Origin of the sequence: Streptomyces sp. NPDC050508 (assembly GCF_040655155.1) — a bacterium.
Classification (GTDB): Bacteria; Actinomycetota; Actinomycetes; order Streptomycetales; family Streptomycetaceae; genus Streptomyces.
The window spans coordinates 735472-789627 of the sequence record NZ_JBFAJJ010000002.1; the positions used below are offsets into that span (position 1 = coordinate 735472).

Below are 54156 nucleotides of genomic sequence, written 5' to 3' on the forward strand. Positions count from 1 at the left end.
GCAGGTCGGGCGCAGGAGCAGATGACCAGCTTCTACCGCGACGACCTGACCGGCCTTCCGGAGATGGGGGTGGTCGCGCGGCAGTTGTGGCGGACGGCGGGGCTGGGGCCGGAGGAGATCGACGTGGCGATCCTGTACGACCACTTCACGCCGTTCGTACTGATGCAGCTGGAGGAGTTCGGCTTCTGCGGGAAGGGGGAGGCAGCGGACTTCGTGGCCGAGGGGCGGTTGCCGGTCAACACGCACGGGGGACAGCTCGGGGAGGCGTATCTGCACGGGATGAACGGGATCGCGGAGGGTGTTCGACAGGTTCGCGGCACGGCCGTGAACCAGATACCGGGGGCTGGGAGGGTGCTGGTGACGGCGGGGACGGGGGTGCCGACGTCCGGGCTGGTGCTCACCGTTCCGGGCGAACAGGGGTGAGCCCCCAGGGGTAAACCCGCAGTACATGTCAGCCGCTCGTCCACCTTCAGGAGGTGGAGCCAGCCCCACCCCTACAACCTGAGGCGGAGTCTGCTTCGGGACCTGCGGCCGATCCGCGGGAGTGGGGGTCGCTCATAGCGTGGAGCCATGACCACAGCAGTCTGCACCAGCGCTTCGAACGCCGTCGCTCGGGCCGCCGCGGGAGCTACCACCCGGCCTGCCGCCCGGCCCGCCTCCAGGCAGGCTGCACGGCCTGCCGCGCGACCCGCCGCACGGGCCACGCAGACCCAGACCCAGGTCCAGACCCAGGTCCAGGCTCAGGCTCAGGCTCAGACCCTCACGTACCCGTCGTTCTCGTCGTACATGAGGGCCAGGCAACCCGTGCTGCTGCGTACCGCCCGGTCGCTGACCGCGAACGCGTGCGACGCGGAGGATCTGCTGCAGACCGCGCTGACCAAGACGTATGTCGCCTGGGAGCGGATCGAGGACCACCGGGCGCTGGACGGTTATGTCCGCCGGGCGCTGCTGAACACGCGGACCTCGCAGTGGCGCAAGCGCAAGGTCGACGAGTTCGCGTGCGAGGAGCTGCCCGAGCCGGAGACGGGCGGCGGCGCGGAGGACCCGGCCGAGCAGCAGGCGCTGCACGACGCGATGTGGCGGGCTATCGCGAAGCTGCCGGAGCGGCAGCGGGCGATGGTCGTCCTCAGGTATTACGAGGACCTCAGCGAGGTTCAGACGGCGGAGGTGCTCGGGGTGTCCGTGGGCACGGTGAAGTCGGCGGTCTCGCGGGCGCTGGGCAAGCTGCGGGAGGACCCGGAGCTGGTCCTGGTCCGATAGCCCGCGGCCGTAAAACAGGTACACCGTCGGCGACGTGACGTGATCGATCACCCGCCCCTAGTGACATACCGTGCGGTATGTGCGCAGAATCAGCGCAACCTTTACTACCGCGTAGGCAATGTCGCCCCGGGAGGACGCCGTGCTGAGCACCATGCAGGACGTACCGCTGTTGATCTCCAGGATCCTGACCCACGGGTCGACGATCCACGGAACATCGCAGGTGATCAGCTGGACCGGTGAGGGAGAGCCGGAGCGCCGTTCCTTCGCGGAGATCGGTGCCCGCGCGGCCCAACTGGCGCACGCCCTGCGCGAGGACCTGGGCGTGGTGGACGGCGAGCGCACGGCGACCTTCATGTGGAACAACGCCGTCCACGTAGAGGCCTACTTCGCGATCCCCGCCATGGGCGCGGTGCTGCACACGCTCAACCTCCGTCTTCCGGCGGAGCAGTTGGCGTGGATCGTCAACCACGCGGCGGACCGGGTGGTGATCGTCAACGGTTCGCTGATCCCACTGCTCGCCCCGCTGCTGGCCAAGCTGCCCACGGTCGAGCACATCGTCGTCTCCGGCCCCGGCGACCGCACCCCCCTCGACGGCGCCCACGCGCGCGTGCACGAGTACGAGGACCTCATCGCCGGCAAGCCGACGACGTACGACTGGCCCGAGTTGGAGGAACGCCAGGCCGCCGCGATGTGTTACACCTCCGGCACGACGGGCGACCCCAAGGGCGTGGTGTTCAGCCACCGTTCGATCTACCTGCACTCCATGCAGGTCAACATGACCCAGTCGATGGGGCTCACGGACCAGGACACATCACTGGTGGTAGTGCCCCAATTTCACGTAAATGCATGGGGTTTGCCCCATGCCACCTTCATGACCGGCGTGAACATGCTGATGCCGGACCGCTTCCTCCAGCCCGCCCCGCTCGCCGAGATGATCGAGAGCCAGCGCCCGACGCACGCGGCGGCCGTCCCCACCATCTGGCAGGGCCTGCTCGCCGAGCTGACCGCCAAGCCGCGCGACGTCTCGTCGCTCACCCAGGTCACCATCGGCGGTGCGGCCTGCCCGCCCGCCCTCATGGCGGCCTTCGACAAGCTCGGCATGCGGGTCTTCCACGCCTGGGGCATGACGGAGACGTCCCCGCTGGGCACGGTCTCGCGGGCGCCGGCCGAGGCGGTCGGCACGGAGCGGGAGTGGGAGTACCGGCTGACGCAGGGCCGTTTCCCGGCGAGTGTCGAGGCCCGTCTCACCGGCCCCGGCGGCGAGCGGCTGCCCTGGGACGGCGAATCGGCGGGCGAGCTGGAGGTGCGCGGCCCATGGATCGCCGGCGCCTACTACAACGGCCAGGACGCCGAACTCCTGCGCCCCGCCGACAAGTTCAGCGAGGACGGCTGGCTCAAGACGGGTGACGTCGGCACCATCTCCCCCGACGGTTTCCTCACCCTCACCGACCGCGCCAAGGACGTCATCAAGTCCGGCGGCGAGTGGATCTCCTCCGTCGACCTGGAGAACGCCCTGATGTCCCACCCGGACGTCACCGAGGCCGCCGTGGTCGCCGTACCGGACGAGCGGTGGGGTGAGCGTCCGCTGGCGACCGTCGTCCTCCGGGAGGGTTCCACCGCCGACTTCGAGTCCCTGCGCGCCTTCCTCGCCGACGCGGGCAAGATCGCCAAGTGGCAGCTCCCCGAGCGCTGGACGATCGTCGAGTCGGTCCCGAAGACGAGCGTCGGCAAGTTCGACAAGAAGGTGCTGCGCAGGCGCTACGCCGCCGGCGACCTGGACGTCACCCAGCTCTGACCGCGCGTGCCGGTTCACGCCGATCCGCCGGGCGGGGAGCCCACAGCCCCTGCCCGGCGTACGGCCACGTCATCGCCGTAGGAGAAGAACCCACCGGCGGGCAGGCGAAGAACTCACCGCCGCCGCACGCCCGTAGCCGTCGACACCCACCCGATCACCAGCCACACCCCCGCCACCACGCACACCCCGCCCCAGCCCCAGTGGCTGAACGCCGGTCCCGCGAGGGCCGAGGCGAGGGCGCCGCCCGTGAAGCCGGCGACGACGTAGGCGGTGTTGGCGGTCGCCGGGGTGGAGGTGGTGGTCAGGGCGAGGGTCTGGTTGGCGACGTGGGAGGCGACCAGGGCCGCGTGCACGGCGATCGCGGCCACGAACAGCGCCCACAGCACATGCCCGCCCAGCCAGAACAGCGGCACGGACACGGCCGCGAGCACATACGCGGACCGTACGACCTTGCCCGCGCCGAACCGGTCGACGAAGCCGCCCGCGAGCGGAGCCACCGCGCTGGCCGCCAGCCCGAAGAGCCCGAACAGCCCGGCGGTCGCGGTCGAGAAGCCGTAGGAACCGCCGGTCGTGCCGGTAAGGAGCAAGGCCAGCGTCGTCCACAGGGCGCTCCACGCGCCGAACATCCCCGCCTGGCGCAGGCACGCGCGCCACAGGTCGGGTGAGCTGCGCACCAGGCCGGGCAGCGCGGCGATGCCCGAGAAGAGGGGCCCTGTCCGCTCCCGCTTCTCGGACGGGAGGACGTACGCCGTCGCGAGGCCGAGGACGAGGGTGAGGGTGGCCGAGCCGATGAACACGACCCGCCAGCCGTAGGCCTGGCCGACCAGGCTGCCCACGACGCGTGCGGCGACGATGCCGGTGAACAGGCCCGCTATGACGGCCGCGACATGGCGGGCGCGGTGGTGGGCGGGGGCGCGTTCGGCGACCAGCGGGACGAGGAGCTGCGGGACGACGGTCGCGGCGGCGGCGACGAAGACGGCGACCGCGAGGGTGGCGGTCCCGGTGGCCGCGGCACCGGCGAGCAGAGCCGCCGTGGTGGCCACGGAGAGCGCGGCGACCAGGGGGCGCCGGTTCACGCGGTCGCCGAGCGGGGCGAAGAAGAGGAGGCCGGTGGCGTAGCCGAACTGCGCGACCGAGGCGATCCAGGCCACGGCGGACGGGGTCGAGCCGAAGTCGTGGGCGATGAGGGGGAGCAGCGGGCCCGCGAGGTAGATGTTGGCGGCCGTCACGGCGGTGCAGACGGCGATGAGGACGAGGAAGAGGCGGCCGGAGGCGGCAGCCTGCGGCTTCTCGACCGACGTCCGGGGGATGGTGGTTGCGGAGGACATGAGCGGCGGCACTCCTTCAGACCTGCGGGACTTCGAGCCGACGCCAACCGCTGCCTAGCGAGCAACTAACTAGTTGGTTGGCTGGAGGCTGGAACAGCATGCATCGCCCCGGAATTCCCTGTCAACCAAACAGTTGGTTACTGTCGCTCGCCGAGTACGCTGGCCCCATGGGAGTCAGAGACCCCGAGGCCACCAAGGCCCGGATCTTCGAGGCGGCGGTCGCCGAGTTCGCCCGGCACGGCATCGCGGGTGCGCGCATCGACCGCATCGCCGCCGAGGCCAAGGCCAACAAGCAGCTGATCTACGCCTACTTCGGCAACAAGGCGGAGCTATTCACGCGGGTCCTCGGCAAGTCCATGCTCGACCTGGCCGTCCAGCTCCCCGTCGACCCCGACGACATCGAAGGCTGGATCGACCGCCTCATGGACTACCACGAGGCCCACCCCGAAGTGCTCCGCCTCCTCTTCTGGGAGGGCCTGGAGTACGGCACCGCGGAACTGCCCGACGAGACCGAGCGCCAGCAGCACTACGCGTTCAAGGTCGCCGCCCTCCAGGACGGCCAGGACCGGGGCGTCGTGAGCGACGCGATCCCGGCCCGCGACCTCCTCTTCCTGCTGGTCGCGATGGCCAACTGGGGCGTGGTCGTCCCCCAGATGCGCCGCGTCCTGGTCGGCGCGGACGACACGGACCGCGACCGCCTCCGCGAGTCGATCAAGGAGGCGGCACGGCGACTGGTCGCCAAGTAGCCGCCCCCGAAGGACAGTTGGCAATGGTCGCCAAGTGACCCGTGCCGCGGCTAGTTGGTGCCGATCCGGGCCAGCAGGTCGACGATCCGCGACTGGACCTCGGTGCTCGTCGACCGCTCGGCGAGGAAGAGGACGGTCTCACCGGAGGCGAGCCGCGGCAGGTCGGCCTGGTCCACCGCGGCCGTGTACACGACGAGCGGGGTGCGGTTGAGCTGCCCGTTCGCCCGCAGCCAGTCGACGATCCCGGCCCGCCGGTGATGCACCTGGAGCAGATCCATCACGACGAGGTTGGGCCGCAACTGCCCCGCCAGCGTCACCGCGTCCGCGTCACTCGCGGCCCGCGCCACCTGCATCCCGCGCCGCTCCAGCGTCGCGGTCAGCGCCAGCGCGATCTCCGCGTGCTCCTCGATCAGCAGCACCCGCGGCGGATGCTGCTCACTGTCCCGCGGCGCGAGCGCCTTCAGCAGTACGGCGGGATCGGCGCCGTAGGCCGCCTCGCGCGTGGCCTGTCCGAGCCCGGCGGTGACAAGCACGGGCACCTCGGCCGCGACGGCCGCCTGCCGCAACGACTGAAGTGCCGTCCGCGTGATCGGCCCGGTCAACGGGTCCACGAACAGCGCCGCAGGGAACGCGGCGATCTGCGCGTCGACCTCCTCGCGCGAGTGCACGATGACGGGCCGGTACCCGCGGTCGCTCAGCGCCTGCGTCGTCGTCACGTCCGGCGCGGGCCACACCAGCAGCCGGCGCGGGTTGTCGAGCGGCTCCGGGGGCAGCTCGTCGTCGAGCGGCTGCGGCCTGGGAGTGTCCGCGATCTCGACAGCTCCACCCGGCCCGTCCAACGGCTCGGGCCCCTCGGCCGCGTTCTCGTCCGGTGCCCCTATGGCGTACGACCGCCCGGCGCCCTCGGTCATCTGCGCGAGCCGTGACTGCCCGGCCATGGAGGGCTGCGCCTGCTCACCCTGCGGATGCGGACGGGCCGCCCCGGCGGCAGCGGTGTCGGGCCGCGTCCCCAGCTTCCGCCGCCGCCCGCCACCGGTCGGCTGATGCGGCGGAGGCGTGGCGGTCGGCTGCTGCACCTGAGCCGCCTGCCGCGTGAACGGCACCCCCTGCCCCAACGTCCGCACACTGATCGCCCGCCCCTGCGTGGAGTTGGGATCGACGGGAGCGGCGGCTTCGGCGGGAAGAGGCTGCGCGGCACGGGCCTGCGCGGCGACGGGAGCACCGGGTGCCGGGGTGTTCGGATTCGGCTGCGGATTCGGCGCCGCGTTCGGTCCTACGGCGCTGTCGGCGCCGTTCGCCGGTACGGGGATGCCGGGCGCCGGAGTCGTGGCGGGGGCGCCTGCGGCCGGGGTCGGCTGCGCTGCGGGGAGAGCCTGCGGCGGGACCGGCTCGCCGGGTTGCCCCTGAGCCGGGGCGCCCTGCCCGGGGATGCCGTGCGGGGAGACCGGCTGCCCCTGCGTGCCCTGGGCCGGGATGCCCTGGGGCGGAATCGGCCGGCCGGGGGCCGCAGCTGGCGGGAGCGGCAACGGCTGGGCCGCGGGGATCTGTGCCGGGGCGAGTTGCATGGCGGTGCCGGGTTGACCGGCGACCGGCTGTACTACGCCCTGCTGCTGTCCAGGTACAGGTACCGCCTGCGCCGGTACACCCACGGAAACACTCTGACCCTGCTGAACCGGCTGCCCCTGAACCGCCGTGCCCTGCGCCGGAACCACCGCGCCGGGCTGCGCCTGAACCGGCACCGACTCCGCGGACTGCGGCTGCGGCTGGCCAACGGCCCGGCGACGGCGGCCGGTCGGCGCGCTCGCGGGGTGCGCCTGAGGCGGAGTGTGGTCGTCGGACTGATCGTGCGGAACGGCGTCGTGCCGCCCCTCGTCACCGGCGACCTGCGGCTGCGCCTGCGCGGCAGCAGCCGGAACCGCGGACGCGTCCGGCGTCCGGTCCGCCTCGGCCGGCGGCAGGGCGAACACCGTGCGTGCGCCGGCCTCCTGCGCGGCGGCCCGCTCGGCCGCCGCCGCAAGGGCACGCCTGCGACGCCCGGTCGGCTGTCCGTCCTCGCCATCGGAGTCACCGGACTCGGAGGCGCCGCCCGCGGGCAGCGCGGCCGGCAACGCCTGTCGCTCGCCGGGCGCGGGCACACCCTGCGGCGGCACCGTCCCGCCCAGACCCGTACCGGAGGCCGCGGTCCCGGCGGCATGCTCCGCCGCCGTCATCACAGCGCCCTCGGACACGCTCTCCGAACCGTCGTCGGACACGTCACCGCCGGCCACCTCGGCCGACCGCCCACGCCGCCGCCCGGTACCGCTGGAAGCACCCTCGCCGCCCGCTTCGACAGCCGCCGCGGACTCCTCGCCCGCACGCCTTCTACGCCGCCCGGTGGGCACCGCGGCCTCGCCGCCGGAGTCGTCGGAGCCCGGCACCTCGCTCTCCAGGAACGCGTCCACGGAGGACCGCCGCGCCCGCCGCCGCCCGTTGCTGCCCGACGCGGGCTCGGCCAGGGCGAGTTCGGCGCCGCCGGTCGCGGCCGGAGCCGCGACGGCCCCCGCCCCGCCCCCGATCGGAACCTCCAGCACATACGAGCTGCCGCTCATCCCCGGCACGTCGTGCGTCTGCAGCACCCCGCCGTGCGCCCGCACGATCCCGCGCACGATCGGCTCGTGCACCGGGTCTCCCCCGGCATACGGCCCGCGCACCTCGATCCGTACGACCTCACCGCGCTGCGCAGCCGCCACGACGACCGTGTTGTCCATGTAACCGCCCGCCGACGCGGGCGAGTTGCCGGTCGCGTCGACACCGGCGACGTCCGCCACGAGGTGGGCGAGCGCGGTGGCGAGCAGTACGGGGTCGACCTCGGCCTCGATGGGCGGCGCGTGCACGGCGAACTGCACACGTCCCGGCCCGATCAGCTCTACGGCCCCGTCGACACCGGCGGCGACGACCGCGTCCAGCATCACCTTCGTACGAGAGATGTTCTCGGCGCCGGTCTCCAGCCGCTGGTAGCCGAGCACGTTGTCGATCAGCTGGGTGATGCGCGAGTAACCGGCCGACAGATGATGAAGGACCTGATTGGCCTCGGGCCACAGCTGTCCGGCGTCGTCCGCGGCCAACGCGGCCAGTTCGCGGCGCAGTTCGTCGAGGGGGCCGCGCAGGGAGCGCCCGAGCAGCGTGAGCAGTTGCTCGTGCCGTCCGGAGAGCGCCTCGTACCGGTCCTTCTCCCGCTCACCGAGCGAGGCGTACCGCTCCTCGTTCGCCGCGAGCTCCTCGTCGTGCTGCTCCTGGATCTCCTCCAGCTCGGTGATGTGCTTCTGGCGCAGGGAGGTCAGTTCGGAGGCGTGCTCCTCGTCGATCCGCTCCAGCTCGTCCCGGTGCAGCTTGTCGGCGGCGTCCTTCTCCTCGGCGAGCGAGTCGTACGGCCGCCGGTCGGTGAACGTCATCACGGCGCCGACGAGCTGGTCGCCGTCGCGCACGGGCGCGGTGGTGAGGTCGACGGAGACCCGGTCCCCGTTCTTGGCGAACAGCACCTGCCCGCGCACCCGGTGCTTCCGCCCGGACCGCAGGGTGTCGGCGAGCGGCGACTCCGCGTACGGGAAGGGGGAGCCGTCGGGGCGCGAGTGCAGGACGAGGGAGTGCAGTTCCTTGCCGCCGAGGTCGCTGGCGCGGTAGCCGAGGATCTGGGCGGCGGCAGGATTGACGAGCACGACCCGCCCGTCCGTGTCCGTCCCTACGACACCCTCGGCCGCGGCGCGCAGGATCATCTCGGTCTGCCGCTGCGAACGGGCGAGTTCGGCCTCGGTGTCCACGGTGCCGGAGAGGTCGCGGACGACGAGCATCAGCAGTTCGTCGGCGGTGTAGCCGTAGCCGTCGTAGGCCTGCTGGCCGTCTTCGAGGTTGGCGCTGGTGACCTCGACGGGGAACTCGGAGCCGTCGGTGCGGCGGGCGATCATCCGGGTCGGCTTGGTCCGGCCGCGCGGGTCCATCGAGTCGGGGCGCCGCATGGAACCCGGGATGAGCCGGGAGTCGAACTCCGGCAGCAGGTCCAGCAGTCCGCGCCCGACGAGCGCGGTGCCCGGCGCCTCGAAGGCTTCGAGCGCGATGGTGTTCGCGTTGACGACCGTCCCGTTGGCGTTGACCAGCACCAACGCGTCCGGGAGCGCGTCGAGTATGGCTGCGAGGCGAGCAGCGCCTCGGGATGGCCTGCTGCTCACGAGACGCTTCCTCCCTGTTACCGCACCTTGCCGACCGCGGAGGCCATCTTGCCAACCTGCCCGCGACGTGTCACGCGACGGAGTCTAAGGGCAGTCCTTGTGCTCGCGGAGTGAGATGAGAGGGAGGTCGCACGGTGAAGTGACGCAGAACGTGTGACCGACCCCTGACCGATCGCTGTTGGACACCTACCGACCGAGGTCGGGCAGCAGCGGGACCATCCGGTTCCAGCGGGAGATCTCGCATCCGTTGCTGAGGTCGTACGTGGTGTCGACGGGGCGTCCGGCCCAGGTGCCGGTGACGTGGGCGGTGGCGGGGCCGCCGTAGATCATCGTGCAGATGCTGTCCGGGGGCACCGGTGCGAAGGGGTCCTTTCCCCACCGGGTGTTGCGGCCCACGGCCTCGCAGGCGCCGCTCACGTCGGGGTGGGTGCCGCCTTCGGGGTGGCAGTACAGCTCGTGCGTGCCGTCGGCCGGGCCGCCCGCGTGCCGGACGGTGACGGTGAGGTGGTCGCCGCCGGACAGGTCCTCGTCGCGGACGGGTGGCGGCGCGAGGGTGTGGAGAGTTCCGGGGGACGCGGTGGCGGGTACCGCGGCCAGCGAGCCCAGGGTGGCGGCGGACGCGGCGGCGATCACGAGGAGACGGTTGACCTGCAACATGACCTGACTAACGCCCGTCGCCCCCGGACGTTGCGGACACGGCGGCCGGCATCAACGGCTTTGCCCTGCGGGCCGCCTGCCTAGTACCGTGGGAGGCGATTGGTGACACCCCGCTCGTCTGTGTCATCATCTGCACGCACCTTCCGCGCTCGCGCGGGTGGTTGTGCTGGAGGCGTCGCCTAGTCCGGTCTATGGCGCCGCACTGCTAATGCGGTTTGGGACGCAAATCCCATCGAGGGTTCAAATCCCTCCGCCTCCGCACTTGATCCCGAAGCCCCGGTCACACGTGACCGGGGCTTCGGCCATCTGAGGCCGTTTTCCCAGGTCACAAGGGGTATGGCTAACGGATTTCACATGGCGGCGGCAGTCATGTAATGTTCTTCCTGTCGCCGCGAGCGGGCCAGAAGGACCGGGAACAGCGAAGAAAAACAAGAGCACACAAGCACTCGTAGCTTAACGGATAGAGCATCTGACTACGGATCAGAAGGTTGCAGGTTCGAATCCTGCCGAGTGCACAGCAGATCAAAGAACCCTTGGGATCACCCCAAGGGTTTTTTGGCGTACGCGTTGCGGCAGTGTTTGACGGCAACGCCCTCACACAGCAGTGAGGGCTCCGGCCGGGCCGTCGGGGCCTCGCCTCGATCCGGTTGACGGGGTGCTGTACCCGTAGCGGGGAGTGGCACACTCCTGCTTCGTGGCAGAGCTGGCAACGCAGATAGTCCCAGTGGCCTCGGCGCTTGCGGGAGTCGCTGTGAGCCTTATTGGCAACATCTACCTGGAGCGCGGCAAGTGGCAACGGACCCGGAGTGCTGAGCAAGAGGCCCTTGCACTCCAGTCGTATGCCGATCTGCTGCAAGCCGTCACTGACATCGCACGCACCCTGCGGCAGACGGCTGAGCATCTGGACGAGGGCAATAGTGTCGACATGCTGGAAGTTGCCGCCGTGCTGGAAGACCTCATAGGCCAGCTGCGGCGGCAGAGCACGATGACTCGTCTGGTGGGGCCGCGTAACGCGTTCCACATGGTCCGCTCGTTGGAGGAACAGGTCGAACCCATTTACCGGCTGCTGAGTGAGGTGGCACGTTCAGGTGAGAGTTTTGCCCTTGTGGCGCCCGCACGGCGGCTGTTGCGGACTCGGGACGAGATCATTGATCACCTGCGAGAAGCCGGAGGTCTCTCGTGAAACCAGGAAGGAAGACGGGTGGAGCCGATCAGTCGGCTACGGGGGTGCCGGCCCGGCTGTCGTCATCGTCCGGATCGTTGCCTTCACCCCTCAGCACAGCGCCGACGCGATCGAAGGCCGACCGCTGGGAGTCCAACCGCACGAAGGTGTAGACGTCCATAGTGACGCGGATCGTGCTGTGGCCGAGTACTTCCATGATCGTGCGGGCGTCGGCGCCCTGCTCGTGCAGCAGTGAGGCGCAGGTGTGCCGAAGATCGTGGAACCGGACTTTGCGGATGCCGGCCCGGCGGCTCAGTGCCTCAAAGGACCGGTTCAGGTTGCGCGGCTCGGTGGGCGTTCCGTAGCGCGTCGTGAAGACCAGATCCGACGTGTGCCACTTCTTCGGGTCGGCTGCCAGCAGATCGGCCCGTTGCTGGGCGCGGCGGGCCCGTAACGCCGTCACGGACTCGCCCGGGAGCGCGACCCGGCGTGTGGAGCGTCGCGTCTTGGTGGCCGACACCGTGAGTTCGCCGCTGACGCGCTGGAGGCTCTGGCGCATGTGGATCACACCGTCGTGAAGGTCAACGTCCTTCCAGCGCAGCCCCAGGACCTCACCGTGACGGAGTCCGAGCCGTATGGCCAACTTGTACACGGCCCAGATTCCCTCTCCCCGTGCGGCAGCCAGGAGCTGGCGCCCTTCCTCCGCCGACAGCGGTTCGATCTCCCGTTGCGTCCCCATGCTCATCTCCACGTTCCGGGCCACGTTGCGCGGCAGGTCGTCTTCTCGTACGGCGTGCTGGAGTGCCGACCGCAGCAGCACCAGCAGGAACCGGACCGTGCGGTCGGAGGGGTACTTCTCGCAGCACTTGCCGATGGCGCAGCAGCGCCGCTTGCGCTCCGGCCGCTTCTTTTCCTTCTCCAAGGCGCAGCACTGGCAGGTGGCCTTGACCCGGAGGAGGAACGTGCGGATCTCGCGTGCGGTGAGCCGGGCTACCTGCTTCTTTCCGATGCCGGGGATGATGTAGTTCCGGATCAGGGATTCGTAGTTGACCCAGGTGACCCGGCGAACCTTCGGTTTGGAGACGTTCTCCAACCAGTACGCCAGGTATTCGGCGACGTTCTGTTTCATGACCGATATCGGAACGCCGTTCTGTGAATCGGACTTCAGTTTGGTCAGCTTTTCGTGCGCTTCCTCCCAGGTGGCCCTGTAGACACGGCGTCGCTTTTTCTTACCGTCTGGGACCAATATGTATGCAGACCCCTCCCACTGGCCGTCCTTCCTCAGGTAGATGGTTCCCTCTCCGTTGACGTTCTTCTTCGCCATTACGAACCTTCCCGTTCAGCCAGGCGTGCGATGTAGTCGTGCACTGCGCTCTCGCTGATCCGCCGACTCCGACCGATCGTCACGGAGGCCAGCTCCCGTGAGCGGATCAGGTTGTAGACCGTCCACCGGCTGAGCTGGAGGAGAGCGGCCACCTGGTCCACCGTCAGCAGGAGCGGGTATTCCTTGCGTTCGTTCAAGCCCACCAGCGCGCTTCCTCCTCCGCTCGAAGATCGGCGAGTGCCTCGCGGGTGAGGATTCGGTTTTCTGCGATTTCATCGCGGATTCCTCCGGCTATCTGTTCTTCGATCTCGTCCGCGTATCCGGTGTGCGAGAAACTCATTTCCGACTCGACGATCAGTTCCCCGGTGACGCCGAGGCTCGTTCGGGTCTTTTCGGCCCGGAAATCAGCACGCGCCTTTCTGAGTGCTGACATGGTGGTGCTGTAACTGCGGCTCTTGGTGGTGAAGTGGCCGCCGAATCCGAATTGGTGAGCCCAGCGCCTGAGATTCAGCCGCCGGTATTCCGGTAACGCTCCGAGGCGCCACGCCGTACTGATGAGTGCGCGCGCGTGCCGGGGCACCCTCAAGGAGTCGAGCGGCATGCGAAGCCCGGAGCCGTCGCAGCGGGAGCAGGCACCGGCGAGCCCCGTCCCCCGACATGTGGAGCAGTACAGGGGACGGTCGACGGTCCCTGTGATCTCCGCGTCCTTGGTGACGTACTTCGCGATGTACGCCGCGACCTTGTCCGCTGACACGCCGCCGTTGGGCGAAGCGTCAGGCAGCGAGCCCGGTATGGGCTGTACGTCGACCTGGGCACCCCAGGTCAGCCCCCACTCCCCGGCAGGGCTGTATGGGGTGAGCAGGTGAACCCGGCGTACCGACCAGTGCACGGCCGACGCGATCACGTCCGTGTCTGCCCAGAACGGGAGTTCCTCGACGTCCTTCGCCGGATCAAGCCGGACCACCGCATGGAAGTGGACCAGGCCGCGACGCTGGTACTCGGTCACCTTGACGAACGACACCCGTACGGTGCGGCCGAACTCGGCCCGCGTGACCCCCGCCGCACGCGGCAGCTCCTGACGCCGCATCACGTCGGCGAAGCGGTGCCACAGCTTGCCCGCGTGCGCGTCGTAGCAGCCGCCGCAGAGCGGCTGACCGATCAGTTCGTCCCCCGGGGCGTTGACGCTCCGGATGGAGTAGTCACCGCGATCGGACGCGACGACGCGGCAGCGCTGGGTGTCCGAGCCGGGACATGGGGGTTCTACCGCTACCGCAACTGGCGCCACCGCACCCTGCACCAGAACGTGGCCGTCGTGTCGGTCATCCCCGCGCACTTGCTCGGCCTGGGGCGCGAGCCCTCTCCCGAGGAGCCGCCGGACCTGCACGCGTGGGACCCGAACGACCCGGCGAACCCGTACCGGCCGTCGTCACGGCAATCTGACGGACTGGACGATCCGGAGGGCGTGGACCTTGAGTCCATCGAGGAGCCGGACGACGACACGGACGACGACAGCTCCGGCCGTTCCCGCGGCCATGGTCACCGCCTCGCTTTCGCGTCGGGTAGTACCGGACCAAAGCGCGATCTCGTTGCCCTGAGCCACACTTGATGTGCTGAACGCATACGCGCATGCGCCGTACGCATATGGATGTGGACCGGCTGATACCTGCGCCTACCGTCCGGATATCAGACAACAGTGCGGAGCCCGTTGCCGATGAACTGGTCCAGGCAGGCGATCCGAGACGCGTCACAAGACGGCGACTACGGCCGGGTCATCAGGCTTGCCCGGCGGGAACTCGGCCTGACGCAGCGCCAGTTGGGGGAGGCGTGCGGCGTCACGCAGTCAGCCGTCTCACGGCTCGAAAGCCGGGCAGCGGGACCGTACGACATGAACATCCTGGCGAGAGCCGCCACGTGCCTGGGGATGCCCCCGCACCTTGTCGGCCTGGCCGACACGACAGCGGCGCCCGTCGCCGCAGGTGCAGACGGAAGAGATCCAGTGCAACGCCGTGAATTCCTCGCGGGAGCCGCCGCTGTAGCCGCCGCGCCCGCTCTCGCCGCCCTACCGTCCCCCGCAGAACATGCCGATCACGGCCAGGCCGCCACCTTGCGCCTGGCTACGACGGCCTACCGCCGCCTCGATGGGTCGACGTCCTCACGCTCCCTGTCCGAGACCGTCTTGGCGCATCTCCGGCTGGTGCGGACCGTCGCAGCCGAAGCGGAGGACGGGGACCACCGCATGCGGTTGGCCGCCGTTGGCAGCGAGGCCGCCAGCCTTGCGGGATGGCTGAGTTGGGACATGGGCGACCATGGCTCAGCCCGGACCTGGTACGGATCGGCCATCAAGGCCGCTCGCCGCTCCGGAGACCGACTCCTTGCCGCCTACCAGGTCGGCAGCCTCGCCCAGATGGAAGCCCACACCGGCAACGCCGCACAGGGGCTGACCCTGATCCGCTCCGCTCGACGGCAACTCGGCACCACCGCCCCGCCGATAGCCGATGCCTGGCTCAGCTCAGTGGAAGCCCTGGCCTACGCGGCAGCAGGGGATGAACGGGCGACGGATCGCGCCCTCATCCGCTGCCGTACGGCCGCCGGACACATTGCATCGGAAGAACTGCCGCCCTGGCCCTGGGTGTTCACCTTCAACGTGGCGAAGATCGCAGCCTGCCGTCTGACATGTGGTGCCCGACTGGGCTTGCCGACCTGGGTGTTCGGGTCGTACGACGAGGCATCCGCGGCCATGTCCACCGCGCACGCCAAGCAACGTGCCCTTCTCCAGCTCGACACCGCCACCGGCCACCAGGCCGCCGGGCGGCTCGAAGCCGGATACACCCTGGCAACCCAGGCTGTGGAAGCCGGACTTCGTTACCGGTCGGGGCGCGTGATCGAACGGGCCCGGGTCTTTCGGCGGGCATACACCTCCGCGACTCCACCGAAGATCGTGCGGGACTTCGACGACCGATTGCACGGGGTCTACCTGTGACGACGAGAGAAGGACGAGGACACGGCATGCGCATCGGGATCACCGGCCACCGAGGACTGCCCATCGACACGGAACGATGGGTCATCGCAGCCATCCGGGAGGCCGTGAACGCCTACCCCGCGACCGACCTGGTGGGTGTTTCCTGCATCGCGGACGGCCCCGACGCATGGTTCGCCCAGGCGATCCTTGAGCACGGCGGCTCGCTCGAAATCGTCGTACCTGCCGAGAAGTACCGCGCGTCTCTGCCGGATTGGCATCACGCGGTCTATGACGACCTCGTGCGCCGGGCGTCCGAGGTGCACGAGACCGGGTTGACCGACTCCGACTCGAACGCCCACATGGTCGGTAGCGAGGTCCTGGTAGGTCTGGTCGACGAGTTGCTTGCCGTCTGGGACGGGCAGCCCGCGCGCGGTTACGGCGGCACTGCCGACGTGGTGACCTATGCGGAGCGCACGGGCGCACCGGTACGGGTCCTGTGGCCAGCCGGAGCCACCCGCGGCTGACGGCAACGCCCCCAACCGTCAGGCACCTGCCGCACACCCATACACCCAAGTGATGTTGATCACATGGCCCCGTGTGTGGGCGTGCCCGAACCTGCGGATCAGAAGGTTGCAGGTTCGAATCCTGCCGAGTGCACATGAGCGAGAGGCCCCGGAGCGATCCGGGGCCTCTCGCGTTTCCGCAGGGCAGGCCTGGTCGACGAGGTTGTGATGAACAAGCGATGCGGACGGCCTCAGCGAGAGGCGTGACTAGGCCCATACTGGAGGCAATGACAAAGCCAGCTGCACCGAAGCGCTATTTGCCCACCAGCCCCTTCAAAGCCCCGGCCGCGCCGTCCCCGAAGCACTTCGCGGTGGGCGACCAGGTCACACACGACATGTACGGCCTCGGCCGGGTCATCGGCATCGAGGACGGAATCGCGGTGCTCGTCGACTTCGGGTCGGTTCAGGAGCGCATCCTGAGTCCGTACGCCAAGATGAGCAAGCTGTAGGACCGCTGTGCCCGGTCACGGCACACCAGGTCACTAGCGGCCTGTAACGAACGGGAGACCTCTCATCGAACTGACCTCGTTGTTCTCCGCCCCGGAAGGGGCGTCCCGCCATGCCAACGCGGGATCGCCCCCTCCGGCGACGAACCCCTTCCAGGCCCCGGATTTCGGGGAGGACGAGACCCTGCTGCTCGATGATGCGCAAGCATCCTTCTCGGAGATGGATGAGGCTTACCGCAAGGCGGGCTAGGACCTGTCCGGCCGGTCGACCTCCGGCGGACCTTCAGCGATCCCTCGCCGGCCATCCGATGGCGCGGAAGACGGCGACGGGGTCCAGATAGTCGCGCCAGTACGTCACTTCGCGGTCCTTGACGGTGATCACGGAGACGAAGTGGTTGTCGTAGGGCTGCCCGGTGTGGACAGCCTGTCCGTGCACCGCGTATTCGAGGACGACCACGGACGTCTCGGGATCCCGGTGGACGCTCAGTTCGTCCGCGCTGTGCAGCAGCATGACGTCGCCGTAGCCGCGGTACAGGTCGGCCACCGCGCGGCGGCCCTGCACCCGGCGCGGATAGCCGGGCACGGAGATCACGTACTCGAAGACCACGTCCTCGGCCAGGAGGTCGAAGAAGTGCGCCCCGTCGACGAGGCCCGCCAGCCCCTGTCGGACGATGTCGAAGAACGGGCCCAGCGCCGCGAAGTCGTCGATGTCCTCGATGCCTGCGACGGACCTGGTCACCTCGCCACCGGAGCGGCTCAGGCGTGGGCGTTGCGGCGGGCGAAGTCGTGGAAGTCGGCCGGTGGCCGGCCGGTGACCTTCTCGATGTCGCCATTGGGTGTGGAGCCGTTGCCCGAGATGATGGCGCCGGTCAGCCAGCGGAGCATGACCGCGTAGTCGGCGGGGACGAGGCCGGCCGCGACCGCGCCGCCGATCCACGCCTCGGGGTCGATGTCCTGGTGCCGGACGGGCCGGCCGGTCACGGCGGCGATGGTGTCGGCGACCTCGCCGAACGTGAGGGACCGCGGGCCGGTGGGCGCGTACTCGGCACCCGCGTGGGCCTCGGGGGCGAGCAGTGTCTCGACCGCGACCGCGGCGATGTCGGCCGCGTCGACGAAGGCTTCCGTGCCGCCGCCGGTCGGCACCGTGATCACTCCGCCCATGACCGGCAGGTGCGCGTCGCTGAAGTTCTGCATCACCCATGCCGGGCGCAGGACGCTGTGGGTGAGGGCCTTCCGGGCGGCGAGGTCCGCCTCGACCGCCCTGATGTCGACCTCCGGCGGCGCGAGTCGACCGCCGTAGGTGCTGAGGTACGTGACGTGACGTACCCCCGCGGCTTCGGCACGGTCGAGGAAGGCGGCGACCTGGTCGGCGTAGCTGACGCGCAGGACGGGCGTGACGAGGTAGAGGCGGTCGACGCCGTCGAGGGCGTCGGGGTGGGTGGCCGGGTCGTCCCAGTCGAACAGCACGTCGGCGCCGTGGCGCGCCGCGGTGCGGGTGGCCAGTCCCCGCTCGGTGAGCTTCCGTGCGACGAGCGAGCCGGTCCGGCCGGTGCCGCCGAGGACGAGTGCGGTCTGCGGTGATCCATTCATGGATTCATCGTGTGGGTGTGGGGTGAGCTGATCAATGTGTGAATCGCTCATTCTGTTGCGTCAAACGCTCTGATCTGTGCTCGGTGCGGCTGTTTCGCTGATACTGATCGGGTGGACATACTGCACGATCGCCTTGCCCGGGCCCGCGCCTCCGGTGCCGTCTTCGCGCGGACGGTGGCCGAGCCGCCCTGGGGGCTGCGGCTGGCCGGTTCGATCCAGCTGGCCGTGCACACGGTGGTGCGGGGCAGGGGCTGGCTGTGGCTCGACGACCCCGCCGGCGCGGTGGAACTCGTGCCGGGCGAGGTGACACTGGTCCGCGGCGGACCCGATCACCACATCGGGCACGAGCCGGGCGCCGACTGCCTCGAACCGGAGGACTTCCGGGCCAGGCACGCGCGGGACGGCTCCGCCGACGATCCGGGGGCGACGGTCTTCCTCTGCGGCGCCTACCGGTTCTCGGGTGACATCGGCGGCGGGCTGCTGGAGGCGCTGCCGCAGGTGCTGACCCTGTCGGCGGCGGTCGGCGACCCGCTGCGCGACGTGATCGGGCTGCTCTCCCACGAGCTGGCCACCCCCGAACCCGGCGAGCCGGGCGGGCCCACCGTGCTGGACCGGCTCCTCGACGTCCTCCTGGTGCTCGCCATCCGCACCGACTTCCGCCGCAGCCCGACCGCACCCCGCTGGTACCGGGCCTGTGCGGACCCCCGGCTGAACGCCGTGCTGCAGGCCATGCACGAGAACGCCGGCCGTCCCTGGTCGATCCCCGAACTCGCCGCGATCAGCGGCCTGTCCCGCGCGGCCTTCGCCCGGACCTTCCGTGACGCCCTCGGCCAGACCCCCATGCAGTACCTCACCGACTGGCGGATGGCCCTCGCCCGCGACCACCTGCGCACCGGCCAACTCACCCTGACGGCCATCTCCCGCACGGTCGGCTACAGCTCGCCCTACGCCTTCGCCGCCGCCTTCCGCCGCCACCACGGCGAGCCGCCCGGGGCGTGGCGCGAACGGGAGTCGCACCCCGCGAACGCCCTTCACCCGCACGCCCATTGACACCCTCAGGGAGTCCCTCCCAGCCATGGCCACCCATCGCCGGCAGCACATCGCCGACTGGATCCGGTACTTCGCCGACCGCGGTCACGAGGACGTCCGGCCGCTCGCCGCGGGTGTCGAGGGTGCCGTGTACCTACTGGGTGACGGGAGGATCGCCAAGGTGTGGAGCGGGCGCCGGCCGGTCGGGCTGGGGCTCATGCGGCGGGTCTACGACGACATCGCGCGCGAGTCGGCGTCGTTGCCCTTCGCCACGCCGGAGATCCTCGCCGTCGAGGAGCACGAGGGCGTTCTGGTCACCTATGAACGGGAGTTGAGAGGTACGCCGTTGCGGGCGGACTCGGCCGTCGTGTCGCCGGGACGGGAGGTGCCCGCGCGGGACACCGACGCCCTGCTGACGGTTCTGCGCGCCCTGTCCGCCGTACCCGGCACCGAAGCCATGCGGTGTCTCACCGTGCAGGGCGACGATCGCCCCCTCTGGGAGGGCCACGCACGCTTCCCCGACGCGCTCGCCGCCCTCATCCAGCGTGCCGTCCGCCGTCACGGGGACCAACTCGCCACCCTGGTACCGGACTTCGCGGCCACCGTGCGACGCACGACGGAGTCCCTGCGGGCGCTCCCGGACGACGGCCCGGTCGTCACCGTCGTGCACGGCGACCTCGTGCCGCCCAACATCCACGTCGACGACACCGGCGCACCCACCGCCGTACTCGACTTCGGGTTCTTCACCACCGCCGGCGACCCTGCCTTCGAGGCCGCCGTGACCGCCGCCGTGTGGGACATGTACGGGCCGTACGCGGAGCGGCACACCGCCACCCTCACCCGCCTGTTCGCCGAGGAGCTCCACCACTCCCCGGACACGCTCGCCCTCTACCAGCGCGTCTACGCCCTGACGACCTACGACCTGTTCTCCCCGGACGGCAGCGACGGCCACTTCCGTTGGTGCGCCGCGCTGTTGAGGCGCGGGGCGGTCACGCCGCCGCGCTGAACGCGGGCGATGACACCGTCGGCCGTACCGCGATCGTGACCGGAGCCGTGGCGCCGCGGTCGGCGAAGACGAACAGGCGCAGGACCAGGAAGCGGCCGATGCCGGCGAGGCCGGAGGCGCTGAGGTAGACGATCTGTTCGGTGAGCATGCCCGGTGAGGGCTGGACGGCGTGGAGGACGAGGACCGCCGCCGACGTGGCCGCGTAGGCCGCCGTCGCCGAACCCGCCGACTGCCAGTGCTCGCGCAGGCCGGGGCGGCGCCCGGTGCCGAAGGTGAACAGGGCGTGCAGCTCCGTGCAGAGGATGGTCGAGGCGATCGTGATCAGCGCGTTCGCCGCCACCCAGGGCATCAGCGCGGCGAGCAGCGGTACCGCGAGACTGGACAGGACCCCGACACCGCCACCGCACACCACGAACCTGACGAAGGACGCGAACGGGCCGGGGCCGGGCTTCATGGGATTTCCCTCCGTACGGCGGCTGTTGGGCCTGCGCCGACCCTCTTGACCGGCTGAGGTCAACGATGCCGTCGTACGGTTCCGGGCACGATGAAGCGGTCTCCCGAACCGTTGGTGCAGCGGGCTCTACCAACGGGGTCGGGTTACCCCCCGTCCCGCAGGTCACCGCAGGCTGAGGCGGTTGTCAGTGGCGCCGTCTAGTCTCGTGAGCGATGGCACAGACATCACGGGCATCGCAGGCGTGGAAGTGCTCGGGACTGCGGTGGGCGGTGGACGGTCCCGAGCTGAAGTGGGACGGCGGGCGCGGCAGCCCGTTGCCCCGGGGGAAGCGGGTGGCCTTCGAGGTCGTGGAAGGGGGCGTGCGGACATGTGTGGGAGCGCGGGGGCATCCCTGTCCGGTGCGGACGGCGGTGCCGGAGCGGAGCACGGGGGCGCGGTGCGAGGAGTGCGCGCGGCTGGACCGGGCGCACTCGGTGGCCGCCGACACGATCGCGGACGACCCGCGGCCGTATCACGTATATCTGGCCTGGTTCGGGCCCGGCATGCTCAAGGTCGGCATCACCGCCGAAGAGCGCGGCTCCGCGCGGCTGCTTGAGCAGGGCGCCGTCTGCTTCAGCTGGCTGGGCCTCGGCCCCCTGATGGCCGCGCGCCGCACGGAAGAACTCCTGCGGGCCGCCCTCCGGGTCCCGGACCGGATTCCCTACGGCGACAAGCGCGCCGTCCGGTCCGTGTTGCCGGGCTCGGCGGCGGAGCGGGCGGCCGAGATCGCCGACCTGCACACACGGGCCCTGGCGCTGCGCGAATGGCCGGAATCGCTGCGCCGTGAGCCGTACGAACCCGTGGACCACGTCGAGGTGTTCGGCCTCGCGGGCCTGCCGGCCGCGGTCGGCGAGGTGAGCGGGCTGGTCGCGGGCGGGGTGGTGAGCGGGGAGCTGGTCGCGGCTGCGGGACCGGATCTCCACCTCGCGACCGGGCGGGGTGTCGTCGTGCTCGACACCCGGCTGATGACGGGGTGGGAGCTGGTTCCCGCGGGGGGTGGGGAGGGTGGATTCACCGTGCCGGTACGGGAGTTCAAGCGGGAGGCGCCGGGGGTGCAGGAGGGGTTGTTCTGACGCCTGTTCCGGCAGTGAGGGAGGGTCAAGACCTGGATCCCGTACGGATCCCTTTCGGCAAGCCGATGGACTCCGCTCGCCCTCGGGACCGATGGTGGGTGACATGAGCGATCATCATGTTGCCCCTGTCTCCGGTCCTGTTCCCGTCGCCGTCCGTCAACCTCCTTACTACGCCGTCGTCTTCACCTCTCTCCGGACCGAGGGCGACGAGGGGTACGGGGAGACGGCCGAGCGGATGGGGGAGCTGGTGAAGGGGATTCCCGGGTTTCTCGGGGAGGACTCGGCCCGGGAGCCGGGTGGGCTGGGGATCACCGTCGCCTACTTCCGGGACCTCGCCGGGATCGAGGCGTGGCGTGCGCACGCCGAGCACCGGGCCGCGAAGGCGTACGGGCGGGAGCACTGGTACGAGCGGTACTCGCTGCACATCGCCAGGGTCGAGCACAGCCACGGATTCGAGCGGGCGCATGGCTGAGGCGGCCGAGGTCCGGGCGTTCTGGCGGCGGCTCGGGCTGCCGGGGCTTGTCGACGTGCACACCCACTTCATGCCCGAGCGCGTGCTGCGCAAGGTCTGGGACTACTTCGACGCGCTCGGTCCTGCGACCGGCGGTGCCCTGGAGTGGCCGATCACGTACCGGAAGGAGGAAGAGGAACGGGTCGCGCTGATAAGGGAGTTCGGAGTACGCGCTTTCACCGCCATGCTCTACCCGCACAAGCCCGGCATGGCCGAGTGGCTCAACGGCTGGGCCGTCGACTTCGCCGCGCGCACCCCCGACTGTCTGCACACCTCGACTCTCTTCCCGGAGCCGGGAGTCGCGGACTACGTCCGGGAGGCGCTGGACTCCGGGGCGCGGGTGTTCAAGGCGCATGTGCAGGTCGGGGCGTACGACCCGGCCGACGAACTCCTCGACCCCGCCTGGGGGTTGCTCGCCGAGTCCGGGACACCGGTCGTGATCCACTGCGGTTCGGGACCCGCCCCCGGCAAGCACACCGGGCCCGAGCCGATCGCGCGGGTGCTGGCCAGGCACCCACGGCTGCGGCTGGTCGTCGCGCACATGGGGATGCCGGAGTACGAGGACTTCCTCGGCCTCGCCGAGCGGTACGGGGAGGTGCGGCTGGACACGACGATGGCGTTCACGGACTTCAGCGAACGCCTTGCGCCCTTCCCGCCGGGTGCGCTCCCCCGGCTCGCCGCGCTCGGAGACCGCGTGCTCCTCGGCAGCGACTTCCCGAACATCCCGTACCCCTACCTGCACCAACTGCACGCCCTGGAGCGGCTGGACCTCGGCGACGACTGGCTGCGCGCCGTCTGCCACGACAACGGGGCGCGGCTGTTCGCACGGTGAGGGGGAGCTGAGAGTACGGCCGGTACGGGTGATGCGGAGGAACGTGCGGATACAGGGGGAGGCCGGGGCGGGCACCAGGGGGGATGCACGGTTCCATGACCGGCGGATGAGTGCGGGGCAAGCGGTTCCAAGGCGTTCCCTGAGAGGCCCCTGTGAGTTTCTCAGGAAAATCACAGACTCCGGAAAGCGTGTTCTTAGGGGACCCCGACAAGGTGTCCACTATGACCACGACCTCGCCCCAGGGGCGCACCGAACTGCTGAGGCCGGACGGGAGCCCCGTCCGAGTGCTTGTGGTGGACGACGAGCTGTCGATCACCGAGCTGCTGTCCATGGCCCTTCGCTATGAGGGATGGCAGATCCGTAGTGCGGGTGACGGGACCGGCGCGATCCAGACCGCGCGCGAGTTCCGGCCCGACGCCGTCGTTCTCGACATGATGCTGCCCGACATGGACGGCCTGACCGTCCTGGGCCGGCTGCGCCGGGAGCTGCCGGACGTTCCGGTTCTGTTCCTGACCGCGAAGGACGCCGTCGAGGACCGTATCGCCGGGCTCACCGCCGGCGGCGACGACTACGTCACCAAGCCCTTCAGCCTCGAAGAGGTCGTGGCCCGGCTGCGCGGACTGATCCGCCGGTCAGGTGCGGCCGACCGCCGCTCGGACTCCGTGCTGGTCGTGGGTGACCTCACCCTCGACGAGGACAGCCACGAGGTGTCGCGGGCCGGGGACGGCATCCACCTCACCGCCACCGAGTTTGAGCTGTTGCGGTTCCTGATGCGTAATCCCCGTCGTGTACTCAGCAAGGCACAGATCCTCGACCGTGTGTGGTCGTACGACTTCGGTGGGCAGGCCAATGTGGTCGAGCTCTACATCTCGTACCTCCGCCGCAAGATCGACGCGGGACGTGAGCCGATGATCCACACCCGGCGCGGTGCCGGTTACCTGATCAAGCCCGCGGCCTCATGAGCGGGCGACGACGGCCGCGTGCGCAGAAGAAACGAGCGGGTAAGCCGCGCACCCTGCGGACCCGGCTCGTCGTCGCGTCCGTGACGCTGATCGCGGTGGTGTGTGCGGTGATCGGTACGGTGACGACTGTCGCGTTGCAGTCGCACCTGTACCAGCAGCTTGAGGGCAAGGTGACGGACGCGGCCATCCGTGCCGTGGGCCGCCCGCAGGGCAACCCGAACGAGGCACCTCCGGAGAACCAGAACGGCTCGTCCTCCACCACCTCCACTGCTTCCGGGAAGGATCCCCTTCCCGTCCAGACGCCGGCAGCGAAGGTCAACAGGGTCCTCACCAGCAGCGGTCCGACGCAGGAGAAGGCCGTCGCCGCCTATGTGAAGAAGGGCGCGATCGTCACCGCGTCCTACAGTCTGCCGAAGACCGACAGCTCCGGCGTGGGCAACGGGATGGCCACCCCGGCTCTCAACACGGCGCAGAAGCAGGCCCTCGCGTCCGTGGCGAAGGACGGCAAGGCACACACCGTGACCATCCCCGGTCTCGGTGACTATCTCGTCAAGTACGCCTCGATCCCGGACAACAGCAGCGAGGGTCTGTACGTCGCCCTGCCGACCACGGATGTCGCCAACACCGTCAACACCCTCATCCTGGTCGAGCTCAGCGTCACCGGTGCCGGCCTGGTGGCCGCCGCCATCGCCGGCTACGTCCTCGTCGGCGTAGCCACCCGCCCCCTCCGCCGCGTCGCCGCCACCGCCACCCGGGTCTCCGAACTCCCCCTGCACACCGGCGAAGTCACCCTCAACGAGCGTGTCCCCGAGTCCGAGACCGACCCGCACACCGAGGTCGGCCAGGTGGGCGCCGCGCTCAACCGGATGCTCGACCACGTGCACGGCGCCCTGCACGCACGCCAGCAGAGCGAGATGCGGGTACGGCAGTTCGTCGCGGACGCCAGTCACGAGCTGCGGACACCGCTCGCCTCGATCCGCGGTTACGCCGAGCTGACCCGTCGCGGGCGCGAACAGACCGGCCCCGACACCAAGCACGCCCTCGGCCGGATCGAGTCCGAGGCCGGCCGCATGACCCTCCTCGTGGAGGATCTGCTGCTCCTCGCCCGGCTCGACGCGGGCAGACCGCTCCAGTTCGACCAGACCGACCTCATCCCGCTCGTCGTGGACACCATCAGCGACTCGCGCGCGGCCGGCATGGGCCACAACTGGCGGCTCGACCTGCCCGACGAACCGGCCCTCGTGTCGGCGGACGCGGCCCGTATCCAGCAGGTGCTGGTCAATCTGCTCGGCAACGCCCGCAAGCACACACCACCCGGCACGACGATCACCGCCCGCGTGCAGAGACGCGGACCGTGGATGTGCGTGGACGTCGAGGACAACGGCCAGGGCATTCCGCCCGATTTGCTGCCGCATGTCTTCGAGCGGTTCGCGCGCGGCGACACGGCGCGTTCCCGGTCGACGGGTTCGACGGGTCTGGGCCTCGCCATCGTGCAGGCGGTCGCGACCGCACACGGCGGCGCGGTCACCGTGGACAGTGTTCCCGGACGCACGGTGTTCACCGTGCATCTGCCCGCGCTTGCACCGGCTGTGCCCACGCCCGCCCCCGAAACGAATTGGCAATCGCACTCACAGGCACAGCACAGTGCCACCACATGGGTGCAACAGGGCGCTTGAGGAGAGTCGGTGCATGCGAACCGACTCTTCTCCCGGCACCCTGCCGGCGCGGGAGCACCTCCCGGCCGGAGACGCCGGTACGCCTGTCCTGGACGTAGTGATCCCCGTCTACAACGAGGAGAAGGACCTCCAGCCATGTGTGCTCAGACTGCACGAGCACCTCAAGCGCACGTTCCCGTACGCGTTCCGCATCACCATCGCGGACAACGCGTCGATCGACACCACCCCTCAGGTGGCCGCGCGGCTGGAGTCGGACATCCCGGAGGTCAAGTCCTTCCGGCTGGAGCAGAAGGGGCGCGGTCGAGCACTGCGCACCGTCTGGTCCGCCTCGGACGCCCCGATCCTCGCCTACATGGACGTCGACCTCTCCACCGACCTCAACGCGCTGCTTCCCCTGGTGGCGCCGCTGATCTCGGGTCACTCCGACCTGGCGATCGGTTCCCGGCTGGCCCGCTCGTCGCGTGTCGTGCGTGGCGCCAAGCGCGAGTTCATCAGCCGGACCTACAACCTGATCCTGCGCGGCTCGCTCCAGGCCCGCTTCTCGGACGCCCAGTGCGGATTCAAGGCGATCCGGCGTGATGTGGCCCAGGCGCTGCTGCCGCTCGTCGAGGACACCGGCTGGTTCTTCGACACCGAGATGCTGGTGCTGGCCGAGCGTGCCGGACTCCGTATCCACGAGGTGCCGGTCGACTGGGTCGACGACCCGAACTCGACCGTCCACATCGTCAGGACGGCGACCGAGGACCTGAAGGGAGTGTGGCGCGTGGGCAAGGCCCTGGCCTCCGGTTCGCTGCCGCTCGACCGCGTCACGCGGCCCTTCGGCGACGACCCGCGCGACCGCGACATCCAGGACGTGCCCAAGGGGCTGGCCCGCCAGCTCGTCGGGTTCTGCGTGGTCGGCGGTCTCTCCACCCTCTTCTACCTCGTCCTCTACAGCCTCTTCCGGCAGTTCGGCGGCTCACAGGTCGCCAACGCGCTGGCCCTGCTGGTCTCGGCGGTCGCCAACACCGCCGCGAACCGCAGACTGACCTTCGGGGTCCGCGGCCGGGGCGGCGCCGTCCGCCACCAGGCCCAGGGCCTCGTCGTCTTCGCCATCGGCCTCGCGCTGACCAGTGGCTCCCTCGCCGCCCTGAACGCGGCCAGCAGTAACCCGGCGCACTCCACCGAACTCGCGGTCCTGGTGGCCGCCAACCTCGCGGCGACGGTCCTGCGCTTCCTGCTCTTCCGCGCCTGGGTGTTCCCGGACCGCGGCGACAGCGCCGACGACTCGACGGTCGCAGCCCTCAACTCCCCTTCGTCGCCGACCTATTCGACGGCGCCGCAGCACCCGCAGAACCCGCAGTACCCCGGTGCGTACGCCCCGCTGCCCCAGCGTCACCCGCAGCCGCAGCAGGGCGCGTACGACACCACCCCGAACACCACCCAGTTCCGCGCCGGTGAAGCCGCGGACGGCACCTGGAGGGACGCGACGATGCAGTTGCAGCCGGTGCGTCCCCACGACACCGATCCGAGGGATCCCCGATGACCACCGACACCGATCAGACGACCTACCCGGGAGGAGGCAGTCCCTCGTCCTGGGGGCCGCCTACCGGTGACAGCGACACCGGCAGAGACACGGCCGTACACGAGCCGGTGGCGCCTGCGGACACCCTGGCCCCCCAGGCTGGTGAGCCCAAGCAGCCGCTCGGGCGCCGTCTGTGGCGCGGCCGGCCCGAGGACCCGCGCTGGGTGCGCCCCGCGTTCTGGGGCATGCTGCTCGCGACGGGCCTGCTCTACCTCTACAACCTGAGCGCGTCCGGCTACTCCAACTCCTTCTACTCGGCGGCCGTTCAGGCCGGCAGCAAGAGCTGGAAGGCGTTCCTGTTCGGCTCGCTCGACGCGGGCAACGCGATCACCGTCGACAAGCCCTCGGCGTTCCTGTGGCCGATGGAGATCTCGGTCCGCATCTTCGGCCTCAACTCGTGGGCGATCCTGGTCCCCGAGGTCCTCATGGGCGTCGGCACGGTCGCGGTCGTCTACGCGGCGGTACGGCGTCGGCACAGCCCCCAGGCCGGTCTGATCGCGGGCGCCGTGCTGGCGCTCACCCCGGTCGCCGCGCTGATGTTCCGCTTCAACAACCCTGACGCGGCACTGGCGTTGCTGATGGCCGCCGCCTGCTACCTCGTCGTCCGGTCCCTGGAGGACGGCCGTACGAAGTGGCTGGTGTGGGCCGGAGTCGCGATCGGCTTCGCGTTCCTGTCGAAGACTTTGCAGGCCTTCCTGATCCTGCCGCCGCTGGCCATCGTGTACGCGGTGTGCGCGCCGGTGAGCGTGAAGAAGAGGTTCGCCCAACTGGGCCTGGCCACCGGCGCGTTGGTCGTCGCGGCCGGCTGGTGGGTCGCGCTCGTCGAGCTGTGGCCGGCGTCCTCGCGCCCCTACATCGGCGGCTCGCAGAACAACAGCTTCCTTGAACTGACCTTCGGCTACAACGGGTTCGGCCGCCTCAGCGGCGACGAGACCGGCAGCGTCGGCGGCGGAGGCGGCGGCACGGGCACCGGCATGTGGGGTGCCACCGGCTGGAACCGCATGTTCAACTCCGAGATCGGCAGCCAGATCTCCTGGCTGCTGCCCACCGCGCTGATCCTCCTCGTCGCGGGCCTGGTGGCCACGCGCAAGCTCAACCGCACGTCGGTCAGGCGCAGTTCGATGCTCGTGTGGGGCGGCTCGCTGGTGACGACCCTTGTCGTCTTCAGCTACATGGCCGGCATCTTCCACCAGTACTACACGATCGCGCTGGCCCCCTACATGGCCGCCGTCATCGGCATCGGCGCCGGTTCCCTGTGGGAGAAGCGCAGCGAGATCTGGGCGTCGATCACCCTCGCGGCGGCGGTAGTTGCCGCGGGCGTGTGGGGCTACGTCCTCCTCAACCGCACCCCCGACTACCTGCCCTGGCTGAAGTGGCTGGTCCTCATCGGCGCCCTGGCCGGCGCGCTCGGCCTGGTCTTCGTCGCGAAGATCGGCCGCCAACTCGCCCTCGCGGCAGTCGGCTTGAGCATCGTGGCGGGTATCGCCGGTCCTGCGGCGTACACCCTCTCCACGGTCAACTCCGCGCACACCGGCTCCATCCCGACGGCCGGTCCGGCCGGCGCGAGCATGATGGGTGGCGGCGGCGGTCCGGGCGGTGGCCGCGGCGGCTTCGGCGGCGGCAACCGCACCGGCGGCACGGGCACGGTGCCCGGTCAGCAGGGCGGCGGCACCACCCAGAACCAGGGCGGCGGCTTCCCGGGCGGCGGCACGATGCCCGGCGGCGGCACCGGCACCACACCCGGTGGCGGCGGTACGACCCAGAACCAGGGCGGCGGCTTCGGCGGCCGGACCGGCGACGGCGGCGGCATGGGCGGCGGCGGTGGCGTCGGCGGCCTGCTCAACGGCGCGACGGTCACCTCCGCGGCCAAGAAGCTGCTCCAGACGGACGCGAGCAGGTACACCTGGGTCGCCGCGTCCATCGGTTCCCAGAACGCCGCGAGCTACCAACTCGCCACCGGTGACCCGGTGATGGCGATCGGCGGCTTCAACGGCACCGACCCGTCGCCGACGCTGGCCCAGTTCCAGAAGTACGTGGCGGACGGCAAGATCCACTACTTCATCTCGGGCGGCACCGGCATGGGCGGCAGCAGCACGGGCAGCTCCTCGCAGATCACGTCGTGGGTCGAGAAGAACTACAAGAAGGTGACGGTCGGTTCGGCCACCTTCTACGACCTGACGCAGAAGACGAGCAGCTGACGGTTCTCCACTGAGCAGGGGCGGTGACCACACGGTCACCGCCCCTCTTCATGTCCGCGAGATCTCTGTTGTACGCCGTATAGGAACTGTTCTACGGTGTACAACATGCCGACTTCCCCAGGCCTCCAGGGCCACCCGAAGCGCTGGATCGTGCTCGGAGTCATCTGCCTGGCCCAGCTCACCGTGCTGCTCGACAACACGGTTCTGAACGTCGCGATCCCGTCGCTCACCCGCGAACTCGACGCGAGCACCGCGGACATCCAGTGGATGATCAACGCGTACTCGCTCGTACAGTCCGGACTCCTCCTCACCGCGGGCAGCGCGGCCGACCGCTACGGCCGCAAGAAGATGCTGATCACGGGTCTAGTGCTGTTCGGCGCGGGCTCGCTGATCGCCGGACTCGCCGACTCCACAGGGCAGTTGATCGCCGCGCGGGCCGGTATGGGGGTGGGCGGGGCGCTGCTCATCACGACCACCCTCGCTGTAGTGATGCAGATCTTCACCCCCGAGGAACAGCCGAAGGCGATCGGCATCTGGGCCGCCGTCAACGCCCTCGGCTTCGCGACCGGCCCGCTCCTCGGCGGCTTCATGCTCAACCACTTCTGGTGGGGCGCGATCTTCCTGATCAACCTCCCGGTCGCCGCGCTGGCCCTGGTCGCGGCGGTGGCCCTCGTCCCCGAGTCGAAGAACCCGCGCGGCGACCGCCCCGACCTCCTGGGCGCCCTGCTCTCCACCATCGGCATGGCCGCGCTGGTCTACGCGATCATCTCCGGCCCGGCGCACGGCTGGACGTCCGGGCGGGTCCTGCTCACGTTGGCGGTGGCGGTCGTAGTCCTCGCGGCCTTCGCGTACTGGGAGAACCGTGTCCCGTACCCCATGCTCGACCTGGACTTCTTCCGCGACCGCCGCTTCACGGGCGCGGTCACCGGGGTCGTCCTGATCACCTTCGGCATGGCCGGCTCACTCTTCCTGCTCACCCAGCACCTCCAATTCGTCCTCGGCTACGGCCCGTTGGAGGCGGGTGTCCGTACGGCGCCGCTCGCCCTGGTGATCGTCGCGCTCAACTTCTCGGGGATGGCGGCGAAGTGGACGGCGCGACTTGGCGCTCCGCGGGCCATCGCGCTGGGGATGATGTTGATGTCGGCGGGGCTGGTGTCGATCGCGTCGCTCGCCACCGGCAGCTATGCGGGGACTTTGGTGGGGCTGGTGTTGATCGGGGCGGGGGCGGCGATTGCCAACCCGGCGATGGCTCACGCGATCATGAGTGCGATTCCGCCGGAGAAGGCGGGGGTCGGAGCCGGGGTCAACGGCACGTTGGGGGAGTTCGGGAACGGGTTGGGGGTCGCCGTTCTCGGTGCGGTGCTGAGTTCTCGGTTCCCGGCGGTGTCCCTGCCGGTCGGCTTGGCGGCGGCGTCCTCGGCTGAGGAGAGGCAGAAGGTGACCGATTCCTTCTCTGCCGGGCTGGAGGTCAGTCAGTTGGTGGGGGCGGTCGCTGTCTTGACCGGGGGGTTGCTTGCGGCGGCGTTGTTGTGGCGGGCGGAGCGGGCAGACTCGGGGGTGGTGGTCGCCCAGTAGCTCGGGTGGCGGGGTGTGCGTTGGCGGCTGCGGGCGCGTTGTGGCTGGTCGCGCAGTTCCCCGCGCCCCTATGGGGGCGCCTAGAGTGGCCGGGATTTGGATGTTGAGGAAGGTTCGCCATGGCCAAGACAAGCTCGCCGTCAGGGCGTTCCGCGCGCACCAGTGTCTGGCTTGAGACGAAGACGCGCCGGGGCGGACGCGGCGGCGGAGGCCAACCCGGCCTCGACCGCACCCGCATCACCGAAGTCACCGTACGGCTGCTGGACGCCGAGGGTCTGACCAAGTTCTCCATGCGGAGGCTCGCGGCAGAGCTGAATGTGACGGCGATGTCCGTCTACTGGTACGTCGACACCAAGGACGATCTCCTCGAACTCGCCCTGGATGCCGTCTTCGGGGAGTTGCGGTTGCCCGATCCGGAGGCTGGCGGCGAGGACTGGCGGGACCAACTCCGCATGCTGGCGACGGAGTACAGGACCCTGCTCGTCCGGCACCCCTGGCTGTCGCCGCTCGCCGGGACGTTTCTCAACATCGGGCCGAACAACCTGTCCTTCTCCCGCGTCGTCCAGCGAGTGATCCGGCGCACGGGGCTGCCGGACCACGGGCTGACGGGGGCGATCTCGGCCGTCTTCCAGTTCGTGTACGGCTACGGCACGATCGAGGGCCACTTCTTCGCCCGCGTCGCCGACACCGGAATGACCCCCGACGACTACTTCCGGCACGCCATGACGACGTTCGACGGGGCCCCGACGACCGCCGAGGTCGTGGAGGAGTCCAAGAAACTCATGGCGGCCCGGGGCGGCGACACGGTCGCGGAGATGATGAACCGGGACTTCACTTTCGCCCTGGACCTGCTGGTGGCGGGCATCGAGGCGATGGTGAAAAGGGGTTGAACTCCCTTACGAGCTCTAGTCGCCGGTGGCCAGTCGCGCCGGGAAGCCCCCCGTCGCCACCGGACCCCACCGCTCCGGAGTGATGCGGATGATCGACTTGCCCTGCTTCACCATCGCCGCGCGGTACTCGTCCCAGTCCGGATGCTCCCCCGAGATGTTCCGGAAGTACTCGACGAGCGGTTCCACGGACTCCGGCGAGTCGATGACCTCGGCCGTGCCGTCGATCTGGACCCACGGCCCGTTCCACTCGTCGCTCAGGATGACCAGGCTGACCCGCGGATCCCGCTTCGCGTTGCGGGTCTTGGCGCGCTCGGGGTAGGTGGAGACGACGATCCGCCCGGAGTCGTCGACCCCGCAGGTCAACGGCGAGGCCTGCGGGCTGCCGTCGGCCCGGCGGGTCAGCAGGATCGCCCGGTGCCGGGGTCGTACGAAGTCCAGCAGTTCGTCCAGGGACACGGAGGTGTTGCTCGCGATGTTCGAAGCCATGCTGAGCAGCCTAGGCGCACCTCACCCGCTCACGCCTGCGGCAGCGCCTCCCCCTGCACCGCCTGGATGTCCAGCTCGACCCTGAGCGTCGTACCGATCGCCGCGATGCCCGCCTGGACGACCTGGTTGTAGTTCATCGCGAAGTCCTCGCGGTGCAGTTCCGTGGTCGCCCGGAACGCGGCCCGCGTGCCGCCCCAGGGGTCGGCGCCGGTGCCGAGGTAGGCGAGGTCGAGGGCGACGGGCCGTACGACACCGTGGAGGGTGAGTTCGCCGGAGACGGTCCAGCGGTCGGAGCCGGCCGGGGTCAGACCCGTCGAGGAGTAGGTGATCTCCGGGTAGCGGGCCACGTCCAGGAAGTCGGCCGAGCGCAGGTGGTCGTCGCGCATGCCGTTGCCGGTGTCGATGGACGCGGCCCGAATGACCGCCTCCACACGGGACTTGGCGATGTCGTCGGGCGCGATCTCGACCGTGGCGGTGAAGTCGGTGAAACGGCCGCGCACGCTGGAGATGCCCAGGTGCTGGGCGACGGCGCCGACCGTGGAGTGGGCGGGGTCGACGGTCCAGGGCCCGGGCGGTGGCAGTTCCGTACCCCCTTGCCGCGCCAGCGTCACCGTGCCGACCTCGGCCCGGCCGCTCGCGGTGACGATCGCGGTGGCGGCGGCGGGCGCGTACCCGACGGCCGTGACGATCACGGTGTACGGCCCGGGCGTCAGCGGGTTCACGTCCCGCACCGCCCCCTCCACGTCCGCCTCGGCCCGCAGCACCTGTGCCCCGGTCATGTCGGTCACCGTGACGACCGCGTGCGACACGGCCCATCCGTCGCGGGTACGGATCTTCGCGGTCAGTCCCATGTCCCTCTAACTCCTTGCCGTACAGCCGTACAAATGAGACCGGCCTGCGCAACACATCTCCGCTCGGGACGCGTTGCGCAGGCCGGGGTATCAACGCAGGACCTCCCCGGCGGACCTGGCCGGGGTCGCGGGGTCTGGCACGCACTCCCCCACTGCCTTAAAGGCGTGGGGGGACCCCCAGCGGCGTTGTCGTCGGTCGCCGACTCCCCCACGCTCGAACGACCTCGCGCGGGGGGACCCCCATCGCGTCGCCTCCCTCCTCCGCCTTGCAGCTGCACGCACCAGACCCCGCTCGGCCCTGCTGATAAGGCACCGTTGCCCCGAACCGGCCAGGCCCGCCGGGCAGGTCCTACTCGCCCGGGTGGGCGAGTTCGATGTCGTGGCCGTCGGCTCCGCGGCCGTTCACCGTGAGGGCGGTCGCGACCGGCGGGTAGCCCGTCGCGATCACCGTGTACTCGCCGCCGCTCAGGTCGGTGAAGGCGTACGCCCCGTCCGAACCGGTGGTGGCGGTGCCGACCACGTTGCCCGCCGCGTCCACGAGGGTGACGCGGGCGTCGGCCAGCGGGCCGTGCGGGGCGCGGACGACGCCCTGGACCTGGGCGCCGGAGTCGAGGTCTATCTCGACCCGGGTGACGCCGGTGCCGCCGACCTCGACGGGCAGCGCGCGCGGCCGGTACCCGGCGGCGTTCACCGCGAGGGTCACGGCACCCGGCACCAGCTCGGCGAACGCGAACTCGCCCTGCTCACCGGTGATTCCGGTGGACAGCAGGTCGCCGCGCACGTCCGTCACGATGACCATCGCGTCCTTGACGGGCAGCCCCGTCTCGGCCGCCCGGACGAGCCCGTTCAGACCGCTGGTACCGCTCAACAGCACGTCGTACGACACCGGTTCGGCGCCGTTGACCACGACCGTGGACGCCTGCGGCTGGAAGCCGTCGGCGGAGGCGATCAGCACGTACGAGCCGACGCTCGGCGCGTCCAGCGCGTAGGAGCCGTCCGCCTGGGTGACCGAGCGGCCCAACTGGCGTCCCCCGAGGGAGATCAGGGTGACGGCGGCCTGCGGGACGGGCGCGCTCTCGGCGCCGCGGACGAAGCCCCGGACGGGAATCCCACCCGAGACGGGTGTGGAGTCGGATGCGGTCACGGGTGCGGTCTCCTTCTCCACCACCGTTGCCACGGCGGCGAGTTGCTGCTCGGTACCTTCGGTCGCCCAGCTGGGGACCTTCTGCTCGGCCGGCGCGGGGACCTCGGCCGCGTCCAGCACGCCCACGGCTTCCTCGGCCGCCTGGGCCAGCCCGCCGGAGGTCCGCAGCGGGACCTCCTTGATGAACATGACGACGATGAAGGAGATGAGGGCGAAGGGGGCCGCGTACAGGAACACGTCGGCGATGCCGTGGCCGTAGGCGCTCTCCAGCCAGGTGCGGACCGTGCTCGGGAGGGCGTCCATGTCGGGCAGGGCGCTGCTGCCGACGGCCTTGGCGGCGGCGGCCTGCGACTGCGGGTCGAGGGAGGCGACGGTGTCCTTGGCGTAGTGCGTGATCCGGCCGGACATGACCGAGCCGAGCACGCCGACGCCGACCGCGCCGCCGAGCGAGCGGAAGAAGCTCACCGTGGAGGAGGCGGCGCCAAGGTCCTTCGGGGTGACCTGGTTCTGCGTGGAGAGGACCAGGTTCTGCATCATCGTGCCGACGCCGATGCCCAACAGGGCCATGTAGATGGACAGTTCCCAGTACGGGGTGTCGTAGCGCATCAGGCCGAGCAGGCCCAGACCGGCGGTGAGGAAGAGGCCGCCGGCGACCAGCCAGCCCTTCCAGCGGCCGGTCTTGGTGATGAAGCGGCCGGAGACCATCGACGCGACGAACAGGCCGCCGATCATCGGGATCGTCATGACGCCGGACATCGTCGGGGACTTGTCGCGGGCCAGCTGGAAGTACTGGGAGAAGAAGACCGTGCCCGAGTACATGCCGACGCCGACGAACAGCGAGGCCAGGGAAGCGAGCGAGACCGTGCGGTTGCGGAACAGGCGCAGCGGGATGATCGGCTCGCTCGCCCGCGTCTCGGTGAACACGAACAGCAGCGCGAGCACGAACGTGCCGCCCACCATCGTGTACGTCTGCCACGACAGCCAGTCGTACTTGTCGTCGGCGAAGGTCACCCAGACCAGCAGCAGCGAGGCGGCGGCGGTGATGAAGAAGGCGCCGGTCCAGTCGACCTTGACCTTCCGCTTGGTGACCGGGAGGTGCAGCGTCTTCTGGAGCACCACCAGCGCGATCAGCGCGAAGGGGATGCCGACGAACAGGCAGTAGCGCCAGCCGAGCCACGAGGTGTCGGTGATCACGCCGCCGAGCAGCGGGCCGCCGACGGTCGCGACGGCGAAGGTGGCGCCGGTGTAGCCGGAGTACCGGCCGCGCTCGCGCGGGGAGATCATCGCGGCCATCACGACCTGGACGAGGGCGGAGAGACCGCCGGCGCCGAGGCCCTGGATGACGCGGGCGCCGATCAGCATCGCCGGGTTCTGCGCGAGGCCGGCGACGACCGAGCCGATGATGTAGATGACCAGGGATATCTGGACCAGGGCCTTCTTGCTGACCAGGTCCGCCATCTTGCCCCACAGCGGCACCGAGGCCGTCATGGAGAGCAGGGCGGCGGTGACGACCCAGGTGTAGGCCTCCTGGCCGCCGCCCAGGCTGCCGATGATCGTCGGCAGGGCGTTGGTGACGATCGTCGACGAGATGATCGCGGCGAACAGTCCGAGCAGCAGCCCGGAGAGCGCCTCCATGATCTGCCGGTGCGTCATCGGAGCGCCGTCGGGGGCCGCGGGGGACGCCCCTCCGTGCTTGGCGTGAGCCCGCACACCGGCTGGTGTGGTCGTTGCCATGGGCTTCCTTTTCTTCCGTGCTTATGCGGGTGTACGGGTGGTGTGTTCGAGTTCGTGGTGGGGGGCGTGGGGGGCGTGGGGGGCGTGGGGGGTTTCGGAGGCGGCGGGCCGTAGCGGCGCCGCACGACAGTCGCCGAAGCTCGCCCGCAGCCGGGTCATCAGCTGGATGAGCAGAGCGACCTCCTCGTCGCTCCAGTCGCTCAGCCGGTCGGCGAGCAACTGGGCGGTCCGCCGGGAGAGTTCGCCCACCTGGACCCGGCCGCCGGGGGTGAGGCGCAGGATGCGGGAGCGCTTGTCCGCGGGGTCGGGGGAGCGTTCGATCCAGCCCCGGTCGACGACGTGCGCGACATGGCGACTGGTCACGGACATGTCGACGGCGAGCAGCTCCGCGAGTTTGCTCATGCGCATGTCGCCGTACCGGTCGAGCAGGGTCAGCACGGCCGCGGAGCCGCCAGGACAGTCGGACGGCATGATCCGCCCCAGCTCCCTGCGTACGGCGCCGAAGGCACTGAACTGACGCATCAGCTCCTCGTACTGCGTCCGCTCGGCCATCTCACCTCCATGCTCATTCCATGTTCGTTGCTTAGGGCAACCATAAGAGACTAAGAGAGGTTGGTTGCTACAGGCAAATAAAAAGACCGCGTGCGGCATAAAAAGTTGGCAAAGGCAAGCATTGCGGTATGTAAACCCGCAGGTGGGAATGGCCGCGTCCGGCCCCGCACTTGGGTGTCCCCCGGGGATTCGCTAGTGTCTCGGCCCATGGCAAACACCCAGGGCCCCGAGGGCAACTACGACCCCGCCGGCAGCACCCAGATGTTCCGTGCCTTCGTCGACGAGACTCCACAGGGCGGCCGACAGCAGGCCGCGCCCACGGCCTCGGCCGGACCCCGTATCGGCCTGATCATCGGCATCGTCGTCGCCGTGGCCGTCGTGGCGGCGGTGGTCTACCTGGCGGTCATGTAGGACGGACCGTTCCACCAGTACCGACCGCTCCACCCGAGCCGTGGTCTACCGGGCCGGTTCCACAGGGAACCGGTAGACCGTCGACTCCCGAACCCTGAAGCCGAGCCGCTCGTACGGCCGGTTCGCCGCGGTGCGGTCCGGCCGGGAGGTGAGATCGACGGTCCGCGCGCCGGCCTCCCGGGCGATCAGCAGCGCCTGCTCGATCAGGAGCGCGGCGATCCCCCGGCCCCGGGCCGCGCTGTCGACGACCACATCTTCGACGCGCCCCCGCAGCCCGGCCGGCGCCGGGAACAGCACCAGCGTCAGGGTGCCGACGACCGTGCCCTCCGCCCGCGCGACCAGCACCGTGTTCGTCGCGCACGAGACCAGCCGGCCGACCGCCGCCCGGTCCAGCGGCTCGGCCGTCGAGGACAACTGCGGCAGCAACCGGCCGAAAGCGTCCACGAGTTCCTGGGTCGCCTCGCGGGCGACCTCCACCTGAACGTCCATGCCGCGGAGCCTATCGACCGCGCTACTTCCACTGGACGGACACGTCCCGTGTCTCGATGTGCATGCCCAGCGGTACCCGCCATGCGTCGACGCAGACCGTCCAGGTCTTCTGCTCGCGCGCGCCGGGCGCGATCGGTACCGGGAGCTGTTCGGTGGAGTCGATGGTTGCCCAGTCGATTCCCAGGGCCCCGATGATGTGCGTCCCGAAGCTCACCGTGCCCGAACGCACCGCGGTACCACCGGAGTTGTGGAAGCTCAGGGTGACGTCCTCGCACCAGCGGTGGTCCGTGGCCGCGCGCACGGGGGCGCCCCAGCTGAGGGCGGCGGGGGTGACGGGAGCCTTCGTAGGAACGGCGGTCGGGGTCGGTGAGGGTGAATGTGTGCTGCTACGACCGGACTTGGCGCCCTCGGACGGGGAGGGCGACCGGGCGGGTGCTGAAGTCCCCGTCGGATGAGGTGACTTCGGGGTGTCCAGCGGTACCAGCGTCACGCTGCCGGTCGGCTGGACCGGCGTGGTGGATGGCCGGGGTGGGCCGACCGCCACGTAACCGCCGCCGGAGTCGCCGCCTCCGCACGCGGTCAGCGTCGCGCAGACGACGGCCGCCGACGCGCCCAACAGGGCGCCTCGGCGGCCAGTTGTCCATGTCGAACGAAGCATCGCGCCATGGTGGCTGACACTCCGTCAAATAGGAACCCTCGGGCTCCCGTTCGGACCCCTCAGTCCGAGATCAGGCCCTCGCGCAGGGTGGACAGGGTGCGCGTGAGGAGCCGGGAGACGTGCATCTGGGAGATGCCGACCTCCTCGCCGATCTGCGACTGGGTCATGTTGGCGAAGAAGCGCAGCATGATGATCCGGCGCTCACGGGGCGGGAGTTTGGCGAGGAGAGGCTTCAGCGACTCCCGGTACTCCACACCCTCCAGGGCCGTGTCCTCGTAGCCGAGGCGGTCCGCGAGGGAGCCCTCGCCGCCGTCGTCCTCGGGGGCCGGGGAGTCGAGCGAGGAGGCCGTGTAGGCGTTGCCGACCGCGAGGCCGTCGACGACGTCCTCCTCGGACACGCCCAGGACCACGGCGAGTTCGGGGACGGTCGGCGACCGGTCCAGTTTCTGGGAGAGCTCGTCGCTGGCCTTCGTCAGGGCCAGCCGCAGCTCCTGCAGGCGACGCGGGACGCGCACCGACCACGACGTGTCGCGGAAGAAGCGCTTGATCTCGCCCACGACGGTCGGCATCGCGAACGTCGGGAACTCCACCCCGCGTTCGCAGTCGAAGCGGTCGATCGCCTTGATCAGGCCGATCGTGCCGACCTGGACGATGTCCTCCATCGGCTCGTTGCGGGAGCGGAAACGCGCGGAGGCGTAACGCACCAGCGGGAGGTTGAGCTCGATGAGGGTGTCCCGTACGTAACCACGCTCGGGGCTGTTCTCGTCGAGTGCGGCGAGCCGCAGGAAGAGGGAGCGGGACAGGGTGCGGGTGTCGATGGCTCCCGTGGTCGGGAGGGCCGGGGCCGGTACGGCGGGTACGGCCTCAAGGACCGTAACGGCGTCGAGTGCGGGCTCAGCGTCGCTCTTGGTGAGCGTGAGCACCTTCGAGCTGCCCTGGTCTGCGGACATGCCACCCCCTTTGGGTCGCGGGACGGTCGCGGCGATCGCCCCCGTCTGGGGAGCGGTGCCTTCACCTGAATACCGGAGCCGGAGCCGCGGCAAACGCGCTTCCCGCAGAATGTCACATGTCGGCAACACGCTGTAGTGACATGTCGACATGTCTGTTACGAAACAGCCCTGGAAAAAGGGGGTCTGACGGCTTTTCAGCGCAGAACTGTCGGGAAAGGGTCCCATGAGCGATTCGTTCGTACCGGTGACAGGTCGCTCGGGCTTTCGGTTACCGGGACGGCGGGGTTCTACGCCTCGATACGGTTCGCGGAGCGCAGTCGCTGGAAGCTGCGGGCGAGCAGCCGCGAGACATGCATCTGGGAGACGCCGAGTTCCGCGCTGATCTGTGACTGGGTGAGATTGCTGTAGTAGCGCAGCAGGAGGATCCGCTGTTCCCGCTCGGGGAGTTGGACGAGGAGATGGCGGACGAGGTCGCGGTGTTCCACGCCGTCCAGGGCCGGGTCCTCGTAGCCGAGCCGGTCGAGCAGGCCGGGCAGTCCGTCGCCCTCCTGGGCGGCCTCCAGGGAGGTCGCGTGGTACGACCGGCCGGCCTCGATGCAGGACAGCACCTCGTCCTCGCCGATGCGCAGCCGCTCGGCGATCTCGGCGGTGGTGGGGGTACGGCCGAAGGCGGTCGTCAGATCCTCGGTCGCCGCGTTGACCTGCACCCACAACTCGTGCAGCCGGCGCGGGACATGGACCGTGCGGACGTTGTCACGGAAGTACCGCTTGATCTCGCCGATGACGGTCGGCATCGCGAACGTCGGGAACTGCACGCCCCGGTCCGGGTCGAAGCGGTCGATGGCGTTGATCAGACCGATGGTGCCGACCTGGACGACGTCCTCCATCGGCTCGTTGCGGGAGCGGAAGCGGGCGGCGGCGTAGCGCACGAGCGGGAGATTCGCCTCGATGAGCGCCCCGCGCACCCGGTTGTGCTCCGGCGTACCCGGCTGGAGCCCCTTGAGCTGGCCGAACAGCACCTGGGTGAGGGCCCGGGTGTCGGCACCGCGGCTGCGGGGCGCGGCCGGCGGGGCTTCCGTGACTTCCGTGACTTCCTGGGGCGGCGCAGTACTGGCCGACACGGTCAACGCCACCTCTTCATCGGTCAACTCATCCGTCAATAGCGGTCATAGCATCACAACACATGTGCACTGTGTGCAAGCACCGCATATCGCCGTGTTACGCCGTGTTGAATGGCAAATTGGTTCATAAGACGCATAACAGCCCCCCGCCGTTCCGGCGGAGGGCTGTTGAAGAGGGGGGTCTCAGACCTCGTAGTCGGCGATCACCCAGGTGGCGAACTCGCGCCACAGCGCGACGCCGGCCTGGTGCGCGGGGTGCTCGATGTACCGCTTCAGGGCATCGGTGTCGTCGACCGCCGAGTTGATCGCGAAGTCGTAGGCGATGGGACGGTCGCTGATGTTCCAGCCCAGCTCCCAGAAGCGCAGGTCCTCGATCAGGTCGCCGAGTGGGCGGAAGGCCTCGACGCCGGCCGTGACGCGCGGGTCGTCGCGCTCGACGCCCTCGTCGAGCTTGAAGAGGACGAGGTGGCGGATCATCTGCGCGCTCCTGGGTGGTCGGCTGTTCGCTAATGCGCCCCGTCGGCCAGCCAGGTCATGAAGTCGCCGATGGCCTTCGCGGCGTCCGATATGCCCTCGAAGCCTATCTGGACGTAGTCGGCCGCCTTGGCGGGCTTCGTGATGATCACGTACACCACGAAGACCACGAGCACATAGACGGCGACCTTCTTCGCGTTCACCGCCATCGCGGCCTCCCCTGTGACGTCCGTGCCCTGTGGGCCCCCTGTTGCCGGCGGTGAGTGTAACCTTCGCGGCCCTTTTTGTGATCAGCCGGGCATCAACGGGTCGCAGGTGGAGGGCTTTTGCCAGTGTCACGCACGAAGGGCCCCGTCTCTCGACGGGGCCCTTCAGAAGCGGTAGCGGAGGGATTTGAACCCTCGGTGACTTGCGCCACACTCGCTTTCGAGGCGAGCTCCTTCGGCCGCTCGGACACGCTACCGAGAGAGACCTTACAACAAGGTGGGGCGTGGTTTGAAATCGGTAATCGGCCGCCCGCCACGGGTGCTGCTACCGGTTCCGGAAGAACTCCGTGAGCAGGTGCGCGCACTCGTCCGCGAGCACGCCCTCGATGACCTCGGGGCGGTGGTTGAGCCGCCGGTCCCGTACGACGTCGAAGAGCGAGCCGGCCGCGCCGGCCTTCTCGTCGCGGGCGCCGTAGACGACCCGGTCGACCCGGGACTGCACGATTGCGCCCGCGCACATCGTGCAGGGTTCGAGGGTGACCACCAGGGTGCAGCCCGACAGCCGCCACTCACCCAGGTGAGCGGCGGCCCTGCGGATCGCGAGGACCTCGGCGTGCGCCGTCGGATCGCCGGTGGCCTCGCGTTCGTTGTGCCCGGTGGCGAGCACGGTCGTAGCGTCCGGGGACAGTACGACCGCGCCGACCGGGACGTCGCCGTCCCGGTCGGCCTGTCCGGCCTCGTCCAGGGCGAGCCGCATCGCGGCCCGCCAGCGGTCGCGTACCGGGTCCGGAGTCCCTTCTGTGCGTGCGGTGGTCAGCGGACGGTCTCCAGGACCTCCGAGGCCCCCAGGGCCTCGGCGATGGAGCTCAGCGCGTCGTCCGCGTCGAGGAGCAGCAGCTCCTTCTCGCCGACGCCCAGGTCGTCCAGGATCTGGCGGTCACCGACCGGGCTGTGCGGAACGGCCTCGGCCGAGGAGGCGCCGTCCTCGTCGTCGTCCTCCTCCTCGGCGTCACCGTCCTCGGTGCCGTCGAGGTCGAGGGAGTCCAGGTCGACGACATCGTCGTCGTCCGGATCCCGTCCGAGCAGCTCGTCGGTGAGCAGGATCTCGCCGTACGAGCTGCGGGCTGCGGCAGCGGCGTCCGAGACGTAGATCCGAGGGTCGTCCTCGCCGTCGATGCGGACGACGCCGAACCAGGCGTCCTCCTGCTCGATGAGCACCAGCACCGTGTCGTCCTCGGGCGAGGCTTCACGGGCCAGTTCGGCCAGATCCGACAGGCTCTCGACATCGTCGAGCTCTGTGTCGCTCGCTTCCCACCCGTCTTCGGTGCGCGCGAGCAGTGCGGCGAAGTACACCGTGACTCTCCCACTGGTCATAGGTGTGCCGGTTGGGGGTCCCCCCGGCGGAGGTTGCGGGCGGGGAGAGCTCGTGCTCCGAGCCCCACCCACTCGGAATCGTGGCAGAAACAAGGCGTTCAGGGGACGTCTTCGGCTCCCTGTGTCCGCCCGTTTTGATCGACCACCAGCGGGATCGTACGCGGCGATCGCCGTGCACACGCACCCGGTTGGGCTTACAAGGTGCTGTGAGACAGGCCTCAACTACCAGCGGAACGTGCGCATACGCATGGCGTGGCGCAGCCGGGCGGCCTTGGCGCGGCGGGGCTGGACCCGGTCGCGCAGCTCGCGCGCCTCGGTCAGCTCCCGCAGGAACTGCGCCCGGCGACGCCTGCGCTCGGCATCGCTCTCCCGGCTGTCCGGCTGCGACGGGTCCGCGTGGGACTCACGGTCAGGCATCGGTTCACCACCCCGTTCCGTCCCTCCCACTTTCCCCCGGACGGGCGGTTTGATGCCAGCGCGAGCAGGCAGGGAGTGGCGGCTACTGTTGTGGACATGCGTCTCCACGTCGTCGACCACCCCCTGGTCGCCCACAAGCTCACCACGCTGCGCGACCAGCGCACCGACTCCGCGACCTTCCGCCGCCTCGCCGACGAGCTGGTCACCCTGCTCGCCTACGAGGCCACGCGCGACGTGCGCACCGAACAGGTCGACATCACGACGCCGGTCGCCTCGACCACCGGCGTCAAGCTGTCCTACCCGCGCCCGCTGGTCGTGCCGATCCTGCGGGCCGGCCTCGGCATGCTGGACGGCATGGTCCGGCTGCTGCCCTCCGCCGAGGTGGGCTTCATGGGCATGGTGCGCAACGAGGAGACCCTCCAGGCCTCCACGTACGCCACGCGCATGCCGGAGGACCTCTCCGGCCGCCAGGTGTACGTCCTGGACCCGATGCTGGCCACCGGCGGCACCCTGGTCGCGGCGATCCGCGAGCTGATCAAGCGCGGCGCCGACGATGTGACGGCCGTAGTGCTGCTCGCCGCCCCGGAGGGCGTCGAGGTCATGGAGCGCGAGCTGGCGGGCACCCCGGTGACGGTCGTGACGGCCTCGGTCGACGAGCGCCTGAACGAGCACGGCTACATCGTCCCGGGCCTCGGCGACGCGGGCGACCGGCTCTACGGCGCGGCCGAGTAGGACGCCGAGTAAGACTCCGTCAACACCCGATTCCCGTACGGCTCTTACCTGCCGTACGGGAATCGGGTGTTGTCGTACGACCGCTCTTGTACGGCTGCTCTCCTACGGCTACGAGCACGCCTTCGGTGACGCACTGGCCGTCGGCTCGGGTCCGGCAAGCGCGGCCAGGGCCTTGTCGGCCGCCGCCTTCGCCGTGAGGTCCTTGAAGGCGGTGCCGATGATCAGGTCGACGGTGCTGCCCTTGCGGGTGGCCTCGGTGCGGCGCTCGGCGCCGGTGAGCTGGGTGGCGAGGACCGGCAGCGAGGTGTCGAGGGAGGCGGCGGGGCCGAGCAGGACGCCGGTGCCCTTGACCTTCTTGTCCCACTGCGCGGACGCGTTGCCCACGTCGCCGATCTTGAAGCCGCGCTTCTTGAGCTCGTCGGCGGTCGACTTGGCGAGGCCGCTGCGGGGCGTGGCGTTGTAGACGTTCACGGTGATCTGGGCGGGCTTCGGAACGGCGGAGTCCGTGGTCGTACCCGTGCTGGCCGAGGGGCTCGCCTTGGTCGCGCAGTCGGCCTTGGGACCGGCCGCCGCGGCCTGCTTGCCGCCACCGGTGAAGACGTCGATGAGCTGCAACGTGCCCCACCCGCCCACACCCAGTACGGCGACGGAGGCGACCACCATGAGGACGAGCCTCCCGCGGCGCCGCGGACGGCGCATGCGCGGGTACTTGTCCCCCGTGATCCGGTACTGGCCGCCCATGCCTGGGGGAGTCAGCATGCTCATGAGCGCAGCGTAGTGCGCCTGGGCGGTGATGCCTACTAGATGATCATTCGACAGCGCCCGGTCCAACCCGAAAGGGTCAACGCCGGACGGATCCGGGGCTCTGTCGGGCTCGGGCCGGGCCTCAGTCCAGTTCGAGGACGCGCGCGTGGAGCACCTGGCGCTGCTGCAGCGCGGCGCGGACCGCGCGGTGCAGGCCGTCCTCCAGATACAGGTCGCCCTGCCACTTCACGACGTGCGCGAAGAGGTCGCCGTAGAAGGTCGAGTCCTCGGCGAGGAGGGTCTCCAGGTCGAGCTGGCCCTTGGTCGTCACGAGCTGATCGAGGCGGACCGGGCGCGGCGCGACGTCCGCCCACTGCCGGGTGCTTTCCCGGCCGTGGTCGGGGTACGGCCGGCCGTTTCCGATGCGCTTGAAGATCACACGGAAAGCCTACCGGTCAAGACCTTCCGGGCGCAGCCATGGCGACGTAGTGCGACGCTGGAAAAGCCGTAGCAAAGCGGGCTAAACGGGAACAGGGGCCTGATATGAGTGACAGCGAGACGATCGCCGCGGGCTACGCCTTCACAGGACCTGCACTCACCGTCCGGCGCGAACCCGTCCCCGCCCCGAGACGCTCGGCATGGTCGCTCACCCGGCTCGCTCGCGCTACCGCTGAGTTGGTGTGACGCTGGATATACCACCGAACGGCGGGAGGCGGCATGTTCTCCAGAACGCGAGCCGGACTCGCCTCGCTCGCTGCGGCCGGCGCGATGTTCTTCGTACCCCTCGCGGCGGCAGCTCCAGCGGACGCGGCCACCGTGCCTGCCCTCACAAGCTGCGCACATCACACGGTTGGCTCCTGCAACGCCAACTCCCCACACCCACAAGGAGCTACGGCCCAGTGCCGGGACGGCACGTACTCGTACAGCAAGCACTTCTCCGGTACGTGCTCCCGCCACCACGGGGTGAAGTACTGGTACCGGTGAACGGAGTGAAGGAGACCGGGCCCCGTCGGCGGGGCCCGGTCTGTGTCCCACGGCTACGACGTCGGTTCCTTCTCGACCACCGGAGCGCCGGCGGCGTTCGCCTTCACGGACTCGATGCCGTGCATGCAGGAGGCCTTGTTCTCGTACGCCTCGCCGACCGCGATGATCTCGCCGTTGCCCGCCTTCAGCCGGAACCGGTACTTGTCCGCCTTGTCCTTGTAGACCTCGAACTTGCCAGTCATGAAGTGCCGCCTCTCGGATGTGCCCCCTGAAGCGACGCTAAGCCGGACTACGGGTCTGCGCAGCCCGGGGAGGTCTGGAGGAGGGGGCGGAGGCGGTGGCCGGGCCGGGCGACCGCCTCCGTCGGCCGGTCAGAGTTTCGGCTTCCGTAGCGGCCGTAGCGAGTCGCTGTTCTTCGGCTTCGGTGTCGGTGTCGGTTCCTGTGCAGGCTTGGGCGCGTTGCGTACGGCCTCCGCGCGCAGCAGGGCGCGCAGGACCGCGTACGGGTCGATGGGCATGGCTGTGTTCCTAGCGTCGCGGTGACGGGTTGACCTCGGGGGACGGTCGGTCCGTCAGCAGCGCAGGACCACGGTGCGCAGGGCGCGCAGGGTGTGCGGCGGCCGGGGCGGCGCGGGGAGGGCGCGGCTCTGGGGATCGGGGGACGCCGGGCTCGGAGCGGGCGCGGGTCGTAGCGGCGCGGTGGGTCGGTGGACCGCGAGGGAGGCGGGTCGTAGGGCAGCAGCCGCCGTGTCGAGGACGTCGTACTCGACGGTCGACTCGGCGGACGACGCGACGGGTGTCGCGCGCACCTCGGCGGCGTGGGTGCCCGGGACGAGCAGGGCGAGCAGCAGCACGAGCGCCCGCAGCCAGGTGCGGCTGCGGGGGAGGCTTCGTGTGCTGCTCACCCTCGTGCTCATGGAAGGTCATCTCCCAGCGGCCGTACGGCGTTCATCGCGGCGGGCGCGTAAACCGCCCGCACGGCCTACCAACGAGCGTCACAGGGCCTGGGGTACTCGGTCGGCGCGGCCCTTCATCCGGATCGCCGTGATGATCTCGACGACGCCGACCGCGACCAGCCAGATGCCGCAGACGAGGGTGAGGACGGCGACCGAGCGGAAGGGCGAGTCGATCAGCACGATGCCGGCGATGAACGTGACGATGCCCAGGAAGATCTGCCAGCCGCGTGCGGGCATCGTCTGGTCGTGGACGGCGGCCAGGGTCTGGGTGATGCCTCGGATCAGCCAGCCGATGCCGATCCACAGGGCGAGCAGCAGGATCGACTGCATCGGGCCGCGGAAGCAGAACAGGCCCAGCACGATCGACAGCGCGCCGCTGATGAACGCCAGCACGCGCAGTGAGGTCGCCCGGTGGGTGCCGAAGGCGGCGACCAGTTGGAAGACGCCGCTGATCAGGAGGTAGATGCCGAAGAGGATGCCGGCCGCGAAGAGGGACGCGCCGGGCCATACGAGGACCAGCACGCCGAGGATGAGAGAAGCGACGCCGGTGAGCAGGACGACCTGCCAGGCGGCTTTGGAGAGGGCGAAGAGGGGCCCTTCGAATTCCTGCTCGTCACGCGGGGCGCGCGGGACACGGGTGTCGTGGGCGCGGCGGTCGTCGAACTCCGGGCCCCAGGAGGGGCCGCTCGGTGCCTCGGTCATGGTCCATGTTTTGACCGGGGCCGGCGGACCCGCCACCGGGGCGGGCCACCTGGCTGACGGGGGGCTATTTGGTACCGGCCGCCTTCGCCGCCTTGGCCGCGGCCTTCATCTCCTGCTTGTGGGCGCGGACCTTGGTCAGCGACTCGGGCCCGGTGATGTCGGCGATGGACCGGAAGGACTTCGCTTCGCCGTACGCTCCGGCGGCCTCCCGCCATCCCTTCGGCGTGACCCCGAGCTGCTTGCCGAGCAGGGCGAGGAAGATCTGCGCCTTCTGCTTCCCGAACCCGGGCAGCTCCTCAAGCCGCTTGAGCAGGTCGGCGCCGGTGCCGACGCCTTCCCATACGCGGCTCGCGTCCCCGTCGTAGTGCTCGACGAGGTACTGGCACAGCTGCTGGATGCGCTTCGCCATGGAACCCGGGTAGCGGTGCACGGCCGGCTTCTCGGAGAGGAGCGCGGCGAAGGCCTCGGGGTCGCGGGCGGCGATCTCGTGCGCGTCCAGGTCGGCGGCGCCGAGCCGGTCGGCGATCGTGCGCGGCCCCTTGAACGCCCACTCCATCGGCACCTGCTGGTCGAGCAGCATCCCGACCAGCGCGGCGAGCGGGGAGCGGCCGAGGAGTTCGTCGGCGTCGGGGTCTTGGGCTAGGTGAAGGGTGACGTCCATGACTCCGATGATGGCGCGTACAGGCGGGGGGTGCCTGCCGGTGGGCGGGTTCGTCGCCGGGGCGTCACCTTCGCCTCCGCTCCAACGTCGTCACCAGCAGGTGGTCGAGCAGTGCTTGACGTGCCTGGAGTTCGACGGGGCCCCAGGGTGCGCGGATGCCGTCGGGGAGGCGGAGTGGTGTGTGCGGGGGATCGAAGAGGGGCGGTTCCACGGACACATCAAGGGGCAACTCGGCCCAGACGACTTTCCCGCCGACGGGCGTGCCGTAGACGTCCCACTGCTTGGCGAGCGACTCGACGAGAAGCAGACCTCGACCGCTCGTGGCAGTGAAGCCCGGATGCTGGAGTACGGGCAGCTGTGGTGTCCGGTCCCACGCCTCGACGAACAAGCTCCTGTCGAGAACGCGGAGTTGTACGGCGATCACGTGCTCGGCCTTGATCTGCCAGGGCTTCGGGTCGGGTTCGGTGAGGCCGCCGGTCTTGATGGCGTTGGTGACCAGTTCGCTCATGATGAGCGTGGCGTTCTCCTCCTGGTCCTGGAGATTCCAGCGGCCCAGGGTGTGCCGTACGAACATCCGGGAGCAGGCGACGGCTGTGGGTACGGCCACCAGGCGGAGGGATGCGGCGAGCAGGGGGATGGGGTGCACGTTGTCGGCGTCCCTCGTGTCACCAGTCATGCCGACCCCTCTTCGAGGAAACGCCGATCTCGGCCCACACGCTCTTCCCGATGACTCTCGGGGTGACGCCCCAGTCGTCGGCGAGCGCGGCGACGATCTGTAGACCCCGGCCGCGGCCGACGCACGGCATGCCGCCGGCTGCGTCGCGGACTTCGACGCGGAGGAGATCGTCAGCAAAGTGGTAGGCCACCAGGACGCGGCTTCCTCGCATTGTTTGGCCATGGATTACCGCGTTGGTCACTAGTTCGGTGACTACCCACTCTAGGAAGTCTGCTACGTATCGCGGTAAGTCCCACTCTTCGGCCAGGGTCTTTGCCCTGGCGCGGGCGACTGGCACGGATGGGCGGTATCTCCTGTACCGCGCCTGCAACGACCTGGGTTCAGCCACAATTGATCCCCTCGGACGGGTTCGTGGGCAGCGATGAGCGAGGCCAGCGTTGCGCGAGCAGCCGGACCTTCATAGTAGATACTCTGCATGGTGAAGTACCCAAAGTGTCAAGTACCTACTTTGAGCGACTCTGAATGATTGTTGCCCTCACCGTGACGCGAGCGGCACACTTGACCTGCAAGAAGGCGTAGGAGAGGCGGCCGATCGGTGCCCATCAACAACAACCCGACGTTCCGTCAGCGACGGTTGGCGCGGACACTGCGCGAGCTGCGGAACGCTGCCGGGCTGACGCACGCCGACGCCGCGAAGGTGCTTGGTTCAGCGGAATCAAAGGTCGGCCGGATCGAGAACTCTCAGTCGGGCGTCCGCCTGCCCGACCTTCGCGCCCTGATGGACGCCTATAACGTCACCGATCCCACCGAGCGGGCCGCGATCGAGAAGCTGTCACGCGAGGCCAGGCAGAAGGGCTGGTGGAATCGGTACGTCAACGTGGTCGACCCGGCATACGCGGCCTACGCTGCTGTCGAGTGGGACGCCTCGGAGCTGTACAACGTCGAGACCAACTTGGTGCCCGGGCTGCTGCAAGTGCCGGAGTACACCAAGGCGTTGATCCAGTTGCAAGTGTCGGACGCCACAGGGGATCACGTGGAGGCCCAGGTCGACGTGCGGCGGGAGCGCAAGGCCATCCTGACCAGGGAAAACCCGCTGCAACTGTGGGTCATCATCGCGGAGAACGTGCTCTACCATCAGGTTGGCGGCCGTGACGTGATGAAGGCTCAGCTTGAGTCACTGCTCACGGACAGCCGGAAGCAGAACATCGAGCTGCAGATTCTGCCGCGCGAAGACCCCATGAATGTCTGCCTTTTCGGGCCTTTCGTGATCATGAGCTTCCCGACCTCGGCAGAAACTGACGTCGTTTACACGGAGTCGCCCACCAGCACCCTCTACTACGAGGACGCGGCGGACGTGGAGACCTACACGGCGCTGTTCCGTCGCCTCAACATGGCCGCATCCAACGTCAGCAAGTCGCGGGCGCTCATTCAAAACGCCCTTCACGAAATGGACCAGCACCGATGAAGTCAAACAGTCAGCCCGCTTCGGTCCCACTGGAGTGGGTGAAGTCGTCGTACTCCGGAAACAACGGCAACTGCGTTGAGGCTGCCGCTCTGCCTGGTGGTGGCCGGGCGTTCCGTGACAGCAAGGACCTGGCGGGACCGATAGTGACGCTCTCGGACTCGGAGTTCGCCGCGTTCATAGCGGGCGCCGGCGCTGGTGAGTTCGGCCAGGCGTAACAACTGGAACGGGCCGCGCGTGACGGATGTCTACCAGGCGACGGCGGAACAACTCGCCGGCCTCGACGAGTGGCGGCAGGCGTCGACCACCAAGGCCAACCCCGACTGGACCCAACTTCCGGTGCGCGGCGAGCAGGTAACGGGGAACGGTCGGAGCGCTAGATGCCAGTACTGCCGTCGATGCTCTCGCGGATGATGTCCGCGTGACCGGCGTGCCGGGCGGTTTCCTCGATCATGTGGAGGAGGACCCAGCGCAGATTCCGGTCCGCGAGCTCGGCTCGGCTGCACGGAGCATCCAGCTCCAGGCCTGCGACGATTTCCCGTGAGACGGCGACCTGCTCCTCGAAGAAGGTCGTCCAGTGCTTCACCGTGTCCCGCTCGTCGACACGGAAGTCCTCGTCCCTCCAGTCCTGGATCCCCGTCTCGGGCCAGTCGCCGGGAAGGGTTCGCCCCGCGACGACGACCTGGAACCACCGGCGCTCCCAGAGCGCGGAGTGCTTGAGCAGGCCCGTCAAGGACAGCGAACTCACTGTCGGTGTCCTACGGGCGTCCGCGTCGGAGACACCCTCGACCTTCCGCAGCAGATCAGCGCGCTGCTTGTCGAGAAAGCCGCAGAGGGCTTCCCGTTCGGTGGAGGTCGAGAACTGGTTGGGTGCCATGTCCACGGACGCTATCGAGTCATGGCGACACCTGCCTGGAAACCGAACAGCTCAGGTCGCCCGCCAGTACCCCAGCGCTGCACCCGCTCCCGTCGCACACCCAACTCCCGGCGGACGTACGACGACAGGGTCCGAGTCGTAGCCGTGTCGCACGTGATCCAGACGTACGGGTCGGCGCTGTCCTTCAGCAGGTCGGGGAGTTCCGCGCGTACCCGGTCGGCGAGTTGGCCCCTGGAGAGGCGGCGGACCTCGTGCAGGGGCGGTCGAGGAGGCCGCGGGCGAGCCGGTCGGCGCGTGGGGTGACAGCCATCGCCTCGTTCCCTGGCGGGCGTTGACCGAGACGACGTACACCGAACGACCGACATACACCGAACAACCGGGGCTCTCCGGCGACCACGACTGCGTGCTGTGCACCTCCTCCGTGCCCGGCCTCACCGATCTGAGCGCGCGGGGTCCGGCGGCCCGGTTCGTGTGGGACCTGGCCCGGCGGGAGGACAGCCTGTGGGTGGTGCCATTGGGGGCGTCAGGGGTGGCCGGTTCACCGCATCGCCGCGATCAACTGCCCTTGTGGCTCAAGGGAGATCTGGTTCCGGTGATCACCGACTTCAGCCGCCTCGAACCCGACGTCCCCACCCGCGAACCGGTCCACACGCAACACGTCGACGGCTTCGGAACCGTCCACATCCTCCCCCTGGACGCGGAGACCGACGCCGAGGTGATCCACCGCTGGGTCGGCGAGGAACGGGCCGCCTTCTGGGGCATGAACGGCCTCACGCAGGCCCAAGTCACCGAGATCTACGCCCACATGGACACCCTCGACACCCACCACGCCTACCTGGTGGTCCGGAACGGCGAACCGGTCGCGCTCCTGCAGACCTACGAGCCCGCCGCCGACCGCGTCGGCGACTGCTACGACGTACGACCCGGCGACATCGGCATCCACCTCCTCCTCGCACCCGCCGGACCGGACGGCGGGCGGCCCGGCTGGTCGGCGGCGGTGATGGGCGTTCTCGCCTTCTACGTCCTGCTCGGCCTGGACCGGCGCCGGATCGTGGTCGATCCGGACGTGCGCAACGAGAAGGCCGTCGCGCGCTTCCTGCGGCAGGGGTTCGTGGCGGGCCCGCGGGTCGTCCTGCCGGAGATCGACATCCCTGACGTGTTCCTGCCGGAAAAGCACGCCCAACTGGCGTTTCTCCCTCGCGAGGTGGCCTTCCCGTAGCCTGCCGGAGTGACCCCAGAAGACCTCGTCGCCCACTACGACCTGGAGCCGATCCCGCGCGAGGGCGGCCTGTTCCGCCAGACCTGGGCGGGCCCGGAGCGGTCCGACGGCCGCCCGGAGGGCACCGCGATCGTCGCCCTGCTCACGGCGGAGGACTTCTCCGCGCTCCACCGCCTCCCCGCCGACGAGGTCTGGCACTTCTACCTCGGCGACCCGCTGAACCTCCTGCTCCTCGCCCCCGACGGCACCGCTCGCACGCTGGTCCTCGGCCCGGACATACGGCACGGCCAGCACCTTCAGTTCACTGTTCCCGGCGGCACCTGGATGGGGGCGCGGGTGGCGGCGGGCGGCGCGTGGACGTTCTTCGGCTGCACGATGGCCCCCGGCTTCACCTACGACGGCTACGAGCACGGCGACGCGGGCGAGTTGACCGCCCGCTACCCGTCCGAGGCCGCGCGCATCACCGGGCTGTGCCGCCCATGAGCCGCCTGTTGGAGGGCCAGTTCGCCCTGGTCACGGGCGCGAGTGGCGGCATCGGCCGGGGGATCGCGCTGCGGTTCGCGGAGGAGGGGGCGGCGGGGGTCGTCGTCCACTGTCGTACGGCGATGGCGGCGGCCGGTGAAGTTGCCTCCCGCGTACGGGAGTTGGGTGCCCGAGCTGTCGTACTGCAAGCCGATCTGACCGACGAGGACGCCTGCCGCGGACTGGTCCGCGAGGCGGCCGAGTGGAGCGGCGGACGGCTGACGGCGCTGGTCAACAGCGCGGGCGTACAGCCGACGCAGCCCCTTCCCGGGATGACCGCCGCGGACTGGCGGGCGGTCGTCGACACCAACCTGACGAGCGTGTTCGCGTGCACGCAGGCGGCGGCCGAGGTGATGCGCGAAGGGGACGGTACCGGTGGCACGGTGACGCATATCGCGTCGATCGAGGCGAGCGCCCCCGCCGCGCTCCACGCGCACTACTCCGCGTCCAAGGCCGCCGTCGTCATGCACGCGCGGTCGGCGGCCCTGGAGTACGGCCCGTACGGCATCCGCGTCAACACGGTCTCGCCCGGTCTGATCGACCGGGAGGGGCTGGCGGAGGGCTGGCCGGACGGAGTGCGGAGGTGGCGGGCGGCGGCGCCGACGGGGCGGCTGGGGCGGCCGGAGGACGTGGGCGACGCGTGCGTGTTCCTGGCGTCCTCCCTCGCGTCCTGGGTCACCGGGCACGACCTGGTCGTGGACGGTGGAGTGTCCGCGCGGCCCACATGGTGAGTCACGGGCGCCGTACGTCCGTACATAACCCGAGGCCTGCAAGTCCGAAGACGGAGATATGACGTGCGCCGACGACGGAATGAGGGACAGGGTTTTGGACACGACGGAGGCGGTGGACGGGGCGCCCGGCGGGGAATTCAAGGGCTGGTGCTGCTGGGCTCCCTGCTGGTCCTGCTCCTCCTCGGCACCGCGGGCACCGCGTCCGCGCACGCCGCCCTCGAATCCACCGACCCCGCCGACGGAAGCGTCCTCAAGTCCGCCCCCCGCTCCGTCACCCTCACCTTCTCCGAGTCCGTAGCCCTGCTCGACGACTCCTTCCGCGTCTACGACCCCGACAACCGGCGGGTCAAGACGAGCGCGGCGCACCACGCGAAGGACGCGGGCGACACGGCGAGCGTCACGCTCCCCACCGAACTCGGCACCGGCACCTTCACGGTCGCCTGGCGTGTGGTCTCGGCCGACAGCCACCCGGTCTCGGGCGCCTTCACCTTCTCCATCGGCAAACCCTCCGCCACGACCACCCCGATCAACACGGCCCCGACCGAGGACCCGCTGACCGGCAGCCTCTACGACATAGCCCGCTACTTCGCCTACATCGCCGCGGCCCTCCTCATCGGCACGGCCACCTTCGTCACCCTGTGCCGCCCGCCGGACCCGTCGATCCTCAACAAGCCGATCCTGATGGGTTGGTGGACCCTGCTGACGGCAACCGTCGCCCTCCTGATCCTCCGCGCCCCCTACGAGGCGGGCACCGGCCTGGCCACGGCCTTCGACCCCTCCGCCCTCCCCAGAACCCTGACGAACCGCCCGGGCCTCGCACTCGCGGCCCGACTGCTCCTGCTCGCCGCGACAGCGGTCTTCCTCCTACGACTCCGGGGGCGGGAGCGGCCCGGGCGGGTGGCCCTGGGGACGGGTGCCGCCCTCGCGGTCGGACTGGCGCTGACCTGGGCGTCGGCGGAGCACGCGTCCGCCGGGATCCAGGTGCCGGTGGCGATGACGTCGGCGGTCCTGCACCTGCTCGCGATGGCTGTGTGGCTGGGCGGACTGACGGCCCTGCTCACCGTCCTCTACCGCTCGTCGAGCCTGGACGCGGCTCCCGTGGCCCGCTTCTCCCGGCTCGCGTTCGTCTCGGTGACCGTGCTGGTCGTCACCGGCGTCTACCAGTCCTGGCGCGGCCTCGGC

61 protein-coding genes, 3 tRNA genes and 2 pseudogenes (2 of these 66 cut by a window edge) are annotated in these 54156 nt (G+C 69.8%); 31 read left to right on the forward strand and 35 right to left on the reverse strand.

The features are described from left to right. From AB0I69_RS08560 to AB0I69_RS08570, 3 genes are all read left to right on the forward strand, one after another. A protein-coding gene (locus AB0I69_RS08560) for a lipid-transfer protein (RefSeq protein WP_363094813.1) crosses the window boundary here: on the forward strand, positions 1–423 show its 3' end. 753 nt of this gene lie to the left of the window's left edge; only the last 423 of its 1176 coding nucleotides appear in the window; its start codon lies off the left edge, out of view; its stop codon occupies positions 421–423. A gap of 147 nt (positions 424–570) precedes the next feature. After that, complete coding sequence (locus AB0I69_RS08565) at positions 571–1260, forward strand: SigE family RNA polymerase sigma factor (protein ID WP_363094814.1); 690 nt, start codon at positions 571–573, stop codon at positions 1258–1260. A 118-nt stretch (positions 1261–1378) separates the two neighbouring features. After that, positions 1379–3055: a long-chain fatty acid--CoA ligase gene (locus AB0I69_RS08570; protein WP_363094815.1), complete on the forward strand. Its 1677-nt coding sequence runs from the start codon at positions 1379–1381 to the stop codon at positions 3053–3055. Between the two features lie 113 nt (positions 3056–3168). Here the strand turns inward: AB0I69_RS08570 and AB0I69_RS08575 are convergent, their stop codons facing one another. Further along, positions 3169–4383 carry an MFS transporter gene (locus AB0I69_RS08575; protein ID WP_363094816.1) on the reverse strand — a complete coding sequence of 405 codons (1215 nt, stop codon included), beginning with the start codon at positions 4381–4383 and terminating at the stop codon, positions 3169–3171. 167 nt (positions 4384–4550) lie between these two features. On the opposite strand from AB0I69_RS08575, the gene AB0I69_RS08580 reads away from it, so the two are divergent. Then, positions 4551–5129 carry a TetR family transcriptional regulator gene (locus AB0I69_RS08580; protein WP_363094817.1) on the forward strand — a complete coding sequence of 193 codons (579 nt, stop codon included), beginning with the start codon at positions 4551–4553 and terminating at the stop codon, positions 5127–5129. A 50-nt stretch (positions 5130–5179) separates the two neighbouring features. Here the strand turns inward: AB0I69_RS08580 and AB0I69_RS08585 are convergent, their stop codons facing one another. Both AB0I69_RS08585 and AB0I69_RS08590 read right to left on the reverse strand, forming a co-directional pair. Then, positions 5180–9331 carry a PAS domain-containing protein gene (locus tag AB0I69_RS08585; protein ID WP_363094818.1) on the reverse strand — a complete coding sequence of 1384 codons (4152 nt, stop codon included), beginning with the start codon at positions 9329–9331 and terminating at the stop codon, positions 5180–5182. Positions 9332–9517: 186 nt separating this feature from the next. After that, the gene (locus tag AB0I69_RS08590; RefSeq protein ID WP_363094819.1) at positions 9518–9988 is read right to left on the reverse strand and encodes an SSI family serine proteinase inhibitor; all 471 of its coding nucleotides are present in this window, start codon (positions 9986–9988) and stop codon (positions 9518–9520) included. Between the two features lie 168 nt (positions 9989–10156). Here AB0I69_RS08590 and AB0I69_RS08595 point away from each other — a divergent pair. The 3 genes from AB0I69_RS08595 (at position 10157) to AB0I69_RS08605 (ending at position 11171) form a co-directional block, all read left to right on the forward strand. Next, positions 10157–10247: transfer RNA gene (locus tag AB0I69_RS08595), tRNA-Ser, on the forward strand. A 183-nt stretch (positions 10248–10430) separates the two neighbouring features. Next, positions 10431–10503 (forward strand) — tRNA-Arg (locus AB0I69_RS08600). 179 nt (positions 10504–10682) lie between these two features. Beyond that, entirely contained in the window at positions 10683–11171 is a 489-nt protein-coding gene (locus AB0I69_RS08605; RefSeq protein ID WP_363094820.1) for a hypothetical protein, read from the forward strand. A gap of 28 nt (positions 11172–11199) precedes the next feature. Here the strand turns inward: AB0I69_RS08605 and AB0I69_RS08610 are convergent, their stop codons facing one another. The 3 genes from AB0I69_RS08610 to AB0I69_RS08620 all read right to left on the reverse strand — a co-directional run bounded on the left by AB0I69_RS08610 (position 11200) and on the right by AB0I69_RS08620 (position 13858). Further along, positions 11200–12279, reverse strand: a complete 1080-nt coding sequence (locus AB0I69_RS08610; RefSeq protein WP_363094821.1) for a site-specific integrase — start codon at positions 12277–12279, stop codon at positions 11200–11202. A gap of 194 nt (positions 12280–12473) precedes the next feature. Next, positions 12474–12677 (reverse strand): helix-turn-helix domain-containing protein, encoded by a 204-nt coding sequence (locus AB0I69_RS08615; RefSeq protein WP_363094822.1) that lies wholly within the window; start codon positions 12675–12677, stop codon positions 12474–12476. Further along, positions 12668–13858: a replication initiator gene (locus tag AB0I69_RS08620; protein ID WP_363094823.1), complete on the reverse strand. Its 1191-nt coding sequence runs from the start codon at positions 13856–13858 to the stop codon at positions 12668–12670. The genes AB0I69_RS08615 and AB0I69_RS08620 overlap by 10 nt, the downstream gene beginning before the upstream one ends. Before the next feature lie 327 nt (positions 13859–14185). Between AB0I69_RS08620 and AB0I69_RS08625 the strand changes: the two are divergent. The 4 genes and pseudogenes from AB0I69_RS08625 to AB0I69_RS08640 form a co-directional block, all read left to right on the forward strand. Beyond that, a pseudogene (locus tag AB0I69_RS08625) lies at positions 14186–14401 on the forward strand (helix-turn-helix transcriptional regulator); the annotation flags it as partial. A 69-nt stretch (positions 14402–14470) separates the two neighbouring features. Further along, a complete protein-coding gene (locus AB0I69_RS08630) occupies positions 14471–15454 on the forward strand; it encodes a DNA-binding protein (protein ID WP_363095037.1) in 984 nt (327 codons plus the stop codon). A 26-nt stretch (positions 15455–15480) separates the two neighbouring features. Next, positions 15481–15957 carry a hypothetical protein gene (locus AB0I69_RS08635; protein ID WP_363094824.1) on the forward strand — a complete coding sequence of 159 codons (477 nt, stop codon included), beginning with the start codon at positions 15481–15483 and terminating at the stop codon, positions 15955–15957. Positions 15958–16223: 266 nt separating this feature from the next. Continuing rightward, complete coding sequence (locus tag AB0I69_RS08640) at positions 16224–16445, forward strand: hypothetical protein (RefSeq protein ID WP_355910528.1); 222 nt, start codon at positions 16224–16226, stop codon at positions 16443–16445. A 280-nt stretch (positions 16446–16725) separates the two neighbouring features. Here AB0I69_RS08640 and AB0I69_RS08645 read toward each other — a convergent pair whose 3' ends face one another. Both AB0I69_RS08645 and AB0I69_RS08650 read right to left on the reverse strand, forming a co-directional pair. Further along, complete coding sequence (locus AB0I69_RS08645) at positions 16726–17181, reverse strand: nuclear transport factor 2 family protein (RefSeq protein ID WP_363094825.1); 456 nt, start codon at positions 17179–17181, stop codon at positions 16726–16728. Between the two features lie 17 nt (positions 17182–17198). Further along, positions 17199–18032, reverse strand: coding sequence for an NmrA family NAD(P)-binding protein (locus AB0I69_RS08650; protein ID WP_363094826.1), 834 nt, complete (start codon positions 18030–18032; stop codon positions 17199–17201). 111 nt (positions 18033–18143) lie between these two features. Between AB0I69_RS08650 and AB0I69_RS08655 the strand changes: the two genes are divergently transcribed. Both AB0I69_RS08655 and AB0I69_RS08660 read left to right on the forward strand, forming a co-directional pair. Then, complete coding sequence (locus tag AB0I69_RS08655; protein WP_363094827.1) at positions 18144–19082, forward strand: AraC family transcriptional regulator; 939 nt, start codon at positions 18144–18146, stop codon at positions 19080–19082. 25 nt (positions 19083–19107) lie between these two features. After that, on the forward strand, positions 19108–20067 hold the full coding sequence (locus tag AB0I69_RS08660) for an aminoglycoside phosphotransferase family protein (RefSeq protein ID WP_363094828.1): 960 nt from the start codon (positions 19108–19110) through the stop codon (positions 20065–20067). Here AB0I69_RS08660 and AB0I69_RS08665 read toward each other — a convergent pair. After that, entirely contained in the window at positions 20051–20521 is a 471-nt protein-coding gene (locus AB0I69_RS08665; protein WP_363094830.1) for a hypothetical protein, read from the reverse strand. The two genes, AB0I69_RS08660 and AB0I69_RS08665, sit on opposite strands and share 17 nt — an antisense overlap. A gap of 212 nt (positions 20522–20733) precedes the next feature. On the opposite strand from AB0I69_RS08665, the gene AB0I69_RS08670 reads away from it, so the two are divergent. From AB0I69_RS08670 to AB0I69_RS08710, 9 genes are all read left to right on the forward strand, one after another. Next, positions 20734–21633: a DUF2797 domain-containing protein gene (locus tag AB0I69_RS08670; protein ID WP_363094831.1), complete on the forward strand. Its 900-nt coding sequence runs from the start codon at positions 20734–20736 to the stop codon at positions 21631–21633. A 103-nt stretch (positions 21634–21736) separates the two neighbouring features. Beyond that, a complete protein-coding gene (locus AB0I69_RS08675; protein ID WP_363094833.1) occupies positions 21737–22105 on the forward strand; it encodes an antibiotic biosynthesis monooxygenase in 369 nt (122 codons plus the stop codon). Beyond that, positions 22098–22976: an amidohydrolase family protein gene (locus tag AB0I69_RS08680; protein ID WP_363094834.1), complete on the forward strand. Its 879-nt coding sequence runs from the start codon at positions 22098–22100 to the stop codon at positions 22974–22976. The genes AB0I69_RS08675 and AB0I69_RS08680 overlap by 8 nt, the downstream gene beginning before the upstream one ends. Positions 22977–23197: 221 nt before the next feature. Continuing rightward, positions 23198–23938: a response regulator transcription factor gene (locus tag AB0I69_RS08685; protein ID WP_317884636.1), complete on the forward strand. Its 741-nt coding sequence runs from the start codon at positions 23198–23200 to the stop codon at positions 23936–23938. Then, positions 23935–25614 carry a HAMP domain-containing sensor histidine kinase gene (locus AB0I69_RS08690; protein ID WP_363094836.1) on the forward strand — a complete coding sequence of 560 codons (1680 nt, stop codon included), beginning with the start codon at positions 23935–23937 and terminating at the stop codon, positions 25612–25614. The genes AB0I69_RS08685 and AB0I69_RS08690 overlap by 4 nt, the downstream gene beginning before the upstream one ends. A 13-nt stretch (positions 25615–25627) precedes the next feature. Then, complete coding sequence (locus tag AB0I69_RS08695) at positions 25628–27139, forward strand: bifunctional glycosyltransferase family 2/GtrA family protein (RefSeq protein ID WP_363094837.1); 1512 nt, start codon at positions 25628–25630, stop codon at positions 27137–27139. After that, positions 27136–29376, forward strand: a complete 2241-nt coding sequence (locus AB0I69_RS08700) for a glycosyltransferase family 39 protein (protein WP_363094838.1) — start codon at positions 27136–27138, stop codon at positions 29374–29376. Before AB0I69_RS08695 ends, AB0I69_RS08700 begins: the two co-directional genes overlap by 4 nt. Positions 29377–29481: 105 nt before the next feature. Next, entirely contained in the window at positions 29482–30951 is a 1470-nt protein-coding gene (locus tag AB0I69_RS08705; RefSeq protein ID WP_363094839.1) for an MFS transporter, read from the forward strand. A gap of 119 nt (positions 30952–31070) precedes the next feature. Beyond that, positions 31071–31841, forward strand: coding sequence for a TetR/AcrR family transcriptional regulator (locus AB0I69_RS08710; RefSeq protein ID WP_363094840.1), 771 nt, complete (start codon positions 31071–31073; stop codon positions 31839–31841). A gap of 15 nt (positions 31842–31856) precedes the next feature. On the opposite strand, the gene AB0I69_RS08715 is transcribed toward AB0I69_RS08710, so the two are convergent. The 4 genes from AB0I69_RS08715 to AB0I69_RS08730 all read right to left on the reverse strand — a co-directional run bounded on the left by AB0I69_RS08715 (position 31857) and on the right by AB0I69_RS08730 (position 36608). Then, positions 31857–32327, reverse strand: a complete 471-nt coding sequence (locus tag AB0I69_RS08715; RefSeq protein WP_363094841.1) for a PPOX class F420-dependent oxidoreductase — start codon at positions 32325–32327, stop codon at positions 31857–31859. Positions 32328–32356: 29 nt separating this feature from the next. Then, complete coding sequence (locus AB0I69_RS08720) at positions 32357–33178, reverse strand: YceI family protein (protein ID WP_363094842.1); 822 nt, start codon at positions 33176–33178, stop codon at positions 32357–32359. A gap of 349 nt (positions 33179–33527) precedes the next feature. Further along, on the reverse strand, positions 33528–36056 hold the full coding sequence (locus tag AB0I69_RS08725) for an MFS transporter (protein WP_363094843.1): 2529 nt from the start codon (positions 36054–36056) through the stop codon (positions 33528–33530). 21 nt (positions 36057–36077) lie between these two features. Next, positions 36078–36608 carry a MarR family transcriptional regulator gene (locus AB0I69_RS08730; RefSeq protein WP_363094844.1) on the reverse strand — a complete coding sequence of 177 codons (531 nt, stop codon included), beginning with the start codon at positions 36606–36608 and terminating at the stop codon, positions 36078–36080. A gap of 207 nt (positions 36609–36815) precedes the next feature. Between AB0I69_RS08730 and AB0I69_RS08735 the strand changes: the two genes are divergently transcribed. Further along, positions 36816–37019 carry a hypothetical protein gene (locus AB0I69_RS08735; protein WP_317883654.1) on the forward strand — a complete coding sequence of 68 codons (204 nt, stop codon included), beginning with the start codon at positions 36816–36818 and terminating at the stop codon, positions 37017–37019. A gap of 45 nt (positions 37020–37064) precedes the next feature. Here the strand turns inward: AB0I69_RS08735 and AB0I69_RS08740 are convergent, their stop codons facing one another. The 10 genes from AB0I69_RS08740 to AB0I69_RS08785 all read right to left on the reverse strand — a co-directional run bounded on the left by AB0I69_RS08740 (position 37065) and on the right by AB0I69_RS08785 (position 42708). Then, entirely contained in the window at positions 37065–37508 is a 444-nt protein-coding gene (locus AB0I69_RS08740; protein WP_363094845.1) for a GNAT family N-acetyltransferase, read from the reverse strand. Positions 37509–37530: 22 nt separating this feature from the next. Further along, positions 37531–38166, reverse strand: coding sequence for a hypothetical protein (locus AB0I69_RS08745; RefSeq protein WP_363094846.1), 636 nt, complete (start codon positions 38164–38166; stop codon positions 37531–37533). Between the two features lie 59 nt (positions 38167–38225). Further along, positions 38226–39116, reverse strand: coding sequence for an RNA polymerase sigma factor SigF (locus tag AB0I69_RS08750; RefSeq protein ID WP_019054917.1), 891 nt, complete (start codon positions 39114–39116; stop codon positions 38226–38228). A 287-nt stretch (positions 39117–39403) separates the two neighbouring features. Next, positions 39404–40276 carry an RNA polymerase sigma factor SigF gene (locus AB0I69_RS08755; protein WP_078651816.1) on the reverse strand — a complete coding sequence of 291 codons (873 nt, stop codon included), beginning with the start codon at positions 40274–40276 and terminating at the stop codon, positions 39404–39406. A 144-nt stretch (positions 40277–40420) separates the two neighbouring features. Beyond that, a complete protein-coding gene (locus AB0I69_RS08760; protein ID WP_363094847.1) occupies positions 40421–40714 on the reverse strand; it encodes a Dabb family protein in 294 nt (97 codons plus the stop codon). Positions 40715–40743: 29 nt separating this feature from the next. Further along, entirely contained in the window at positions 40744–40920 is a 177-nt protein-coding gene (locus AB0I69_RS08765) for a hypothetical protein (RefSeq protein ID WP_363094848.1), read from the reverse strand. Positions 40921–41089: 169 nt separating this feature from the next. After that, a tRNA-Ser gene (locus AB0I69_RS08770) sits at positions 41090–41174 on the reverse strand. Positions 41175–41242: 68 nt separating this feature from the next. After that, positions 41243–41674 carry a tRNA adenosine(34) deaminase TadA gene (gene tadA, locus AB0I69_RS08775; RefSeq protein ID WP_363094849.1) on the reverse strand — a complete coding sequence of 144 codons (432 nt, stop codon included), beginning with the start codon at positions 41672–41674 and terminating at the stop codon, positions 41243–41245. Positions 41675–41730: 56 nt separating this feature from the next. Beyond that, positions 41731–42270 carry a hypothetical protein gene (locus AB0I69_RS08780; RefSeq protein WP_363095038.1) on the reverse strand — a complete coding sequence of 180 codons (540 nt, stop codon included), beginning with the start codon at positions 42268–42270 and terminating at the stop codon, positions 41731–41733. A 243-nt stretch (positions 42271–42513) separates the two neighbouring features. Beyond that, positions 42514–42708 (reverse strand): hypothetical protein, encoded by a 195-nt coding sequence (locus AB0I69_RS08785; RefSeq protein WP_363094850.1) that lies wholly within the window; start codon positions 42706–42708, stop codon positions 42514–42516. A 96-nt stretch (positions 42709–42804) separates the two neighbouring features. On the opposite strand from AB0I69_RS08785, the gene upp reads away from it, so the two are divergent. Next, positions 42805–43440 (forward strand): uracil phosphoribosyltransferase, encoded by a 636-nt coding sequence (gene upp, locus AB0I69_RS08790; RefSeq protein ID WP_200691015.1) that lies wholly within the window; start codon positions 42805–42807, stop codon positions 43438–43440. A gap of 108 nt (positions 43441–43548) precedes the next feature. On the opposite strand, the gene AB0I69_RS08795 is transcribed toward upp, so the two are convergent. Both AB0I69_RS08795 and AB0I69_RS08800 read right to left on the reverse strand, forming a co-directional pair. Next, the gene (locus tag AB0I69_RS08795) at positions 43549–44181 is read right to left on the reverse strand and encodes a LytR C-terminal domain-containing protein (protein ID WP_363095039.1); all 633 of its coding nucleotides are present in this window, start codon (positions 44179–44181) and stop codon (positions 43549–43551) included. 145 nt (positions 44182–44326) lie between these two features. Then, positions 44327–44623, reverse strand: a complete 297-nt coding sequence (locus tag AB0I69_RS08800) for a type II toxin-antitoxin system VapB family antitoxin (RefSeq protein ID WP_003999914.1) — start codon at positions 44621–44623, stop codon at positions 44327–44329. A gap of 278 nt (positions 44624–44901) precedes the next feature. Between AB0I69_RS08800 and AB0I69_RS08805 the strand changes: the two genes are divergently transcribed. Further along, positions 44902–45168: a DUF3761 domain-containing protein gene (locus AB0I69_RS08805; RefSeq protein ID WP_363094851.1), complete on the forward strand. Its 267-nt coding sequence runs from the start codon at positions 44902–44904 to the stop codon at positions 45166–45168. Between the two features lie 53 nt (positions 45169–45221). Here AB0I69_RS08805 and AB0I69_RS08810 read toward each other — a convergent pair whose 3' ends face one another. The 7 genes from AB0I69_RS08810 to AB0I69_RS08840 all read right to left on the reverse strand — a co-directional run bounded on the left by AB0I69_RS08810 (position 45222) and on the right by AB0I69_RS08840 (position 48500). After that, positions 45222–45410: a YegP family protein gene (locus AB0I69_RS08810; RefSeq protein ID WP_363094852.1), complete on the reverse strand. Its 189-nt coding sequence runs from the start codon at positions 45408–45410 to the stop codon at positions 45222–45224. A gap of 129 nt (positions 45411–45539) precedes the next feature. After that, complete coding sequence (locus tag AB0I69_RS08815; RefSeq protein ID WP_363094853.1) at positions 45540–45686, reverse strand: hypothetical protein; 147 nt, start codon at positions 45684–45686, stop codon at positions 45540–45542. Positions 45687–45740: 54 nt separating this feature from the next. Next, the gene (locus tag AB0I69_RS08820; RefSeq protein WP_363094854.1) at positions 45741–46073 is read right to left on the reverse strand and encodes a hypothetical protein; all 333 of its coding nucleotides are present in this window, start codon (positions 46071–46073) and stop codon (positions 45741–45743) included. Between the two features lie 90 nt (positions 46074–46163). Further along, the gene (locus AB0I69_RS08825; protein ID WP_363094855.1) at positions 46164–46826 is read right to left on the reverse strand and encodes an HdeD family acid-resistance protein; all 663 of its coding nucleotides are present in this window, start codon (positions 46824–46826) and stop codon (positions 46164–46166) included. Between the two features lie 64 nt (positions 46827–46890). Continuing rightward, positions 46891–47487 carry an HhH-GPD-type base excision DNA repair protein gene (locus AB0I69_RS08830; protein ID WP_363094856.1) on the reverse strand — a complete coding sequence of 199 codons (597 nt, stop codon included), beginning with the start codon at positions 47485–47487 and terminating at the stop codon, positions 46891–46893. A gap of 64 nt (positions 47488–47551) precedes the next feature. After that, positions 47552–48163, reverse strand: coding sequence for an ATP-binding protein (locus tag AB0I69_RS08835; RefSeq protein ID WP_363094857.1), 612 nt, complete (start codon positions 48161–48163; stop codon positions 47552–47554). Beyond that, the gene (locus AB0I69_RS08840) at positions 48153–48500 is read right to left on the reverse strand and encodes an ATP-binding protein (RefSeq protein WP_363094858.1); all 348 of its coding nucleotides are present in this window, start codon (positions 48498–48500) and stop codon (positions 48153–48155) included. Before AB0I69_RS08840 ends, AB0I69_RS08835 begins: the two co-directional genes overlap by 11 nt. 258 nt (positions 48501–48758) lie before the next feature. On the opposite strand from AB0I69_RS08840, the gene AB0I69_RS08845 reads away from it, so the two are divergent. Both AB0I69_RS08845 and AB0I69_RS08850 read left to right on the forward strand, forming a co-directional pair. After that, on the forward strand, positions 48759–49628 hold the full coding sequence (locus AB0I69_RS08845) for a helix-turn-helix transcriptional regulator (RefSeq protein WP_363094859.1): 870 nt from the start codon (positions 48759–48761) through the stop codon (positions 49626–49628). Next, positions 49625–49843, forward strand: coding sequence for a DUF397 domain-containing protein (locus tag AB0I69_RS08850; RefSeq protein ID WP_363094860.1), 219 nt, complete (start codon positions 49625–49627; stop codon positions 49841–49843). Before AB0I69_RS08845 ends, AB0I69_RS08850 begins: the two co-directional genes overlap by 4 nt. Before the next feature lie 158 nt (positions 49844–50001). On the opposite strand, the gene AB0I69_RS08855 is transcribed toward AB0I69_RS08850, so the two are convergent. The 3 genes and pseudogenes from AB0I69_RS08855 to AB0I69_RS08865 all read right to left on the reverse strand — a co-directional run bounded on the left by AB0I69_RS08855 (position 50002) and on the right by AB0I69_RS08865 (position 50812). Next, positions 50002–50502, reverse strand: coding sequence for a DinB family protein (locus AB0I69_RS08855; RefSeq protein WP_363094861.1), 501 nt, complete (start codon positions 50500–50502; stop codon positions 50002–50004). A 51-nt stretch (positions 50503–50553) separates the two neighbouring features. Continuing rightward, positions 50554–50726 (reverse strand): annotated as a pseudogene (locus tag AB0I69_RS08860) (SIP domain-containing protein); the annotation flags it as partial. Further along, positions 50687–50812 carry a hypothetical protein gene (locus AB0I69_RS08865; protein ID WP_363095047.1) on the reverse strand — a complete coding sequence of 42 codons (126 nt, stop codon included), beginning with the start codon at positions 50810–50812 and terminating at the stop codon, positions 50687–50689. The gene AB0I69_RS08865 and the pseudogene AB0I69_RS08860, both read right to left, overlap by 40 nt. Before the next feature lie 21 nt (positions 50813–50833). Between AB0I69_RS08865 and AB0I69_RS08870 the strand changes: the two genes are divergently transcribed. The 4 genes from AB0I69_RS08870 to AB0I69_RS08885 form a co-directional block, all read left to right on the forward strand. After that, positions 50834–51721: a GNAT family N-acetyltransferase gene (locus AB0I69_RS08870; RefSeq protein WP_363094862.1), complete on the forward strand. Its 888-nt coding sequence runs from the start codon at positions 50834–50836 to the stop codon at positions 51719–51721. A gap of 9 nt (positions 51722–51730) precedes the next feature. Then, a complete protein-coding gene (locus tag AB0I69_RS08875; protein ID WP_363094863.1) occupies positions 51731–52204 on the forward strand; it encodes a cupin domain-containing protein in 474 nt (157 codons plus the stop codon). Continuing rightward, positions 52201–52974 carry an SDR family NAD(P)-dependent oxidoreductase gene (locus AB0I69_RS08880; RefSeq protein WP_363094864.1) on the forward strand — a complete coding sequence of 258 codons (774 nt, stop codon included), beginning with the start codon at positions 52201–52203 and terminating at the stop codon, positions 52972–52974. Before AB0I69_RS08875 ends, AB0I69_RS08880 begins: the two co-directional genes overlap by 4 nt. A 147-nt stretch (positions 52975–53121) precedes the next feature. Continuing rightward, positions 53122–54156: the 5' portion of a copper resistance protein CopC gene (locus tag AB0I69_RS08885; protein WP_363094865.1), read on the forward strand. 741 nt of this gene lie beyond the right edge of the window; 1035 of the gene's 1776 nt are visible here — the first part of the coding sequence; its start codon is at positions 53122–53124; the stop codon falls past the right edge of the window.

Excerpts from the sequence above, each read along its gene's own strand:
- AB0I69_RS08565 (WP_363094814.1), top strand. The coding sequence starts at position 571 with ATGACCACAGCAGTCTGCACCAGCGCTTCGAACGCCGTCGCTCGGGCC.
- AB0I69_RS08570 (WP_363094815.1), top strand. The coding sequence starts at position 1,379 with ATGTCGCCCCGGGAGGACGCCGTGCTGAGCACCATGCAGGACGTACCG.
- AB0I69_RS08575 (WP_363094816.1), bottom strand. The coding sequence starts at position 4,383 with ATGTCCTCCGCAACCACCATCCCCCGGACGTCGGTCGAGAAGCCGCAG.
- AB0I69_RS08580 (WP_363094817.1), top strand. The coding sequence starts at position 4,551 with ATGGGAGTCAGAGACCCCGAGGCCACCAAGGCCCGGATCTTCGAGGCG.
- AB0I69_RS08590 (WP_363094819.1), bottom strand. The coding sequence starts at position 9,988 with ATGTTGCAGGTCAACCGTCTCCTCGTGATCGCCGCCGCGTCCGCCGCC.
- AB0I69_RS08610 (WP_363094821.1), bottom strand. The coding sequence starts at position 12,279 with ATGAAACAGAACGTCGCCGAATACCTGGCGTACTGGTTGGAGAACGTC.
- AB0I69_RS08635 (WP_363094824.1), top strand. The coding sequence starts at position 15,481 with ATGCGCATCGGGATCACCGGCCACCGAGGACTGCCCATCGACACGGAA.
- AB0I69_RS08640 (WP_355910528.1), top strand. The coding sequence starts at position 16,224 with ATGACAAAGCCAGCTGCACCGAAGCGCTATTTGCCCACCAGCCCCTTC.
- AB0I69_RS08650 (WP_363094826.1), bottom strand. The coding sequence starts at position 18,032 with ATGAATGGATCACCGCAGACCGCACTCGTCCTCGGCGGCACCGGCCGG.
- AB0I69_RS08660 (WP_363094828.1), top strand. The coding sequence starts at position 19,108 with ATGGCCACCCATCGCCGGCAGCACATCGCCGACTGGATCCGGTACTTC.
- AB0I69_RS08665 (WP_363094830.1), bottom strand. The coding sequence starts at position 20,521 with ATGAAGCCCGGCCCCGGCCCGTTCGCGTCCTTCGTCAGGTTCGTGGTG.
- AB0I69_RS08670 (WP_363094831.1), top strand. The coding sequence starts at position 20,734 with ATGGCACAGACATCACGGGCATCGCAGGCGTGGAAGTGCTCGGGACTG.
- AB0I69_RS08675 (WP_363094833.1), top strand. The coding sequence starts at position 21,737 with ATGAGCGATCATCATGTTGCCCCTGTCTCCGGTCCTGTTCCCGTCGCC.
- AB0I69_RS08680 (WP_363094834.1), top strand. The coding sequence starts at position 22,098 with ATGGCTGAGGCGGCCGAGGTCCGGGCGTTCTGGCGGCGGCTCGGGCTG.
- AB0I69_RS08685 (WP_317884636.1), top strand. The coding sequence starts at position 23,198 with ATGACCACGACCTCGCCCCAGGGGCGCACCGAACTGCTGAGGCCGGAC.
- AB0I69_RS08690 (WP_363094836.1), top strand. The coding sequence starts at position 23,935 with ATGAGCGGGCGACGACGGCCGCGTGCGCAGAAGAAACGAGCGGGTAAG.
- AB0I69_RS08695 (WP_363094837.1), top strand. The coding sequence starts at position 25,628 with ATGCGAACCGACTCTTCTCCCGGCACCCTGCCGGCGCGGGAGCACCTC.
- AB0I69_RS08700 (WP_363094838.1), top strand. The coding sequence starts at position 27,136 with ATGACCACCGACACCGATCAGACGACCTACCCGGGAGGAGGCAGTCCC.
- AB0I69_RS08705 (WP_363094839.1), top strand. The coding sequence starts at position 29,482 with ATGCCGACTTCCCCAGGCCTCCAGGGCCACCCGAAGCGCTGGATCGTG.
- AB0I69_RS08710 (WP_363094840.1), top strand. The coding sequence starts at position 31,071 with ATGGCCAAGACAAGCTCGCCGTCAGGGCGTTCCGCGCGCACCAGTGTC.
- AB0I69_RS08715 (WP_363094841.1), bottom strand. The coding sequence starts at position 32,327 with ATGGCTTCGAACATCGCGAGCAACACCTCCGTGTCCCTGGACGAACTG.
- AB0I69_RS08720 (WP_363094842.1), bottom strand. The coding sequence starts at position 33,178 with ATGGGACTGACCGCGAAGATCCGTACCCGCGACGGATGGGCCGTGTCG.
- AB0I69_RS08725 (WP_363094843.1), bottom strand. The coding sequence starts at position 36,056 with ATGGCAACGACCACACCAGCCGGTGTGCGGGCTCACGCCAAGCACGGA.
- AB0I69_RS08730 (WP_363094844.1), bottom strand. The coding sequence starts at position 36,608 with ATGGCCGAGCGGACGCAGTACGAGGAGCTGATGCGTCAGTTCAGTGCC.
- AB0I69_RS08735 (WP_317883654.1), top strand. The coding sequence starts at position 36,816 with ATGGCAAACACCCAGGGCCCCGAGGGCAACTACGACCCCGCCGGCAGC.
- AB0I69_RS08740 (WP_363094845.1), bottom strand. The coding sequence starts at position 37,508 with ATGGACGTTCAGGTGGAGGTCGCCCGCGAGGCGACCCAGGAACTCGTG.
- AB0I69_RS08745 (WP_363094846.1), bottom strand. The coding sequence starts at position 38,166 with ATGCTTCGTTCGACATGGACAACTGGCCGCCGAGGCGCCCTGTTGGGC.
- AB0I69_RS08750 (WP_019054917.1), bottom strand. The coding sequence starts at position 39,116 with ATGTCCGCAGACCAGGGCAGCTCGAAGGTGCTCACGCTCACCAAGAGC.
- AB0I69_RS08760 (WP_363094847.1), bottom strand. The coding sequence starts at position 40,714 with ATGATCCGCCACCTCGTCCTCTTCAAGCTCGACGAGGGCGTCGAGCGC.
- AB0I69_RS08765 (WP_363094848.1), bottom strand. The coding sequence starts at position 40,920 with ATGGCGGTGAACGCGAAGAAGGTCGCCGTCTATGTGCTCGTGGTCTTC.
- tadA (WP_363094849.1), bottom strand. The coding sequence starts at position 41,674 with ATGCGGCTCGCCCTGGACGAGGCCGGACAGGCCGACCGGGACGGCGAC.
- AB0I69_RS08785 (WP_363094850.1), bottom strand. The coding sequence starts at position 42,708 with ATGCCTGACCGTGAGTCCCACGCGGACCCGTCGCAGCCGGACAGCCGG.
- upp (WP_200691015.1), top strand. The coding sequence starts at position 42,805 with ATGCGTCTCCACGTCGTCGACCACCCCCTGGTCGCCCACAAGCTCACC.
- AB0I69_RS08795 (WP_363095039.1), bottom strand. The coding sequence starts at position 44,181 with ATGGGCGGCCAGTACCGGATCACGGGGGACAAGTACCCGCGCATGCGC.
- AB0I69_RS08805 (WP_363094851.1), top strand. The coding sequence starts at position 44,902 with ATGTTCTCCAGAACGCGAGCCGGACTCGCCTCGCTCGCTGCGGCCGGC.
- AB0I69_RS08810 (WP_363094852.1), bottom strand. The coding sequence starts at position 45,410 with ATGACTGGCAAGTTCGAGGTCTACAAGGACAAGGCGGACAAGTACCGG.
- AB0I69_RS08815 (WP_363094853.1), bottom strand. The coding sequence starts at position 45,686 with ATGCCCATCGACCCGTACGCGGTCCTGCGCGCCCTGCTGCGCGCGGAG.
- AB0I69_RS08825 (WP_363094855.1), bottom strand. The coding sequence starts at position 46,826 with ATGACCGAGGCACCGAGCGGCCCCTCCTGGGGCCCGGAGTTCGACGAC.
- AB0I69_RS08830 (WP_363094856.1), bottom strand. The coding sequence starts at position 47,487 with ATGGACGTCACCCTTCACCTAGCCCAAGACCCCGACGCCGACGAACTC.
- AB0I69_RS08835 (WP_363094857.1), bottom strand. The coding sequence starts at position 48,163 with ATGACTGGTGACACGAGGGACGCCGACAACGTGCACCCCATCCCCCTG.
- AB0I69_RS08850 (WP_363094860.1), top strand. The coding sequence starts at position 49,625 with ATGAAGTCAAACAGTCAGCCCGCTTCGGTCCCACTGGAGTGGGTGAAG.
- AB0I69_RS08855 (WP_363094861.1), bottom strand. The coding sequence starts at position 50,502 with ATGGCACCCAACCAGTTCTCGACCTCCACCGAACGGGAAGCCCTCTGC.
- AB0I69_RS08865 (WP_363095047.1), bottom strand. The coding sequence starts at position 50,812 with ATGGCTGTCACCCCACGCGCCGACCGGCTCGCCCGCGGCCTCCTCGAC.
- AB0I69_RS08880 (WP_363094864.1), top strand. The coding sequence starts at position 52,201 with ATGAGCCGCCTGTTGGAGGGCCAGTTCGCCCTGGTCACGGGCGCGAGT.